Source organism: Gulbenkiania mobilis, from assembly GCA_004346645.1.
GTDB lineage: Bacteria > Pseudomonadota > Gammaproteobacteria > Burkholderiales > Chromobacteriaceae > Gulbenkiania > Gulbenkiania mobilis.
The window spans coordinates 225,233-281,342 of record SMDA01000001.1 but is presented as its reverse complement, the minus strand read 5'-3'; the positions used below and the strand labels follow the sequence as shown (position 1 = coordinate 281,342).

The 56,110-nt window shown below is 63.5% G+C and carries 57 protein-coding genes and 1 tRNA gene (1 of these 58 only partly in view); 23 read left to right on the top strand and 35 right to left on the bottom strand.

All coding sequences use genetic code 11. From position 1 onward, the window contains the following. Window positions 1-80 precede the first annotated feature (80 nt). Both EV669_RS01360 and dtd read right to left on the bottom strand, forming a co-directional pair. Window positions 81-1,448 (bottom strand): L-serine ammonia-lyase, encoded by a 1,368-nt coding sequence (locus EV669_RS01360; protein WP_055433485.1) that lies wholly within the window; start codon window positions 1,446-1,448, stop codon window positions 81-83. Between the two features lie 245 nt (window positions 1,449-1,693). Next, on the bottom strand, window positions 1,694-2,146 hold the full coding sequence (gene dtd / locus EV669_RS01355) for a D-aminoacyl-tRNA deacylase (protein ID WP_132097687.1): 453 nt from the start codon (window positions 2,144-2,146) through the stop codon (window positions 1,694-1,696). A 103-nt stretch (window positions 2,147-2,249) separates the two neighbouring features. On the opposite strand from dtd, the gene yaaA reads away from it, so the two are divergent. Beyond that, entirely contained in the window at window positions 2,250-3,023 is a 774-nt protein-coding gene (gene yaaA, locus EV669_RS01350; RefSeq protein ID WP_054285670.1) for a peroxide stress protein YaaA, read from the top strand. 6 nt (window positions 3,024-3,029) lie between these two features. Here the strand turns inward: yaaA and EV669_RS01345 are convergent, their stop codons facing one another. Beyond that, complete coding sequence (locus tag EV669_RS01345) at window positions 3,030-4,031, bottom strand: 2-hydroxyacid dehydrogenase (protein ID WP_132097686.1); 1,002 nt, start codon at window positions 4,029-4,031, stop codon at window positions 3,030-3,032. 182 nt (window positions 4,032-4,213) lie between these two features. On the opposite strand from EV669_RS01345, the gene EV669_RS01340 reads away from it, so the two are divergent. Together EV669_RS01340 and EV669_RS01335 are read left to right on the top strand one after the other, a co-directional pair. Next, entirely contained in the window at window positions 4,214-5,797 is a 1,584-nt protein-coding gene (locus EV669_RS01340) for a methyl-accepting chemotaxis protein (RefSeq protein WP_132097685.1), read from the top strand. A gap of 94 nt (window positions 5,798-5,891) precedes the next feature. Next, a complete protein-coding gene (locus EV669_RS01335) occupies window positions 5,892-6,659 on the top strand; it encodes a sporulation protein (protein ID WP_132097684.1) in 768 nt (255 codons plus the stop codon). Between the two features lie 59 nt (window positions 6,660-6,718). Here EV669_RS01335 and EV669_RS01330 read toward each other — a convergent pair whose 3' ends face one another. After that, window positions 6,719-6,913, bottom strand: coding sequence for a hypothetical protein (locus EV669_RS01330; RefSeq protein ID WP_054285756.1), 195 nt, complete (start codon window positions 6,911-6,913; stop codon window positions 6,719-6,721). 306 nt (window positions 6,914-7,219) lie between these two features. Continuing rightward, entirely contained in the window at window positions 7,220-9,280 is a 2,061-nt protein-coding gene (gene metG / locus EV669_RS01325) for a methionine--tRNA ligase (protein WP_132097683.1), read from the bottom strand. A 164-nt stretch (window positions 9,281-9,444) separates the two neighbouring features. Here metG and apbC point away from each other — a divergent pair, with 164 nt between their 5' ends. From apbC to EV669_RS01310, 3 genes are all read left to right on the top strand, one after another. Continuing rightward, complete coding sequence (gene apbC, locus EV669_RS01320) at window positions 9,445-10,578, top strand: iron-sulfur cluster carrier protein ApbC (protein WP_082446365.1); 1,134 nt, start codon at window positions 9,445-9,447, stop codon at window positions 10,576-10,578. Between the two features lie 4 nt (window positions 10,579-10,582). Then, the gene (murI, locus tag EV669_RS01315; RefSeq protein WP_055433477.1) at window positions 10,583-11,356 is read left to right on the top strand and encodes a glutamate racemase; all 774 of its coding nucleotides are present in this window, start codon (window positions 10,583-10,585) and stop codon (window positions 11,354-11,356) included. Between the two features lie 67 nt (window positions 11,357-11,423). Then, window positions 11,424-11,696: a barstar family protein gene (locus EV669_RS01310; RefSeq protein ID WP_054285664.1), complete on the top strand. Its 273-nt coding sequence runs from the start codon at window positions 11,424-11,426 to the stop codon at window positions 11,694-11,696. A gap of 45 nt (window positions 11,697-11,741) precedes the next feature. Here the strand turns inward: EV669_RS01310 and EV669_RS01305 are convergent, their stop codons facing one another. Next, window positions 11,742-12,896: a pyridoxal phosphate-dependent aminotransferase gene (locus EV669_RS01305; RefSeq protein WP_132097682.1), complete on the bottom strand. Its 1,155-nt coding sequence runs from the start codon at window positions 12,894-12,896 to the stop codon at window positions 11,742-11,744. Window positions 12,897-13,018: 122 nt separating this feature from the next. Here EV669_RS01305 and EV669_RS01300 point away from each other — a divergent pair. The 3 genes from EV669_RS01300 to EV669_RS01290 all read left to right on the top strand — a co-directional run bounded on the left by EV669_RS01300 (window position 13,019) and on the right by EV669_RS01290 (window position 15,329). After that, window positions 13,019-13,108 (top strand) — tRNA-Ser (locus EV669_RS01300). 204 nt (window positions 13,109-13,312) lie between these two features. Beyond that, entirely contained in the window at window positions 13,313-14,104 is a 792-nt protein-coding gene (locus EV669_RS01295; RefSeq protein WP_132097681.1) for a hypothetical protein, read from the top strand. Next, entirely contained in the window at window positions 14,097-15,329 is a 1,233-nt protein-coding gene (locus EV669_RS01290; protein WP_132097680.1) for a TRM11 family methyltransferase, read from the top strand. The genes EV669_RS01295 and EV669_RS01290 overlap by 8 nt, the downstream gene beginning before the upstream one ends. 101 nt (window positions 15,330-15,430) lie before the next feature. Here EV669_RS01290 and EV669_RS13995 read toward each other — a convergent pair whose 3' ends face one another. The 11 genes from EV669_RS13995 to EV669_RS01240 all read right to left on the bottom strand — a co-directional run bounded on the left by EV669_RS13995 (window position 15,431) and on the right by EV669_RS01240 (window position 24,563). Further along, a complete protein-coding gene (locus EV669_RS13995; protein ID WP_165922675.1) occupies window positions 15,431-15,601 on the bottom strand; it encodes a hypothetical protein in 171 nt (56 codons plus the stop codon). A 219-nt stretch (window positions 15,602-15,820) separates the two neighbouring features. Next, complete coding sequence (locus EV669_RS01285; RefSeq protein ID WP_132097679.1) at window positions 15,821-16,072, bottom strand: hypothetical protein; 252 nt, start codon at window positions 16,070-16,072, stop codon at window positions 15,821-15,823. Between the two features lie 2 nt (window positions 16,073-16,074). Beyond that, window positions 16,075-16,830, bottom strand: a complete 756-nt coding sequence (locus EV669_RS01280) for a hypothetical protein (protein WP_132097678.1) — start codon at window positions 16,828-16,830, stop codon at window positions 16,075-16,077. Window positions 16,831-16,993: 163 nt separating this feature from the next. Next, window positions 16,994-17,257, bottom strand: a complete 264-nt coding sequence (locus tag EV669_RS01275; RefSeq protein ID WP_132097677.1) for a hypothetical protein — start codon at window positions 17,255-17,257, stop codon at window positions 16,994-16,996. Window positions 17,258-17,269: 12 nt separating this feature from the next. Continuing rightward, window positions 17,270-18,673: a phage terminase large subunit gene (locus tag EV669_RS01270; RefSeq protein ID WP_132097676.1), complete on the bottom strand. Its 1,404-nt coding sequence runs from the start codon at window positions 18,671-18,673 to the stop codon at window positions 17,270-17,272. Further along, window positions 18,660-19,085: a hypothetical protein gene (locus tag EV669_RS01265; RefSeq protein ID WP_110019202.1), complete on the bottom strand. Its 426-nt coding sequence runs from the start codon at window positions 19,083-19,085 to the stop codon at window positions 18,660-18,662. The genes EV669_RS01270 and EV669_RS01265 overlap by 14 nt, the downstream gene beginning before the upstream one ends. Further along, entirely contained in the window at window positions 19,082-19,708 is a 627-nt protein-coding gene (locus tag EV669_RS01260) for a recombinase family protein (RefSeq protein ID WP_109919053.1), read from the bottom strand. Before EV669_RS01260 ends, EV669_RS01265 begins: the two co-directional genes overlap by 4 nt. A gap of 579 nt (window positions 19,709-20,287) precedes the next feature. After that, a complete protein-coding gene (locus tag EV669_RS01255; protein ID WP_132097675.1) occupies window positions 20,288-22,504 on the bottom strand; it encodes a VapE domain-containing protein in 2,217 nt (738 codons plus the stop codon). After that, on the bottom strand, window positions 22,501-22,851 hold the full coding sequence (locus tag EV669_RS01250) for a hypothetical protein (protein WP_132097674.1): 351 nt from the start codon (window positions 22,849-22,851) through the stop codon (window positions 22,501-22,503). Before EV669_RS01250 ends, EV669_RS01255 begins: the two co-directional genes overlap by 4 nt. A 12-nt stretch (window positions 22,852-22,863) precedes the next feature. After that, window positions 22,864-23,055, bottom strand: a complete 192-nt coding sequence (locus EV669_RS01245) for a helix-turn-helix transcriptional regulator (protein ID WP_081609350.1) — start codon at window positions 23,053-23,055, stop codon at window positions 22,864-22,866. Window positions 23,056-23,315: 260 nt separating this feature from the next. Beyond that, complete coding sequence (locus EV669_RS01240) at window positions 23,316-24,563, bottom strand: tyrosine-type recombinase/integrase (RefSeq protein WP_318271288.1); 1,248 nt, start codon at window positions 24,561-24,563, stop codon at window positions 23,316-23,318. 739 nt (window positions 24,564-25,302) lie between these two features. Here EV669_RS01240 and galE point away from each other — a divergent pair. Continuing rightward, the gene (galE, locus tag EV669_RS01235; RefSeq protein ID WP_132097672.1) at window positions 25,303-26,316 is read left to right on the top strand and encodes a UDP-glucose 4-epimerase GalE; all 1,014 of its coding nucleotides are present in this window, start codon (window positions 25,303-25,305) and stop codon (window positions 26,314-26,316) included. A 79-nt stretch (window positions 26,317-26,395) separates the two neighbouring features. Here galE and EV669_RS01230 read toward each other — a convergent pair whose 3' ends face one another. The 14 genes from EV669_RS01230 to EV669_RS01165 form a co-directional block, all read right to left on the bottom strand. Next, entirely contained in the window at window positions 26,396-27,808 is a 1,413-nt protein-coding gene (locus tag EV669_RS01230) for an EAL and HDOD domain-containing protein (protein ID WP_132097671.1), read from the bottom strand. Window positions 27,809-27,828: 20 nt separating this feature from the next. Beyond that, window positions 27,829-28,935, bottom strand: coding sequence for a chorismate synthase (gene aroC / locus EV669_RS01225; protein ID WP_054286615.1), 1,107 nt, complete (start codon window positions 28,933-28,935; stop codon window positions 27,829-27,831). A gap of 123 nt (window positions 28,936-29,058) precedes the next feature. After that, complete coding sequence (locus EV669_RS01220; RefSeq protein WP_054286614.1) at window positions 29,059-29,676, bottom strand: hypothetical protein; 618 nt, start codon at window positions 29,674-29,676, stop codon at window positions 29,059-29,061. Further along, complete coding sequence (locus tag EV669_RS01215; RefSeq protein WP_055434446.1) at window positions 29,669-30,343, bottom strand: DUF6610 family protein; 675 nt, start codon at window positions 30,341-30,343, stop codon at window positions 29,669-29,671. Before EV669_RS01215 ends, EV669_RS01220 begins: the two co-directional genes overlap by 8 nt. A 169-nt stretch (window positions 30,344-30,512) precedes the next feature. Beyond that, a complete protein-coding gene (locus EV669_RS01210) occupies window positions 30,513-31,154 on the bottom strand; it encodes a 2OG-Fe(II) oxygenase (protein WP_132097670.1) in 642 nt (213 codons plus the stop codon). 94 nt (window positions 31,155-31,248) lie between these two features. Then, window positions 31,249-32,172 carry an alpha/beta fold hydrolase gene (locus EV669_RS01205; RefSeq protein ID WP_054286612.1) on the bottom strand — a complete coding sequence of 308 codons (924 nt, stop codon included), beginning with the start codon at window positions 32,170-32,172 and terminating at the stop codon, window positions 31,249-31,251. A 306-nt stretch (window positions 32,173-32,478) separates the two neighbouring features. Further along, window positions 32,479-33,411: a GlxA family transcriptional regulator gene (locus EV669_RS01200; RefSeq protein ID WP_132097669.1), complete on the bottom strand. Its 933-nt coding sequence runs from the start codon at window positions 33,409-33,411 to the stop codon at window positions 32,479-32,481. Between the two features lie 5 nt (window positions 33,412-33,416). Next, a complete protein-coding gene (locus EV669_RS01195) occupies window positions 33,417-33,614 on the bottom strand; it encodes a DUF1737 domain-containing protein (RefSeq protein WP_054286610.1) in 198 nt (65 codons plus the stop codon). A gap of 13 nt (window positions 33,615-33,627) precedes the next feature. Beyond that, window positions 33,628-34,527, bottom strand: a complete 900-nt coding sequence (locus EV669_RS01190) for an EamA family transporter (RefSeq protein WP_132097668.1) — start codon at window positions 34,525-34,527, stop codon at window positions 33,628-33,630. Between the two features lie 58 nt (window positions 34,528-34,585). Beyond that, the gene (locus tag EV669_RS01185) at window positions 34,586-34,834 is read right to left on the bottom strand and encodes a DUF1272 domain-containing protein (RefSeq protein ID WP_318271287.1); all 249 of its coding nucleotides are present in this window, start codon (window positions 34,832-34,834) and stop codon (window positions 34,586-34,588) included. A 1-nt stretch (window position 34,835) separates the two neighbouring features. Then, window positions 34,836-35,399, bottom strand: a complete 564-nt coding sequence (locus EV669_RS01180; protein ID WP_054286608.1) for an isochorismatase family protein — start codon at window positions 35,397-35,399, stop codon at window positions 34,836-34,838. Window positions 35,400-35,513: 114 nt separating this feature from the next. Further along, window positions 35,514-36,407, bottom strand: a complete 894-nt coding sequence (locus tag EV669_RS01175; protein WP_132097666.1) for a DMT family transporter — start codon at window positions 36,405-36,407, stop codon at window positions 35,514-35,516. Window positions 36,408-36,470: 63 nt separating this feature from the next. After that, the gene (gene pepN, locus EV669_RS01170) at window positions 36,471-39,095 is read right to left on the bottom strand and encodes an aminopeptidase N (RefSeq protein ID WP_132097665.1); all 2,625 of its coding nucleotides are present in this window, start codon (window positions 39,093-39,095) and stop codon (window positions 36,471-36,473) included. Window positions 39,096-39,129: 34 nt separating this feature from the next. Continuing rightward, window positions 39,130-40,914, bottom strand: coding sequence for a M61 family metallopeptidase (locus tag EV669_RS01165; RefSeq protein ID WP_132097664.1), 1,785 nt, complete (start codon window positions 40,912-40,914; stop codon window positions 39,130-39,132). A gap of 462 nt (window positions 40,915-41,376) precedes the next feature. Between EV669_RS01165 and ccoN the strand changes: the two genes are divergently transcribed. From ccoN to EV669_RS01130, 7 genes are all read left to right on the top strand, one after another. Next, window positions 41,377-42,804, top strand: a complete 1,428-nt coding sequence (gene ccoN / locus EV669_RS01160) for a cytochrome-c oxidase, cbb3-type subunit I (protein WP_054286605.1) — start codon at window positions 41,377-41,379, stop codon at window positions 42,802-42,804. Between the two features lie 20 nt (window positions 42,805-42,824). After that, complete coding sequence (ccoO, locus tag EV669_RS01155) at window positions 42,825-43,439, top strand: cytochrome-c oxidase, cbb3-type subunit II (RefSeq protein WP_054286604.1); 615 nt, start codon at window positions 42,825-42,827, stop codon at window positions 43,437-43,439. 2 nt (window positions 43,440-43,441) lie between these two features. Then, on the top strand, window positions 43,442-43,636 hold the full coding sequence (locus tag EV669_RS01150; RefSeq protein ID WP_054286603.1) for a cbb3-type cytochrome oxidase subunit 3: 195 nt from the start codon (window positions 43,442-43,444) through the stop codon (window positions 43,634-43,636). Then, complete coding sequence (gene ccoP, locus EV669_RS01145) at window positions 43,633-44,547, top strand: cytochrome-c oxidase, cbb3-type subunit III (RefSeq protein ID WP_054286602.1); 915 nt, start codon at window positions 43,633-43,635, stop codon at window positions 44,545-44,547. The genes EV669_RS01150 and ccoP overlap by 4 nt, the downstream gene beginning before the upstream one ends. 134 nt (window positions 44,548-44,681) lie before the next feature. Next, entirely contained in the window at window positions 44,682-46,136 is a 1,455-nt protein-coding gene (gene ccoG, locus EV669_RS01140) for a cytochrome c oxidase accessory protein CcoG (RefSeq protein ID WP_132097663.1), read from the top strand. A 6-nt stretch (window positions 46,137-46,142) separates the two neighbouring features. Then, complete coding sequence (locus EV669_RS01135; RefSeq protein ID WP_054286600.1) at window positions 46,143-46,661, top strand: FixH family protein; 519 nt, start codon at window positions 46,143-46,145, stop codon at window positions 46,659-46,661. Continuing rightward, window positions 46,658-47,116: a YbaY family lipoprotein gene (locus tag EV669_RS01130; protein ID WP_165922673.1), complete on the top strand. Its 459-nt coding sequence runs from the start codon at window positions 46,658-46,660 to the stop codon at window positions 47,114-47,116. The genes EV669_RS01135 and EV669_RS01130 overlap by 4 nt, the downstream gene beginning before the upstream one ends. Before the next feature lie 554 nt (window positions 47,117-47,670). On the opposite strand, the gene EV669_RS01125 is transcribed toward EV669_RS01130, so the two are convergent. Next, on the bottom strand, window positions 47,671-49,050 hold the full coding sequence (locus tag EV669_RS01125; RefSeq protein WP_054286598.1) for a peptide MFS transporter: 1,380 nt from the start codon (window positions 49,048-49,050) through the stop codon (window positions 47,671-47,673). Window positions 49,051-49,482: 432 nt separating this feature from the next. Between EV669_RS01125 and EV669_RS01120 the strand changes: the two genes are divergently transcribed. Beyond that, window positions 49,483-50,871: a tryptophanase gene (locus EV669_RS01120; protein ID WP_132097661.1), complete on the top strand. Its 1,389-nt coding sequence runs from the start codon at window positions 49,483-49,485 to the stop codon at window positions 50,869-50,871. A 63-nt stretch (window positions 50,872-50,934) separates the two neighbouring features. Here the strand turns inward: EV669_RS01120 and EV669_RS01115 are convergent, their stop codons facing one another. Together EV669_RS01115 and EV669_RS01110 are read right to left on the bottom strand one after the other, a co-directional pair. Then, a complete protein-coding gene (locus EV669_RS01115) occupies window positions 50,935-51,600 on the bottom strand; it encodes a TIGR01621 family pseudouridine synthase (RefSeq protein WP_132097660.1) in 666 nt (221 codons plus the stop codon). 2 nt (window positions 51,601-51,602) lie between these two features. Continuing rightward, window positions 51,603-52,097 carry an acyl-CoA thioesterase gene (locus tag EV669_RS01110; RefSeq protein ID WP_054286596.1) on the bottom strand — a complete coding sequence of 165 codons (495 nt, stop codon included), beginning with the start codon at window positions 52,095-52,097 and terminating at the stop codon, window positions 51,603-51,605. A gap of 267 nt (window positions 52,098-52,364) precedes the next feature. Here EV669_RS01110 and EV669_RS01105 point away from each other — a divergent pair, with 267 nt between their 5' ends. The 5 genes from EV669_RS01105 (at window position 52,365) to EV669_RS01085 (ending at window position 55,884) form a co-directional block, all read left to right on the top strand. Further along, a complete protein-coding gene (locus EV669_RS01105; protein ID WP_132097659.1) occupies window positions 52,365-52,832 on the top strand; it encodes a hypothetical protein in 468 nt (155 codons plus the stop codon). A 157-nt stretch (window positions 52,833-52,989) separates the two neighbouring features. After that, a complete protein-coding gene (locus EV669_RS01100; protein ID WP_054286594.1) occupies window positions 52,990-53,451 on the top strand; it encodes a MerR family transcriptional regulator in 462 nt (153 codons plus the stop codon). 24 nt (window positions 53,452-53,475) lie between these two features. Next, window positions 53,476-54,132: an OmpA family protein gene (locus EV669_RS01095; protein WP_404810830.1), complete on the top strand. Its 657-nt coding sequence runs from the start codon at window positions 53,476-53,478 to the stop codon at window positions 54,130-54,132. A gap of 357 nt (window positions 54,133-54,489) precedes the next feature. Continuing rightward, complete coding sequence (locus tag EV669_RS01090) at window positions 54,490-55,389, top strand: LysR family transcriptional regulator (protein ID WP_054286592.1); 900 nt, start codon at window positions 54,490-54,492, stop codon at window positions 55,387-55,389. A gap of 12 nt (window positions 55,390-55,401) precedes the next feature. Beyond that, a complete protein-coding gene (locus EV669_RS01085; RefSeq protein WP_054286591.1) occupies window positions 55,402-55,884 on the top strand; it encodes an LEA type 2 family protein in 483 nt (160 codons plus the stop codon). 59 nt (window positions 55,885-55,943) lie between these two features. On the opposite strand, the gene EV669_RS01080 is transcribed toward EV669_RS01085, so the two are convergent. Further along, window positions 55,944-56,110, bottom strand: partial view of a methyl-accepting chemotaxis protein gene (locus EV669_RS01080; protein ID WP_132097658.1) — the end only. It continues 1,717 nt past the right edge of the window; only the last 167 of its 1,884 coding nucleotides appear in the window; its start codon lies off the right edge, out of view; it ends in the stop codon at window positions 55,944-55,946.

Genomic DNA, 56,110 nt, shown 5'->3' with positions numbered 1-56,110 from the left:
GTACGGCCTTCAAAGAAAACGCCCTGCCAACCGGCAGGGCGTTTTGCTGAATCGTGCCACCAGGGTTGGCCGAAGCCCCTTCAGCACTCAGGGACGTTGACAGTGATGGCCAGGCCGCCGAGCGAGGTTTCCTTGTAGGTGTGCTTCATGTCCTTGCCGGTCTGGAACATCGTCTGGATGACGGTGTCGAGCGAGACCTTATGCTGTCCGTCCTCCAGCAGTGCAAGCTGGGCCACCTTAATGGCCTGCTCGGCTGCCACGCCGTTGCGCTCGATGCAGGGAATCTGCACCAGCCCCCCCACCGGGTCGCACGTCATGCCGAGGTGATGCTCCATTGCGATCTCGGCAGCGTTCTCGATCTGTTCCAGCGTACCTCCGATCACTGCCGCATAGGCCCCGGCCGCCATCGACGACGCAACGCCCACTTCCCCCTGACACCCCACTTCTGCGCCCGAAATCGAGGCATTCATCTTGTAGAGCAAGCCGATGGCGCCGGCGGTCAGGAGGAAGGTCACCACCCCTTCCTCGTCGGCGCGCGGGTAGAAGTTGCGGTAGTAGGTGAGCACGGCCGGCACAATGCCGGCGGCGCCATTGGTGGGCGCGGTGACCACGCGGCCACCGGCGGCGTTTTCCTCGTTGACAGCCATGGCGTACAGCATTGGCCAGAGCATGGCGTCCAAGCGGCCGGCAATCTGTTGCGTGATCAGCTTGCGAAAGAGTGCCGGGGCACGCCGGCGGACGTTCAGCCCGCCCGGCAGGGTGCCCTCATGGCGGCAGCCACTTTCCACGCACTCCTTCATCACATGGGCGATTTCCAGCGCAGTGGCGCGCACGGCTTCTTCGGAGCGCCCCAGGGCGATTTCGTTGGCCGTGACGATCTGAGCGATCGTGCGACCCTCCCGGCGACAATGGCTCAGCAGGGCCTCGGCACTATCGAAGGGATAGGGCACGCTCTGGCTGGGTGCGGTATGCCCGTACTGCTCGTCGGTGACGATGAATCCCCCCCCGATCGAGTAATACACCTGGCTGCCGACCACCTGACCGTGAGCATCGAAGGCATCAAAGCGCATGCCGTTGGCGTGCTTGGGCAGGAACTCCTGCTTGTGCAACTGGAAATCGCGATCGAAGGCGAAAGCGATCTCGTGCGTCCCGTTCAGCCGTATCTGTCCGCCGGTGCGGATCATCGCGGCCCGTGCCGGCACGGTTTCCGGCTGTACGGTGCGCGGGTGTGCGCCCTCCAGCCCTACCAGTACCGCGTCCACAGTGCCGTGTCCGGCGCCCGTCAGCGCCAGCGAGCCATACAGCGCCACCCCGATACGGGCGGTGCGATCCAGGCGCCCACTTTCGGCCAACCCTTCCACGAACTCGCGGGCGGCCTTCATCGGGCCCACGGTGTGCGAACTAGAGGGGCCGATGCCGATTGAAAACAGATCGAATACGCTGATCATGTGAATGTCCCCTGCCATCGGTGGCATGTAGTGTTGTAAGCCGTGCCGGCCTGCCCGGCAGGCCCCGGGTAAACCCGGATACGCAAGGGTGCCTATTGTATGCAAAGCCTGCACAAATGCACGCGCTACCTTCGGTTTACATCAAGAGTAGGCAAGATGGGGCCGGGGCGCCTGGTGGCAAGCCCACGGTTAGCTGCCTGGAGCTGTCTTGGCGGGGTCTCAGCCGGGACAGCCGACGTGAGGGATTACTCTGGGTTACGGCTGTCCAGAATCAGCGTCACCGGGCCGTCGTTGACCAGGGCTACTTGCATGTCGGCCCCGAACACTCCGGTGGGCACCGGCCGGCCGAGCGTGGCAGAAAGCGCTGCCACGAAGTGATCGAACAGGGGGCGCGAGATCTCGGGGCGTGCCGCTCGGCTGTAGGAAGGCCGGTTGCCCTTGCGGGTGCTGGCAAACAGTGTGAACTGGCTGACCGCCAGCACGCTGCCTCCCGCGTCCATCACCGACCGGTTCATCACGCCGGCATCATCGTTGAAGACGCGCAGCTGGCTGATCTTGCGGCACAGCCAGTCGATGTCCGCCGGACTGTCCTCGGGTTCGATCCCTACCAGTAGCAAGAGGCCCGGACCGATTTCGCCGGTCACAGCCCCATCCACGGACACCGAAGCTTTTCTCACCCGTTGCAGCACGACACGCATTTTCGTCCCCACGCAAAAAAGGCCGATTGTAACCAGCGTTGGGCCGGGTGGCGCATTCCGCTAGAATGCGGGCGTTGCACAGCCTGCCAAGAAGGATACCGCCATGCTGATGGTCATTTCCCCTGCCAAGACGCTCGACTTCGATACGCCCCTGCCTCCGCTGCCCGTCACGCAGCCCGACTTTCTGGACGAAAGCGGCCAACTTGTCGAAATCCTGCGCGGCAAGAGTCCGGCCGAACTGGCTGCGCTCATGTCCATCAGCGACAAGCTGGCGGTGCTCAATGCCGGGCGTTACAGCCAGTGGCACCGGCCTTTCACCTCAGAAAATGCCCGCCCCGCGGTGTATGCGTTCATGGGCGACGTTTACGAAGGACTGGATGTGGCCAGTCTGCCTGCGGAAGCAGTGGATTATCTGCAGGCGCACCTGTGCATCCTCTCCGGGCTGTACGGTGTGCTGCGTCCGCTGGACCTGATGCAGGCCTACCGTCTGGAGATGGGCACACGGCTCGCCAATGAGCGAGGCAGGGATCTCTATACTTTCTGGGGGGAACGGATCACCCAGGCCCTGAACGCGCGGCTGGCGGGCACGACGGATCCGGTACTGGTTAACCTAGCCTCCGAGGAATACTTCAAGGCAGTTCGACCGGCCAGCCTGAACGCCGCGATCGTCACGCCGGTGTTCCAGGACCGCAAGGGCGGCCAATACAAGATCATCAGTTTTCACGCCAAGCGAGCGCGCGGAGCCATGGTGCGCTGGGCGGCCGAACGCCGGCTCGCTACCCCCGAGGGCCTTAAAGACTTCGACACCGACGGCTACCGGTTTGCGCCGGAAGCGTCGGATACGCTCACCTGGGTGTTCCGCCGCGACGAGGGGTAAGCCGCCTCAACCTGCGGCACTTACGCGGTGCACCAGCGGTTCGCCGCGCTCGAAGGCCGATACATTGTCCAGCACCGTGCGGGCGATGCTGGCTAGCGCTTCGCGGGTGAGGAAGCCCTGGTGGGAGGTGACCAGAGCGTTGGGGAAGGTCAGCAGCCGGGCCAGCTGATCATCCTGCAGCCCTCGCGAGGATAGGTTCTCGAAGAAGACGCCCTCCTCCATCTCGTAGACATCCAGCCCCACACCCGCCAGCCTTCCCGACTTGAGTGCACCGATCAGGGCGGCAGTATCCACCAGCGCACCCCGGCTGGTGTTGACCAGCACCGCGCCAGGCTTCATGGCCTCCAGCCAAGCGGCATCGATCAGATGCTGGCTGTCCGGTGTCAGCGGCAGATGCAGGCTAACCACGTCGCTCTCGGCACGCAGCCGGTCGAGCGCGCAGTAGGTGAAGCCCAGCCGTTGGGCAGCGGCTGCGTCCGGCTGCACGTCGTACGCCAACACGCGCATGCCGAAACCGCGCGCGATACCCGCGGCCGCCAGGCCGATGCGTCCGGTCCCCACGATCCCCAGCGTCTTGCCGTGAAGATCGAAGCCCACCAGGCCATCCAATGAGAAATCCATCTCCCGTACCCGCACGTAAGCCTTGTGGATGCGCCGCACCACCGACAGCAGCAGGGCAAAGGCATGCTCCGCCACAGCGTGAGGGGAATAGGCCGGCACCCGCGTCACCGCGATGCCGTGCGCTGCACACGCCTCAAGATCCACCGCGTTGTAGCCAGCGCAGCGCAGCGCCACCATGCGCACCCCGCGTTCGGCCAACCTCGCTATCACCGGCGCATCCAGCCGGTCGTTGACGAACGGGCAGACGACCTCGACCCCCTCTGCCAGCGCCACCGTATCCGCAGCCAGCCTTGCCTCGTGGAACACCAGCTGATGGGCACCCTCGGCGTTGGCGGCCTCCAGGGCCTGCCGGTCATAGTGTTTGGTATCAAAAACCGCGATGCGCATGGCTAGGTCCTTCGGAAATCGAGAATGATCACATTGCCTGTAAACAATACCGGGTTCTATTTTTCATCGAAAGTGACGAATTGATGACTTTGTTAAGCAAATTGATATGGGTCAATTTTACAAAACAGATTCATCAGTAATGTGCGAGCTGAAACCATCACCATTTACCCAGACCCTCTCCGATGAAAAAGAACCTGCCCGTAACCGGCGTCGAGCGCCCGTTCACCGAAGGCATCATCGTCACACGCACCGATCTCAAGGGCATCATCACCCACGCCAACGACCGCTTCGTGGAGATCTCCGGATTCAGCCGGGAAGAGCTGGTTGGCCGAAACCACAACATCGTGCGCCATCCGGACATGCCGCCAGTGCTGTTCCAGGACCTCTGGGACACCGTACGGCAGCATCGGCCCTGGCGCGGTCTTGTCAAGAACCGCTGCAAAAACGGTGACCATTACTGGGTGGACGCGCTAATCGTGCCTGTCCAGCAGCACGGGCAGACGATCGGCTTCATGTCCGTGCGGGCTCCGGCCAGCCGTGAGGCGGTGGTCGAAGCGGAGCGCAGCTATCCCCTGTACATGAAAGGCCAGGCCCTGCCACGCCCACGACGCAAAGGCGTGGAGGAAAAGCATGTCCGACTGGCATGGGGGCTGGCCAGCGCCAGCCTGTTCGGGGCCTGCGCACTGGCCACCGGCCCCCTGGCTGGTGGTCTGGCCGTGACGGGGATGGTGCTTTCCGGCGGCTGGCTCTGGTTCGAGCATAACCGCGCCGGGGCGCTGCAGGCGCTTCTCAAGGTCTGCGACCACATCGCCGAAGGACGGCTGACCGCCCCCCTCGAGATCAACGGCCGCGGCGACTGCGGTCGGCTGGAGACCGCGCTGGCCACCATGCAGGTACAGCTGAAGGTGGTGATCGATGACCTGCAGATGACGGCGCGCCAAGTGGCCGACGGCTCGGCCCGCACGCGCGGCGCACTGGAGGAAATCCTGCGCCGCACCGAAGCGGGCAACCTGAACGTGACCGAGATGAGCGCGGCGGTGGAGGAACTGTCCGCCTCGATCGAACAAGTGGCCCAGAATGCCGGTGACACCGCCAGCCTGAGCGAGACCTCGCGCGACACCATCGTGTCCGGCACCCGGCAACTGGATGTGGTACGACAACGCACGCTGGACGCCGCCCGTGCGGTGGAGGATGCCCAGACACGGATCAGCGCGTTGTCGCAGGCGATCAGTAACATCAGCCGGGTGACGCAGACCATTCACGACATTGCCGACCAGACCAATCTTCTGGCGCTCAATGCCGCCATCGAGGCCGCCCGGGCCGGCGAGACCGGCCGCGGGTTCGCAGTGGTGGCCGATGAGGTGCGCAAACTGGCTGAGCGCACCAGCGTCAGCACCGACGAGATCAACCAGCTGGTGGCCGATGTACAGCACGCAGCCAGCGGCACCATCGACGCGATGGAAGTGGTCACCCGTGAGACCCGCGCCGGGACCGAGGTGCAGACGCGTACCGCGGCCGAGTTCGAGTCAGTGCGCAGCACTGCCGTCCGCGTGCATGGCATGATGCAGGAGATCGCCGCCACCAATGCCCAGCAGTCGGCCGCTGCAGGCACCCTGTCTTCTCAGATGGTGGACATTGCCAGCCATTTCGACGAATCGCACCGTCGGCTGGGCGAAGCACGTGGCGCCGTGGAAACGCTGGCAGGGCAAGCAGAGGCTCTCGCCAGCCGCGTGGCGCATTTCGAGCTGGAGGCCGGGCGCGGCTGACGGGCACGCCCTGTTGCGGGGTGTGCCGATTTCGCCCAACATCCTGCGCAGGGCGCACGCATCGCGCGTGCCGACGCAACAAGGATGATGCTGCATGCTGAAGAAACTCTTGGCCTCCATCGGCGTGGGGGGCACCACCGTGGATACCGTGCTCGACCACAATGCCGTGCTGCCGGGTGAGGTGCTGTCCGGACAGATCCTGATACGGGGCGGCACCGTGGATCAGACCATCGACCACATCGACCTCGTCCTGATGACGGAAGCGGAAGTGGACGATGGCGATCACGAGCGGCGTGTGGCCTTGCCGCTGGGCGTGTTTCGCGCCTCCGGCAGCCTGACGGCCACGGCAGGCGAGGAAATCGTGCTGCCCTTCGCCTTCACCCTGCCGCTGGAGACCCCGGTCAACCATGTAGAGGAGCTGCGCTCTCCCAACCACCCTTACCTGCCGCTCGTCCAGGTGCCGGTCTGGCTGCACACCGACCTGGCCATCGACCATGCGGTGGATGCAGAGGACCGCGACTATGTGTATGTGCGTCCCCTGCCGCAGATGCGCCGGCTGATCGCCGCCTTCGAAAGCCTGGGCCTGGTGCTCTACAGTGCGGACGTGGAACAGGGTACTGCGCGCGCAGGGACGATGGCCACCTCGCTTGGTTGCTATCAGGAGCTGGAATTCCGGCCGGCCACTACCCGCCACGGCGGCCTTCAGGAGGTGGAAGTCACCTTCATCCCGCATGGCCGCAAGATGGCGGTGCTGATGGAGATTGACCGCTCCTCCCGCGGAGACGGCTACAGTGCATTTGTGATGGATGAGGCCTGGGAGGCCGTGGACTGGGTTGCTGAGCTGGCGCGCCGGCTGGCGTGATGCCCGCCGAAAAACGAAAACGGCCCCGCGGGGCCGTTTTTCATTGCCGGTGGCCTGAATCAGGCGACGGCTTCCGCCGTGGCGATGAACGCATTGGCCGGGTAGAGGGCACTGGCTTCGCCCAGCGGCGAAGAAAACGTCACCTCGTACTTCTGCCCGATCTGGCGCACGCTCACGACTTCATAGCGGATGATGTCCCCGCTGTCCTTGTGTTCGAGAATCTTGCATCCCGGAGTCAGTTGACTGATACGCATGGTCTTCCTCATTTTTGTTATCCGCCCGGTCGGCTCAGCGTAGGGCGGGCCCGGTCTGCCTTTTGCGACAGCCGGTTATCGTGTCTATTTAAAGTTTGGCTTGAGCTCGAAACATCCTATTGACAGTTTCAGCCGAAGTAAAGTTCATCCAGCAGCTTTCTGCGACTGTACCTGTGGCACGTGACCCTGCCATTACAGCAAACGGCTTGCCTGCCGCGTCCGCAAAAAAACTTCGGCCAACCCCGTGAAGGGTTGGCCGAAGAAGAAAGACCTTATGCTTCAGCGCCTTGCAGCACCGCAGCACGCTCAGCTGATACGCATGCCCGGCTTGGCGCCACTGTCGACATCCAGCAGGAAGAGACCGTCTGCGTCATCGGTACCCGAAGCACATACGATCATCCCCTGCGACACACCGAAACGCATTTTACGCGGGGCCAGGTTGGCCACCACGATCACGTTTCGGCCAACCAGTTTTTCCGGTTCCTGGTAAGCCTTACGGATACCCGAGAAAATGTTGCGCGTTTCGAAGCCCAGGTCCACGCTGAACTGCAGAAGCTTGTCGGACCCTTCGACGAAGTTGCAGGCGAGGACCTTGCCCACGCGCAGGTCCAGCTTGGCGAAGTCGTCGATGGTAATGGTATCGGCCAGGGGTTCGATGGCACTCTCGGGTGTCGGGTTCTGCTGTTCCATGCTTTGCTTGTTCGCTTCGATGAGTTTGTCCACGAGGACGGGGTCGATACGCTGCATCAGATGCTGGTAAGGGCGGATGGTATGGCCCAGGAGCAGCGCGCCGGCATCCTGCCAGGTCAGCGGGGCCACATCCAGGAAAGCCTCCACGTCTTCGGCGAGCTTGGGCAGCACCGGCTTCAGATAGATGGTGAGCAGGCGGAAGGCATTGATGAGGACGGTGCACACCTCCTGCAGGCGCGCGTCCTGCCCCTCCTGCTTGGCCAGCTCCCACGGCTTGTTGGCGTCGACATAAGCGTTGACCACATCCGCCAGGCCCATCACGTCCCGCAGGGCACGTGCATACTCACGTGCCTCGTAAGCCGTCGCCAGGTTTTCGGCCTCGGCCTGTAGCGTGTCGAGGAGCGCCCTGTCGCCCAGGCCCGCGGCCAGTGTGCCGCCGAAGCGCTTGGTGATAAAGCCCGCGGCTCGGCTGGCGATGTTGACGTATTTGCCGACCAGATCGCTATTGACGCGGGCGATGAAGTCTTCCATCGAAAGATCAATGTCCTCGATGCGCGCGTTGAGCTTGGCTGCCAGGTAGTAGCGCATCCACTCCGGGTTCAGGCCGCACTCAAGATAGCTGCGTGCGGTGATGAAGGTGCCGCGCGACTTGGACATCTTCTGGCCGTTGACAGTAAGAAAGCCGTGGGCAAACACCCCCGTCGGCGCCCGGTAGCCGGCGTACTTGAGCATCGCCGGCCAGAACAGCGCATGGAAGTAGAGAATGTCCTTGCCGATGAAGTGGTACATCTCGGCATCCGAATCCGGGGCAAAGTAGGCATCAAAGTCGATGCCGGTGCGATCGCACAGGTTACGGAAACTGGCCATGTAGCCGATCGGAGCATCCAGCCACACATAGAAGTACTTGCCCGGGGCATCCGGAATCTCAAAGCCGAAGTACGGCGCATCGCGCGAAATGTCCCAATCCTGCAGGCCGCCCTCAATCCATTCGTTCATTTTGTTGAGCGATTCGGGCTGCAGGTGCGGCTGCATTACGCCGTCACCGCGGACGCTTTCCCCGGCGGTCCAGACCTTGAGGAAGTCGGCGCAGTCACCCAGCCGGAAGAAGTAGTGTTCGGAGGTGCGCAGCACCGGCGTGGCGCCGGACACGGCCGAATACGGGTTCTTAAGCTCGGTGGGGCTATAGGTGGCACCGCAGACCTCGCAGTTGTCGCCGTACTGATCCTTGGCCGCACACTTGGGGCATTCGCCCTTGACGAATCGGTCTGGCAGGAACATCTGCTTTTCCGGGTCGTAGAGTTGCTCGATGGTGCGGCTGACGATCTTGCCGCTATCTTTCAGCGTACGGTAGATTTTTTCGGCGAAATGCCTGTTCTCCGGGCTGTTGGTGCTGTAGTAGTTGTCGTAACCGATGTGAAAGCCGCTGAAGTCCGCCAGGTGCTCTGCCTTGACCCGCTCGATCAGCGCTTCGGGGGTGATGCCCTGCTTCTCAGCCGCCAGCATGATCGGAGTGCCGTGGGTGTCGTCGGCGCATACGTAATGGCAGTCGTGTCCGCGCATCTTCTGAAAGCGCACCCACACGTCGGTCTGGATGTGTTCGACCATATGGCCGAGGTGGATCGCGCCGTTGGCATAGGGCAGCGCGCTCGTCACCATGATCTTGCGTTTCTGGGTCATGAATCGGGCCTGAGGCGTTCTTTGAAGACAAGACGCCGATTATAACCAATCGGCCCGCTGGCGTTGTGCCCTTCGCACCGCTCTTGACGCGTGCAGGCCGGTCCGGTTGGAGTAGAATCGGCCCATTCCGTCGCACGCTGTGCGTGCCAGAGCAAGGACACCCTATGTTTTCCAAGATCACCCAGTTTTTCCAAGGCGGCGACCCGGGCAAACCGGCGCCGGAGGCCGTGCTCGAAGCCCTGCGCTCGCTCGTGGACCCCAACACCGGCAAGGACTACGTCAGTCAGAAGTCGGTCAAGAACGTGCGCTGCGACAAGGGCGTGGTCAGCCTGGACATCGTCCTGCCCTACCCGGCTGCCAGCCAGTTCGAAATGGTAGCGGCCGATGTGGCCCGCCACCTCGGTATGCTTGAAGGAGTCGCTTCGGCCAACGTAACGGTGCGCAGCGAGATCGTCAGTCATGCGGCACAACGCGGGGTGCCTCTGCTACCGGGGGTGAAGAACATCATTGCCGTGGCGTCCGGCAAAGGCGGCGTGGGCAAGTCGACGACGGCCGTCAACCTGGCGCTGGCACTGGCTGCCGAAGGCGCCAGGGTGGGGGTGCTGGATGCAGACATTTACGGCCCTTCCCAGCCGCTGATGCTGGGCCTGCAGGGCCAGCGCCCGGAAACGGTGGAAGGCAAGAAGCTCAAGCCGGTGGTTAACCACGGCTTGCAGACGATGTCGATCGGTTATCTGGTGGACACCGACCAGGCCATGGTGTGGCGTGGCCCGATGGTCAGCCAGGCCTTGCAGCAACTGCTCAACGACACCCTGTGGGACAACCTCGACTATCTGGTCATCGACATGCCGCCGGGCACGGGCGACATCCAGCTGACGCTGGCCCAGAAGGTACCCGTCACCGGCGCCGTGATCGTCACCACCCCGCAGGACATCGCGCTTCTGGATGCCCGCAAGGGAGTGACGATGTTCCAGAAAGTGGGCGTGCCAATCCTGGGGCTGGTGGAGAACATGGCCATCCACATCTGTTCCAACTGCGGCCATGCCGAACACATCTTCGGGGAGGGCGGCGCTGCCCGCATGGCGGCAGACTTCGGCGTCGAGGTACTCGGATCGCTTCCACTGGACATCCACATCCGCACCGCCGTGGATGAAGGCCGTCCCACGGTCGTAGCCGACCCGGGGGGCCAGGTAACCGCGCTCTACAAGGCCATTGCCCGCAAGGTAGCGGTCAAGGTGGGCGAGAAGGCCCAAGACTTCTCCAGCAAGTTTCCGAAGATCGTCATCCAGAACACCTGACATCATGATTGCGATGTTCGACTCCGGCCTCGGGGGGCTATCGGTCTGGCGCGAGGTCGTCAACCGGCTACCCCAGTGGTCGGTGACTTATGTGGCCGATCAGGCCTACTGCCCCTACGGCAGCCGGACCGAAGAAGAAATCATCGCGCGCTCGCTGCGCATCGGCCGTCATCTCGAAGCTGAAGGCGCGCGCATCCTTGTGGTGGCGTGCAATACTGCCACCAGCGCGGCGGCAGGGGCCCTGCGCGCGGCGCTTAAGATCCCGGTGGTGGGGGTGGAGCCGGCCATCAAGCCGGCCGCCGCCGCCAGCCGCCGTGGACGCATCGGTGTGCTGGCAACGCCGGCCACGCTGGCCAGCGACCGCTTCCAGTCGCTGCTGTCCCGTTTCGCCCAAGATGTGGAAGTCGTCGCCCGTCCAGGCGAGGGCTGGGTGGAACAGGTGGAGAGCGGCGATCTATGCAGCACCGAGGCCCATGCCCGGGTGCAGGCGGCGGTGCGGCCGATCGTGGAACAGGGCGTGGACCACATCGTGCTGGGCTGCACCCACTATCCCTTCCTGGCTCCACTGGTTGCGGCCACCGCAGGGCCCAACGTCAGCCTGCACGACCCGGCGGCAGCGGTGGCGCGCCAAGTGGCACACCTGCTGGAACAGGCCCAGCCCAGTCTGTGCCCGGTGCGGTATCGTTTCCTGACCACCGCCGAAGACACCGCTCCCATGGCGCGCGGGCTCGCGGCCCTGGTGGGAGAGCGTTACGCCGTAGAGCGGCTTTTACTGTAAAGCTTAAAAGGTGGCAGGCTCTGCGCTATGCTGGCGAAAGACAAGACCGAAAACGGTGGGAGACCTCATGAAATCGTGCCTGATCCAGCGCGTTGAACGCTTGGACGACCTCTACAATGCCCTAGTCGCGCAACTGGACTTGCCTGAAGACGCCACCGAAAACCTAGACGCCCTGTACGACGGCCTGCTCAACGAGATCGATGAACCCTTCGAGATCGTCTGGCGCAACACGGATGCTGCCCGGGCCGCGCTGGGTGCCGACCTCTACACCACCGTTCTGGAAATCCTCAGCATGGTGGCCAAGGAACGGGGTGACATCACGCTGGACATCCACCACTGATACCGGCGATAACGACACTCGCCGGGTGAAGGCCAAACAGCTGCCTCAGCCCTGCAGGGCACGCAGCCTGGCCACCGCTTCGGCCAACCGTGCTTCGTCGGCCGTGTAGGCCACGCGCAGATAACGGCCGGCCTCGTGCTGGCCGAAATCACACCCCGGCGTCAGCCCCACGCCGGTCTCTTCCAGCACCTGCCGACAGTAGGCAAAGCTGTCAGTGGTCACCGCGCTTACATCCGCATACAGATAGAAGGCTCCGTCCGGCACCACCGGCACATGCCACCCCAGACCGGGCAGGGCTTCCAGAAGGAAGTCGCGCCGTCGCTGCAGGATCTGCCGCCGCGTTTCCACCAGCGCCAGCGTCTCGGGCAGGAAGGCGGCCAGCGCGGCATGCTGCGCCGGTGCGGGCGGGCACAGGAAGAGGTTCTGCGCCAGACGCAGAGCCGGCTCCACCCACGCCTCGGGCACCACCACCCAGCCTAACCGCCACCCCGTCATCTGGAACAGCTTGGAGAAACTGTTGATCACGATGATGTCGTCGGCCACCGCCAGCGCCGTCTCGGCAGGCACACCATAGGTCAGCCCCTGATAGATCTCATCCACCAGCAGCATGCCATCCCGGCTGCGACATACCTTGGCCATGGCAGACAGCTCGGACAGCGAGAGCGTGGTGCCTGTGGGATTGCCCGGTGTGGCAACCATTGCCCCGGCAGTGTCTGCCTGCCATGCCGCAGCCAGCATGGCCGCCGTGGGCTGAAAGCGTGTCTGCGGGCCGACCGGCAAGATCTGCGGCCTGCCACCGAGCACGCTGACAAAATGGCGATTGCAGGGGTAGGTCGGGTCGGCCATCAGCACCGACTGCCCGGCGTCAACGAACAGCGACAGCGCCAGCATCAGCCCGGCCGAAGCCCCGGGTGTCACCAGTATCCGCCGCGGGTCGATGTGCACGCCGTGGGCAGTGGCATAATGCGCCGCGATCGCCTCGCGTAGCGGCGCGATCCCCTGTGCAGGCGTATAGAACACCTGTCCTTCAGCCAGGGCACGCCGCCCTGCCTCAATGATGGTTGGAGGCGTGGCGAAGTCGGGTTCGCCCACCTCCAGATGTATCACATCCCGCCCATTGGCCTCCAACTGGCGCGCACGCTCCAAGATGGCCATGACATGAAAGGGCGCAACCGCCCCCAAGCGACTGGCAAGCTTCACCGTTTCTCCCTGTCCTTGTCGTTTGGCCCAGCCTACCGCTTCTGCGCGCCGGCGCCAATCGCCGTACGCCCCCGTTGACACCCGCAAACGGGCTTGGCTATACTGCGCTCCTCACTGATCGCGGAGAGATGCCGGAGAGGCTAAACGGCCCTGACTCGAAATCAGTGGGCGGCGTATGCCGCACGTGGGTTCGAATCCCACTCTCTCCGCCAATTTTGCAAGTTTTACTGGACTTTCCGCAGGGTTTTGATGGCACACCCGCCTAAAAACCCGCCTTTCCCGAAGTGATGGGATGCGATGGGGTAAGGCCCTGTGAGACGATGAGAAGCCGCCCATGAGGCGGCTTTTTGCTTTGCAACTCTGATTGCCCGTCTGCATGGTACGGTTTTCAGATCAAGAATGAGAGGGGATCGTCCGTGGCGACTGAGAAAGAGTTGTTGAAGAAGTTTTTGGACCCGTTGAAGGTCTGCAAGCGTTACAAGCCGAAGTTCGGACAAGGAAACAAAGAAGAAGGCGTCTCCCTCCCGCAGTTCCTTGACCTGTACGGTGCCGATCCCTTCTATGCGTGGTGCGGGCTGAACTCCGAACTGATGTATGCAGCCCACAAGGCCGCGGGCGGGATGACTTCCGTGTATCGGCAAATCGGCAAGGGGTGCGAAAACCTCTTTCGTGAGGTCATCATCGACTCCACGGGCTACTCGGACAGGAACAGCGCTGCATGGTCCTACAAGACCAAGACGAGCGCCGGAAAGGACAAGACGCTCTCACTGGATGGACGCCTCCAGTTCGAGGACATCACGAACGCTGCGGTGAAGGCGCGGGTGAACGATTGGGTGGCCGAATACTGCGGAATCCTCGGCGCGGAGATGCCCGCCCACGGCGCGGTGTTTGAGGTTCGGCAGGGTTACAAGAGCAAGGACAGCAAGCGGCAAAACGGCGACATCGACAACATCGCCGTCGCTTGGGCACAAGGCTACATGCCGGTGTTTGCGATCTTCTCCGGGCAGATTGACGGTGACTTGGTCCTTCGCTACCGAAACAGCCGGGGCGGGATTTTGGTCGGTCGCACAGACGGTGGATCGACCGTGTCCCTATTCGGCTTCTGTAAGGATGTCTTGGGCTTCGACCTCGCCGACTTCTTCAAGCGCAACTCGCCCACGATCCAGAAAGAAGTTCACGAAACGCTGGAAGCCTTGTTGAATGCTTGAAGTCACTCGCCAATCCGTTAAGCAACGCTCAGACCTCACGTTCAAGCACAACAAGTCGCTTGGACGCCATGGCTGGCTCCGGCTCACTCCGGCCTACTCTGTGAAGCTGGTGAAGGAAGTTATCGCCAGATTCTCCGCTGATGTTGCCGTGCTCGATCCGTTCTCCGGGACCGCGACCACGACACTTACTGCGGCGGAGCACGGCAATTCCGCGCTTTCGTTCGACATCAACCCGTTCTTGATTTGGCTTGGCAACGTGAAGTGCCGGTCATACTCGGTTGAGCACTTAGCTTTCGTGCAGGACGGTGCCCAACAGGCTATCGGGCGGGTCCCCGCCTTGATGAAGAAAGACAATTGGACCCCGCCCCTGTTCAACATCGAGCGGTGGTGGTCAGCCGGTACGCTCCAGGTTCTAGCGGCGCTTCGGACAGGGCTTGTCGAGGTGTTCGGAGAGCCCGCGGAGGATCGAACAGACGGTCTCGCGTGGGTCGCCTTCTGTCGGCTGGTAATCGAGACATCCGCAGCCGCGTTCAATCACGTGTCCATGTCGTTTTCGTCGGAGACGACACACCACGAAGTCGAGCACGTGACAGACCTGTACTTGGCCATTCTCGATGCCGTACTTGCATCTAGCGGCGCTCAGCTACAGGGTCGGGGGGAGGTTGTCGAGGTGGACGCCCGCGCTATCCCGGAAATGGGGCGGCGCTTTGGCCTTGTCGTGACCTCGCCTCCCTATCCGAACCGGATCAGCTACATCCGAGAGCTTCGCCCGTACATGTACTGGATGAAGTTTCTTGAGGAGGCCCGAGAAGCGGGTGAGATGGATTGGAAGGCGATAGGCGGCACGTGGGGGATCGCCACAAGCCGTCTCAATGAGTGGGGGCCGAATGGCAAGGCGCTCCCCGAAATTCTCACTGACACGGTCGGACGCATCGCGGAAAGCGATGGCAAAAATGCCCAGCTCATGGCGACCTACGTGCTCAAGTATTTCTATGACATGCATCTGCACTTGTCGTCGCTGCCGAACGTACTGGAGCCGGGCGCGGAGCTTCATTACATCGTTGGCAATTCCAGCTTCTTCGGGAACACGGTCGATACCCCGGCGATCCTGACTGCCTCGATGCAGATGCTTGGTTACGACAGCATTGCGTCAACGATCATCCGAAAGCGAAACTCTAACAAGGCGCTTTTTGAGTATGACGTTTCCGCGAGCTGGCCGGGGTGATTGCACTGGGGACAGCCCCGGAGCTTTCCGCTGCCCGCGCCTCGTGAGGGGCGAGGCTGGTGCGTGAGGTTGGGCAGCTTCCGGCCCGGGGCTGAACTCGGTCAGCGCCCGCGCGGCTTCGCGTTCGGGCGCTTGTAGGCGTGATTGATGAAGCCTTGAAGCTGCGTTGCGACGGTCCCGCGCTTCATCGCGGCCACGTTCGCATCGCGCACTTGCTGGCGCTGCTCATGGGTGGCTTTCGCCTTCTTCACGTTCGGTACTGAGCCGGTCATGATCGGTTCTCCTCTGGTTGTTCAAAGTTCGCGGGCCTTCTCGATACAGGCCGCACACATGCGGTTTCCGGCGTGGGCGCTCCAGAAGTCGCCGCCACACATCAGGCAGCGGCGGACCTTCACGCGCGGGTCATCGTCACGGAAGAACCGGGCATTGGCTCCGGCCCGCGGACGGGCCGGGCGGCGGGCGGGTTTCGCCTTCGCTTCCATCGCCGCCGGTCACTTCCCGAAGTAGTCCCGGAGGCCCACGAGGAACAGCGCCACGGCCCCGGTGATGAAGATGCTCAGGAGGGCAAACATGCCCTTGGCCCGGAGGTCCTCGCCCGCCGTCCGCCATTGGCGCAGGTGTTGGAAGTCGCGTTGCATCTCAATCGGGTTCGAGGGATCGGCCCCCATCTGCACGAGGGTTTCCCGGACGGCCTCCGAAATGAGCTTTTTCAGGTCGTCATGCGTCATGTTGTTGAGGCTCATGCTCAGGCCTCGCTTTCATCTTCGGCTTCGGCAATCGCCTGACGGGACAGGGCCAGCGACAGGTTGGTGATCCCGTCCGCCTTGCCGCGGACAAACTCGCGGTCAGCCGCAACGGCGGACTTGTAGGCGAGCTGGACGCCTTCGAGCTTCGCGGTCATGCGCTTCCAGACCTCGCCCAGCATCCGTTCGGCCAAGGCCTGCACGGCGAACGGGCGGCGATCCTTCGGGCGGCGGTCGATCACGGTGGCGATGGCAGCGCCAAGCACCATGTCCCCGGTCATGATCGCGGTCCGGGCGGCGGTTTCGAGTTCGACCGGGCCAGCGCCTTCGAGCTGCTGCATCAGGTGAGTGCGGCGAGCTTCGCCCAAGGCGACACGGCCCAGCATCGTCGCGGGCGAGGTGTACACGGCTTGGATTGCGGCGGCTTCCGCGGCGTAGGCTTGCAGGCCCTTGAGCATGGCGGCGCGTTCCGCTTCGGAACTGGCGATGAGTTGGCGGTGGATGTTCGCGGCCTTGTTTGCGGCGTTCTTCTTGGCGAAGGCGCGAGCGGTGGCGCGATCCTCCGGCGAGGCGGAGGTGATGAATTCTTCGGCTTCCCGGGTGTAGTTGTTCCGGGCGTCCATGACCGTGTTTTGCAGCTTCTCAACCTTGCGGGAGAAGGCGGTGGCCGTTTCGGCGGCACGGTCGCTGAGGTATTGCGCGCGTTCCTCGTTCAGCGTCACGCCGGAGGGAACGGTATTGAAGTCGATGGTTGCCATGTCGGGCTCCTGTCTCAGTTGTCACAACCGGGAGAGGCCCAAAGCACGTAACCAGCGGGGCTCATCCCACTATCAAGGCGCGGGCGCGAAATGCCCACACTTTCAGTAAGGATAAGGCCCCGATCCAGTCCGCGGCAAGAAATTTATCTTGTAGATCAACGGCTTACTTTACTTTTTCGGGTTCGGTTGGGGTGCAGATGATGGCCCGTTCCAGCGGTCGGCTGGGGTCCGGGCGGCACTCCATACGCTCGAACGGGCGCGCGGCTCCTCGGGCCGTCTCCTGAACCCGGACGGGAGGCGCGAGGCGTGGCGAGAATGTGCCGACCTGCGCCCGCCGGAGCGAGTCCTGGGCAGAGTACAGGGGGCGCTCCTCCGCTGCCGCTACGGTGGCGAGAATCAGCAGCGGGACGGCTACAAGGCTACGCATGGTGGGACCTCCTCAAACGTACATGACACGGTCGCCGGTATCGGGCAGGCGCGGCGGCGCTCCGCCGAAGTCGCCCACGGTCACGAGGCCCGAAGCGGACCCAGCCAGCCCGTAGCTGGTCGCATCCAGCCAGTGATCCACGGCCTTCGTGTCCACGTCCTCCGGGTTGCGAGGATCGCGCGGCAAGCTGGGCACGGTGCGGAGCCATCCGGCGCAGCGGCTCGCCACGTAGAACTCCCGCGCAATCATCATCTGCTTCAACGCCTCGAAGCGCGGGACACGCGGCCCCTTGCGAGCGGGCGAGACGCGAACCCCGGCGGCGCGGAACAAGTCGCTGATGCTGTCCTCGTGACGCCCGGCGGTCTTGGCTTCGGCGGCGGCGTCGATGACGCCCCGCGCGCGGACACCGGAGCGGGCGCACATGGCATGAAGGGCGGGCGCAATCTGCGACGGCGAACGGCCCGTGCCGCGGGCGATGTTGCGCGGGTCGAACTCCGCGTGCTCGTCATACACGACAACGCTGCCCTTCGGCATCACCCGATCATCCGGGAGCCGCACGTCATAGGCGAGCGTGCCTATGAGCAAGGCGACGCACGGCGCGGCGCTGCCCCAGTCGATGGCGAGCTTGAGCGAGGCGAACAGATGCGGCGGGAGGTCGTGATGGTCGATGACCATTTCATCAGCCCGCCACGATCCGGCGAAGAAGTCCCCCGTGATCGCTGACCAGTCGCCGTGCCGGTGCGCCTTGTACAGCGCCGGGTCGGTGGTCCGCAGAACCTCGAAGTTGCGTTGGTACGCCTCCGGCAGGTGCGGGTTTGAATCGACCGTCGAAGGCGCATAGGCCCAGCTCTGCCCGGCGAACTCGAAGATTGCCCAAGGGTCGCGCGCGGTGACGTATCGCTCCGACAAGGCGGAATGGTTCGCCCCGCCGGGGTTCCCGGCAAGGATCATGCGGAGCGGGACGCCCGGAGCGCGCAGCGACAGCCCGAGTTGGTCGATGACTTCCAGCGGCGGACCTTCGCCTGCTTCGTCCACGATCACGAGGCTGTAGGTGTGGCCCTGAATCGTGTCTTGTAGGGCGCTCACGGACTCGCAATGCGTCATGAAGATCGCTGCGCCGTTCGGGAGCCGGAACACGTTGTCATTCATGTTGTAGCTGACGCCCGGCCCGAAGGCGGAGCGGAGAAGGCCCCGGAGTTCTTCGGCGAACTGAAGCAGCGACTTCAACCGGCGGCGCGTCACGAGAACCCGAGCACGCGGGCCGTATTGCTGGACGTGTCGCAGGATCAGGAGCATCAGGGCGAAGGACTTGCCGCCCCCGCGGCCCCCGCCAAGGAACAAGAACACGTCCTCAGGCACCGCCAGCACGCGAGCCTGAAAGGCGGTCGGGCGGATCACGTTGTCAGTCGGATACATGGATCACCCTCGCGTATTCCTCGGGGCTCAGGGCCGCATTGATTTGAATGAGGACGCGGGGCGCTTCGCCGGGGCCGTCCTCGCGTCCGATCTTGTAGAGCTTGTCGCCCAGCCATTCGGCGGCGCGGGTGTCGCCTTCCTTCATCCGGGCGCGCATGACGGCGATGACCTCGCCCGCGCCTTCGGCCCGGCCTTCCTCGATTGCCAGCGCCAGCGGTGACAGCTCGCCTTCGGCGTCATCCTTCTTGAGGGCGTTCCACTGCGCGGGGGATAGCCCAAGGGTCCGGCGGATGGCGTGCTCACGGCACCCTTCGGCGGCGAGTTCGCGCACTACGTTCAGCGCGTCAGCGGGCAGGCCCTTCGTGGCGAGGTCGCGGACGATGCCCTTGGTCAGTTGAGTGTTGCGGCTCATGCTTCGGCCTCCTCGGTGGCGAGGGCGGCGGCGGCTTCCAAGTCCTTCCTGATGCGGTAGATCGCGGACTTGCCGGCGTGCGTGATCGTGCGGACACGGTCGGGCTTCACCCCGGCCTTGAGCAGCGCGGCGATCTTGTCCTCAAGGCTCCGGGACATGCGGGGTGCGCCGATCTTCACGCCCTTGGCCCTCGCCTTGCGGTGGCCCCGGCGCAGGGCTTCTACGCGCACAGCCTTGTCGAACGTGACCACGGCGGCGACAGCGCGGAGGATCGCGGCCCCGGCGGGCGTGCGGGTGTCGAGGTCGAGGTCAGCGACGTACAGGCCAGCGCCAGCCACGGACAGCTCGCGTAGCAGCTTTTCGAGGTCGCCCACACTACGGGCCAGCCGGTCGAACGAAACAGCAGCGATGCCATCCGCTGCGCCCCGGAGGGTGTCGAAGATCGCGCGGTCAAGGTACGGGCGGGGATCGCGGGCGGCGCGGGTGTCGATGTTCTCGTCAGCGTACTCAGCGACTACCTCATGCCCAGCAGCGGCGCAGAAGGCGCGGAGCGGGGCGAACTGGTCCTCAGTAGCGGGGTCGGTGTCGAGTGCCCGGCGGGCGTACAGGATGAAGCGGGCCATGATGGTCGGGTCCTATCGTGAATGCGGTTTCGATAGATTCTAGCGACCGGATCACGGGAGATAAAGGTTTTTAGGCGGGTGTATAGGCGGGTTTTTCCGCGAAACATGCGGAAATTCCAACAGCTATGGAGAACTGCGGGGAGAAAGCCTCCGCCATAATCAGCGCGGCATGATCTTGTATGCGTGCCGGTCGCTGCTGGCCCATGACGCCGGGCGGCGGCGCGGGGGTGAATCAGCCCAAGGGGCGGGAGCCGTTACGCGGTTACGGGTCGCTACGCGGCGGGACTGCTTCCACGTAACTGCCCCGAACCCCATACGCTTCTGGCTTTCCCGGCTTTCCGTTACGCGGTTACGGGGAAAGTAGGTAAAAGACTTCAGGAGGGGAGGAGAACCGGGACCTGCTCCCGCCCGACCCGTGGGCGTAGGGCGTCGCGCCGTATACGCGTAAGGGTCTAATAGGAATTGACGCGTATCGCGTAACCCGAGCGCAAAAAATACAGCCGGAAGTCCACCCGTTGATGGATTTCCGGCCGTTACGGGGAACCCGCCCATTTTCGCGTAACTCTGGCACCTCGCCCATCAGAAGGGAGCGAGGCCCGCCGGGTTTCCGTCCCCGGCCCAGACGTAGATGCGGCACAGTTCCCCGTCGATCCGCACGGGGCCTTCTGGCTTCCACCTCAGCGCCGTCATCGCCTCCTTCACCTTCCGGGGTACTCCGCCGTTGCGGTCCTTCTGCGGGATGCCCAGCCGGTTGTATACCGCCTCCGTCTTGACGATCCATTGGCCCTTCCATTGCTGGATTTCGTCGCGCATTCCTTCGAGGCATTCCATGAAGCCCTCATCGACCACGCGGCGTTGCGCTTGCGCCTGCTTCGCGCCGGTGGCGGCTTCCCCTTCGAGGGTCAGCGCGTAGTCGCCGGAGCGGTAGCGGGCCAGCGCCTCCGCGATGAGCTGGTCACGCGCGGCGTGCAGGCCTTCGAGGTCAACACGGGACACGGCGACCGGCCAGAAGCGGCGGTTCTCGGTCGGGTCTTGTAGGAAACGCTCCTCATTGGTGGTTCCCGCCAAGACAAAGCGCCGGGGGACCGTGACGGGGCTGCGCGCGTAGGCCGGGCGTCCGGTGTCGGCCTGCCGGGCAATCGTCGCCTTGAGGGCTGAAACGTCCTTCTTGCTCATGCCATCCAGCTCTGCGCATTCGAGAATCCACACCCCGGAGGACACCTCCAAGACTTCGCGGGCGTCCCGCGCCCCAAGGAAGGCGGCATCAGAGAAGAACTCGTCACCCGCGAGGATGCGCAGCGCGGTCGATTTCCCCACGCCTTGGCCTCCCATCAGCACCAGCATGTAATCGAACTTCAGGCCCGGCTCGAAGGCGCGGGCGATTGCCGCGGTCAGCCAGACGGCCCCGGCGGCGCGCGTGTAAGGGCTATCCTCCGCCCCGCAGAAGTCGATCAGCCAGGAATCAAGGCGCGGCTTCCCATCCCATGCCGGGAGGGCATGGAGGTGGTCGATCAGCGAGTCAAAGCGGTTTTCCGTACACAGCGACAGCACCGCCTTGTTCGTGTTCATGTCGCCCGGATCGAAGCCGAAGCGGCGGATGATCTCGTCACGCAAGATGCGCTCCGCGTGGTCGGAGAACTCCCCGGCGAACTCCTGCAACTCATGGGAGCCCACGAGGTGGCGGGCGCGGAACTTGTCATAGCGGCATTCCACGCCCATCAGTAGCAGCGCCGTCCGGGCGTTCCAGTAGCTGGCCAGCGGCTCGCCGTCCTTGTTCACGCGGTCCCAAGTCGGGAGCTGCGCGGCTTCGGCCACCTTCGCGCGGGCCTTCTGGATCTGGTCCGCGGCGTAGGCTTGCCAGCGGGGTTTCTCCCGCACGCTCTCGGCAATCTTGTTGTTCGGGTCCGTGATCGCGGCAAAGATCACCGCATCATCAGCCCCGGCCCGGACAAGGTCGCAGCACACAGCAAACAACGCTTCGGAGCGGGAGGGGTACTTGGCCGGGTCCAACGGGTCCTCGCCGGTGGCGATCCGCGCAAGGGTCGATTCCTTGAGCGTTTTGCCGTTGGCCTTCGCCCACGCTAGCAGCTCCTCCGTGCCCATCCCCATACCCTCGCCCAAGGGCACGGGCGCGGATGCCTTCCCGGTGGCAGCGCGGGGCTTCGTGCTGACGGCGGGGGCGGGCTTGAACGCGCTCAGCGGATAGGTGGCACCCGTGCGGCTGTACACCTCCGCCTCGCGCGGCTCCCGGCCCTTGTCGCGCTTCTTCTTGTTCGGCCAGTTCATCGTCCCCGGCGTGCGCATGATGCGCGAAACGTCGTGGCACGAGTCAGCACCGAAGGCGAGTTCAAGCGCCCGGTTGTAGCGTTCGGCTTCGTGGGCCTTGTCGGTGTCGCCGTCGATGTTCAGCGGCTCCGCCAGACGCCAGAAGGCCTGAAAGCCTCCGCCGGAGTCGATCACCAGCGAGGGAACCGGGACGCCCTTGGGCAGTTCGGCAGTCAGCAAGCGAAGGATGCGGGCGCGCTCCTGCTCGAAGTCCTCCCCGGTGCGCGGGTCGATGTCAACGTGCAGGTATTCAACGGCGGCAATGTCCTCCTTCTTCGCCTTCGCCGTCAGCGGTCCCCGCGTGCGATTGACGTGGAAGTAGATGTTCTTGGTTTCGTTCTGGCGAATGGCCCACGCCTCCGCCTCCTTCGAGTCGGTGAAGGTGCGCGTCTCGGTTTTCCCGTCCGGGACGATGGACGTGAGAACGAACGGCCCGCCGGGGCGGTAGTTGTCGAGGAAGTCAGCAATCATTCTGCGACCTCCTGAAACAGGTGGATTCCGCGGCGATACCCGGCCTTGTTGTCGAACCAGCCGTTGTCGGCGGGATCGGCCTTGCCGCTCATCACCTCGTTGCAGTGATCGAGGGTGCGACGGAACCAGACGGCCCGCGGCGAGCGGTCGGAGGAGCGCGCGGCCTGCTCGGTCAGTTCTTCGAGCTGGGCAATCACCGTATCAACAAGGTGTTGATCGGCTTCGGTGTTGCACTCAGGCCCGGCGGGGAACACGCGGAGAGGGTCGAGACGGAGCAGCCAAGCGACGTAGGACGCGCGGCGGGCTTCGGTGGGCGCAGCTATTTGCGCAATGAGGCTCGGTTTCATGGGTCCGTCTCCTCACTGATGCGCTTGAGCATCACGCCACTGTTCAAGTTCGGCGACGATCCAAATGGTGGTACGTGCGCCGATCTTGCGCGGGCGGGGGAAGTCCGGGCGCTCCTTGAGCCAGCGCCAGAGGGTCGCGTGGCTGATGCCCAAGAACTCAGCCGCTTGGGCTGGACGGAGTGATTTTGTTGATTGTGTTTGCATGGCAGCGGTCCCAATACGTCCGCGCTGCCCGCCAAAAACAAGAAGGGGAAGCGCGGAGCCGATAACACAGCTCGAACACTTCCCCTCGGATGACTCGCACCAGAAACGGGTGAAGGTCGAGCCACCAGTGGCTCAACTCGTTCTCCATTTCTGTACGTCCGCGCCGGGGAACCGGCGGGATATGCGAAAGACTATAAGACTTTCCGGGCGTCTCGTCTAGCCTTAAAGTCGAAAATCTTTTTGTAGATCAACGTCTTACTTTACTTTTTAGGGCGACAGTACGCTGTCCAATCCTCCATAAGTGCCCGTCGTTTCTGGAAAAGACTGCCGCGCGCATAGGCGGCTTCGGCCTTGTCCTTGAGCTGGTGGGCAAGGGCATGTTCGATCACTTCCCGGGGGTGGTGCGTTGTCTCGCCTGCCCAGTCACGGAAGGTCGAGCGGAACCCGTGCGGGGTGGCAACCTTCGGGTTGCCGTTCTTGTCGGTTTGCTTCGGGTCAATGTAGCCCTTGCGTCCGGCCTTCGTCTCGCTTTCGTGCATACGCTTGATGACCGCGGCCAGCGTCATATCCGACAACTCGCCGCCACGGGATGCAGGGAATACAAGATTATTGCCCTCGAACACCGGCAGGGCCTTCAACAGCGCCACCGCATCCTCGGTGAGCGGCACGGTGTGTTCCTTGCCCATCTTCATGCGGTCCGCCGGGATCGTCCAGACTCCGGCCTCAAGGTCGATTTCGTCCCACTTCGCCCCGCGTACTTCGCCGGAGCGGGCGGCGGTCAGAATGGTGAATTCCAGCGCCCGCGCGCCGGTCCCTTCCATCTTGCGAAGATGCGTCATGAATGCGGGAGCCTCTGAGAAGGGCAGCGCGGCATGGTTGCCGTTCTTCGCCACCTTCGACGGCTTGGGCAGCATCGCTTCAAGGTTCCCCCTCCAGCGTGCCGGGTTCGAGCCGTCGCGGTACTTGCGAGCTGTTGCCCAATCCAGAACAGACTCGATGCGCCCGCGGAGCCGTTCGGCTGTCTCGGTTTTCACCTTCCAGATCGGTTCGAGCACTTCCAAGACGTGCGGCGTGTCGATGTCGCGAACCTGTAGTTTGGCGAGGGTCGGGAAAGCGTAGGTGGTCAGCGTGTTGGTCCACTGCTGGGCGTGCTTCGCGTTCTTCCACTCGGGGGACTTCGCTTCAATGCACTGCCGCGCGGCTTCCTCGAAGGTGATTTCAGTCGCCCGGCTCGCCAGCAAAGCCGACCGCGCAGCCTTGCGCTCCGCTATCGGGTCGATGCCTTGGGCGATCTTCTCCCGGACCTCGCGCGCCTTGTCCCGGGCTTGCTGTAGTGTCACCGCCGGATACCCGCCCAAGCCGACCTCGCTGCGGCGCTGCTTGCCGCTCGCGGTCGCCCCGATAGTGACCCGCAACAGCCAGGTCTTTCCTCCGCCGGGGAGGACTTGAAGATGGAGCCCGGGGACGCCGCCCACGGCGTGCATCCCCGGCTCTGAGAGGCGTTTCACCTCCAACGCTGATAGTTCTTTCGCTACTCTTGGCATAATCGCACCCGCCTATAAACCCGCCTAAGATTATACGATCTTACGCGATAAGTCGAGACCATCCGAGACGATCAACGCGAAGAAAGTCTTGTATTTACGCGGGTTTGCTGGCAATCTGGCGACGTTACGCGATGACGCGAGACACTAAGGTGGGGGACACTCTCTCCGCCAGTCACACCAATCAAGCCCTTGATTATTCAAGGGCTTTTTTGTTTTGTGCTTGAGGCCTGGCGCTGATTTTCAGCGTGCGGTGACTTCTACAAAAATCCTCAACCTTCTACAAAAACGCTTCGCTGATTTGCCGGCAGCGCGTGTTTTGCTTTACAGCAAAGCCAGTGCGTCTTTCTTTGCCCGGCTGTCCCAAACGGCAGATGTCGGTTCGCTCCCTGTCTGGTACGGCAAGAATGCTCGCCTGAATGTGGCCCCCATGGACCCTCTTCCAGATGGTGCCGGGCGGACTGCGAAAGAATGCGCTCCGCTTGAAGGGCCTTGGCGGCGCGCCCCTTCCCTCTGAGGCCACCGCATGCGCCTGTAGCCTTGCCCTGCGCGGTCCTACGTCGTGCCCCTACGGCAGGGCCGGTTCGGCCAACCCGTGCTCGGAAGGCTTGAGGCGGGCTGCAGCGGCACCCAGCCGCTCCCGTTTTGCCTGCGCCCCCGCGGCCGCTACAATGGCTGGCTTAGCAACCTGCCGGGACAAGCACGCATGAAAAAGATTCTGGTAACCGGTGCAGCCGGTTATATCGGCAGCCACACCACGCTCACGCTGCTCAAGGCAGGCTATGACGTGGTCGCCGTGGACAACTTCTGCAACAGCAAGCCGGCCTCGCTGGAGCGCGTGGCCAGACTGGCCGGTCGCGAGGCGGAACTGCACCGTGCGGACATCCGGGACCGCGCCGCTATGGATGCCATTCTGGCAGCGCACGATGTGGATGCAGTCATCCACTTCGCCGCACTCAAAGCCGTAGGGGAATCCGTTGAGAAACCCCTGCTCTATTACGAGAACAACGTGGCGGGCACGCTGGTGCTGCTAGAAGCGATGCGTGCCGCAGGGGTGCGCCGGCTGGTATTCAGCTCGTCGGCCACCGTCTATGGACTGACCGACCGGCTTCCCATCACTGAAGACACGCCCTTGGCACCGACCAACCCCTACGGGCGCAGCAAGCGGATGATGGAAGACATCCTCACTGACGTGGCCGCCTCCGAGCCGGGTTGGCAAGTTGCGCTGCTGCGTTATTTCAATCCCGTGGGGGCGCATGAGAGTGGCCAGATCGGAGAAGACCCGAACGGCACCCCCAACAATCTGATGCCCTTCATCAGCCAGGTGGCAGTAGGCCAGCGACCGGAACTGCAGGTATTCGGAAACGACTACCCCACCCCGGACGGCACAGGGGTGCGCGACTACATTCATGTAATGGACTTGGCCGAGGCGCATGTGGCAGCCCTGGCCGCGCTGCCCGATAACGGCGCTCTGCCGCTTAACCTGGGAACCGGCCGTGGGTATTCTGTCTTGGAACTGGTGGAGACGTTCAGCCGCGTCAGCGGGCGCCAGGTCCCCTACCGCATCGCCCCACGCCGTCCAGGCGATGTGGCTGCCTGCTATGCGGACCCGGCAGCGGCCGAAGCACGACTGGGCTGGAAGGCGCAGCGCGACCTGGAAACGATGTGTGCCGATACCTGGCGCTGGCAGTCGCAGAACCCGGAAGGCTACCCAGCCTGAGCGCGCGCCCCGGCAACCCAGCAAAAAGCCCATCCTCGCAAGGATGGGCTTTTTCGTCATCTGCCTGAGGGCGGTGGCGTCATACCGCTTCGACGTTGTTGTGTACCTCGCTGGCACGCAGCACCTCCTGCGCCCATACCACCGCATCCATGTAAAGCTGCCCCACTGCCTCTACCGGCCGGTTGAGAAGCCTGGCCAGCGTCTGGATACGCACGCTTTCTCCCTGCTCGCACGCCATCGCCAGCGCCAGTTGCGGCGCAAACGGTCCCTTCTGTTCGTTGAGCGCGTCACGGACAGTCACCGGCAGGTCCAGCGGGCCGATCACGTCGGGGAACGGCACTCCCAGCAGGACATCCAGCAGCGAGAACATGCCGGTCAGGAACAGGTGCTCCTCCACCAGGCGATGGTCTTGCGGCTGCCCCAGGCGTTCCATGAAGCGGGCCCGGATCAGCGACTTCTCCAGAAGCGCCAGCGCGTGGCCATCATCCTTGCGCGCGGTGAAGAGCAGCATCGACAGCCACTTGAACAGGCTCTCCCGCCCCAAGAGCAGCAGGGCATCCTCCACCGACTGCACCTGCTTGGCGAGGCCGTTCACGGGCGAGTTGATGAAGCGCAGCAGCTTGAAGAGCAACACCGAATCCAGCTTGAACTGGGCTTCCAGGGTACGCGCATCGGCATTGGCACGCAGCAGCCGCATGATCTGCAGCACCCGGGTCTGGCTGCCGTTGTCCTGCTTGCGGTTGTCCATGGTGCGGGCAGTGGCAAGATAGGAGCCGTGAAACAGGGCAAAGCGGTTATTGCCGGGTGCCTGCAGGCACAGGGCCAAGTCCTCTGCGCTGCCGACGTTGCGTGCAAACCAGCGGGCGTGGGCATAGCGCTTGGGCAACTGGTCGAGGAACGGGGCCAGGATGCGGGTAGAAGGCGCCGCGAAGTCCAGCACCATGAAATCCATGCGCCGGAAGAATGCATCGTGCAGCGCTTCGGGCAGCAGACGGGCATCGTAGAGCGCCGGCTCCACCGCAAAGCGTACGCCACCGGCCTTCAGCGTATCGATACGCTCCAACACCTCGGGCGTCACCGGTGCGTCACCGACCGGGTCCAGCATCAGGATGACAGTGCGCTCGGGCAGCCCGAGCAGGCCTTCCTCCTCCAGCGCACCCAGCGACAGGTGAACCAGCGCACGCCGGTACGCCAGCAACCGGAAGAGGTCCATGTTGCGCAGGGTGCGCAGCAGCATCCGGTCGAACTCGCGTCGCCGCGCCGCCGTCTGCCCCGCCCCCTGGCGCAGGGTGAACTCGTAGGCCACCACCGCCTGCTGTCGGTCCAGCACCGGCTGATGGGCGACAAAACCCAGCGTGGGGGGTAGTTCCACCGGGCCGGTATCGGGCTGCGTAGCCGGCGGTGGGGTTTGCGCGTCCGGCTCGGCCACGGCGGCCTCGTCCTCAGTCTTGCGCAGCTTGCCAGTCAGGCCATCGAACAGGTTCTTCAGCATCGTGTGCTCCCTCTCCCGGATCAGCCGGCGGTACGCCGTGCCGGAATGCGCGGGGTGTCGACGCGGACATCGCCGCACTGGGCGCGATGGCGCAGGGCATGGTCGATCAGCACCAGCGCCAGCATGGCTTCAGCGATCGGTGTGGCCCGGATGCCCACGCACGGGTCGTGGCGACCATGGGTTTCCATGTCCACGGGCTCGCCGGCCTTGTTGATGGAGCGCCGGGGCTGGGCAATCGACGAGGTGGGTTTGATGGCGATGGACACCTCGATGTCCTGGCCGGTGGAAAGGCCGCCAAGAATGCCGCCTGCGTGGTTACTGGCAAAGCCTTCGGGGGTCAGTTCGTCGCCATGCTCACTGCCGCGCTGTGTCACGCAACCGAACCCCGCACCGATTTCCACGCCCTTGACGGCATTGATACCCATCATGGCGTGAGCGATGTCGGCGTCCAGACGGTCGAACACCGGCTCGCCCCAGCCCACGGGCACGCCTTCGGCCACCACGCGCAGCCGGGCGCCCACCGAGTCCAGGCTCTTGCGCACGCTGTCCATGTAAGCCTCCAGCTGCGGCACCACAGCCAGGTCGGCGGCAAAGAAGGGGTTGGCCGAAACATGCTCCCAGGCGGTGAAAGGAATAGCGATCTCGCCGATCTGGGTCATGTGGCCACGGATGAGGATGCCAAACTGCTCCTTGAGCCATTTCTTGGCGATCGCGCCAGCAGCCACGCGTACAGCCGTCTCGCGCGCCGAAGAGCGCCCTCCTCCGCGCGGGTCGCGGATACCGTACTTGTGCCAGTAGGTATAGTCAGCGTGTCCGGGCCGGAAGGTGTCGGCAATATTGCCGTAGTCCTTGCTGCGCTGATCGGTGTTGCGGATCAGGAGAGCGATCGGTGTGCCAGTGGTGCGGCCTTCGTACACCCCCGAGAGGATCTCCACCGTATCCGGCTCGCGGCGCTGCGTGACGTGCCGGCTGGTGCCAGGCTTACGCCGGTCCAGCTCGGTCTGGATGTCTGCTTCGGTCAGCGCCATGCCGGGCGGGCAGCCATCGACCACACAGCCGATGGCCGGGCCGTGGCTTTCGCCGAACGAGGTGACGGTAAAGAGCACGCCGAAGGTATTGCCAGACATCGCTTCATCCCTGTTTTTGTGGTGGTTGTCAGCGATTCTAGCATGGCTGCCCGGCGGGCTTGCGGCGTCTCCCTTATCGTGCGTGTGGGCCGTAGACGAAAGGCAACGCCCGTATGGCGCGATTCAACCGTGGCCGTGGCCGGGGCCGTAACGTACGCAGGCAGTGTCGACTGCGATCCCCGGGGAGTTACGCAGGAACTCGGCATAGGCCGCATCACGCGCCCGCTTGAGCGACCACAGGTAAAGACCGGCCGCCACCAGCAGCAGATACGGCAGCGCACGGGAGAACTCAAAGGCGGTAACAGGTTGGCCGAAGCCCGGCAGCACCCGTTCCGAAGCATGATAGCCCAGCACCAGCAGCACCACGCCGGTGCCCAGGGCCATCTGGATGCGTAGATGGGTCAGCATGCGGTTGCGTGGCCGGTGTGCGCCGAAGTAGTAATGAATGGCGCGCAGGTCGTCAGCACGCAGAAACTGGCGCTCGATGTTGGCGATGATGACGAGGTTGCGGTTGTACCAGTAGGCCGCATCGAGCAGATGCGCTGCAAGCCAAGCTACCAGCAACAGGATCAGGGTGACGGCCACATCCAGGCTCACCACCTTTTTCTCCACCAGCGCAAAGATGGCGAAGGCGCCGATCAGTACACCCACCGACTGCCACACCACCATGATGTGCCGGTTGATGTCGTTGAAGAGCTGGTTGTACATCTGCATCAGGAATGCCTTGCGCTCGTCACTCATGCGCCTTCTCCCCGGAAGCGAGCGCGGTGGCCCGGTAGCCGCGCCAGCTGTGGTTGATGTTGGCCAGAGAATCCCGCAGACAGGTGTCGTAGCCGCCCTGCGGATGGGGCCGGAAGATCTCGCCGTCGAAATAATCGCCAAAACGGGCGTCCAGCGTAAACCGGTTGCAGTCGAGCGAGGCCACTGGCATCAGGTCGGCGTAGCGCCGCTGCACGTCGGGCCGTCCACCAAGCAGGTGCACCGGCCGGGTGTAATTCTCGGGCGGCAGCGCGGTGCCGCCATAACGGGTGGGCACGCTGAACCCCGGTACGAAGTGCGGGGGCAGCAGCGCGTGGAAGCGCCGGTGAAGGGCCGGGTCCTTGGGCACCAGTACCACATGCCGCGCGAAGCGCTGCAGGGCTTCCGCCTCGCGCAGGATGGCGTCGAGCTGTTGCACCGATTCGATGTCGCGCGCCACAGTCATGAAGGGCCGTAGCCGCTCGGCCGCAGCCAGGTGACGCATGAAGTCGTAGCGCTTCCAGTGGATGTCCAGAAAGCCGACCCCGGCAAAGTCCACATTGCGGACATCGCGCAGATTGGTGTAACGGGCGCCCGGACGCCAGCCGAACTCGGCCGCAAGAGTGATCACGTGCCGGCTGTGGGCGACAAATTTCAGGGGTGCGCTCATATGTCTCGGTCGGGCGGAACACCACAGGTTGGCCGAAACAGCCGCCAGACAAGGGCGCGTTCCGAAGAGGGGCAGACCGGACATCATAGAGGTCGCCCCCGGCCAAGGCACGGGGGCGTGGCAGACTCAACCGACAGGGGCGTGGACTGGTCCGTCGGCAGATCATTCCCTACCAGGGCATCGGCCCGATGCGGCGGCGGAACCAGCCGGTGACTGCCATGCGCGGCTGGTGCGTGGGCCGTACCTCGTGCCAGAAGCGGTCCGAAAGAAAGAGCACCAGCGTGCCGGCCTCGGGGGGGATGTCCAGGTGCTGGGTGCAGGCCTCGTCCAGATAAAGACGCATCTGCCCACCGGCATCGACCGGCCAGTCGGGATTGAGGTAGAGCACGGCCGTGAGCGTACGTGCATCGTCGTCGCGAAAGCGGTCCAGATGCTTCTTGTAGAAGGCCCCTTCCGGATAGGTGGCGAAATGGGTCTCCAGTTCGGCCAACCCCAGGTACAGCGTCTGATTCACTGCCTGGCGCACCGCATCCATCCGCTGGAAGTAGGCAGCCACCGCCGGGTCGCTGTCGCTCTCGTCCAGCCACAGGACGGCGTCGGAGCGGATGTCCTCGCGTCGGGCTTCGTTGACCGCCCGACCGACCGCCGCCGCGTGGAAAGCGCCTGCCTGCCAGCGGGCCTCACAGCTGGCACGCAGGGCAGCGATCAGGTCGGCATCGAACAACGTGTGGTCTACCGCCCAGCCACGGTCGGCGAGCGCATCCAGGGTGTCGGTAAGGTGCTTGTCGTAAGGCAAGGGGTCAAGTGGCATGAGGTTCTCCTTTTTGGCGCGGTGTTCTATCACACCCGAGCAAGAAACGCACTGACCTGACCCAAATCGGCCCCCCGTGGGCCAACGCCACCGGCTAGTAGTTTTCGGGCACGCTGTCGTAGCGCCCGGCCAGCCAGTGCAGCACCAGCGGGAAGTGGTCTTGCGGTGCTTCCGGGTGTGTCAGCAGCGACACATGGTTGTAGTCGTGGCGATGGCCCGTGGCGCGCGCCAGAAGGTGCAGGCGCGACAGGTGCGGCCCGGATTCGTCCCGGAAACGACGTACATCTTCGGGGTGGCCACGGCAGGGATCGTTGCGTGCGGCCAGATAGAGCGCGGGCGGTAGTGTCACGCTGCGGGCGGCGGCGCCATAGTCGAAGCCGTCGTGCGAATCCACCCAGGGTTGTACCTTGGCCCACTCCCGGCTCTGCAGGTGGCTCTTGTCGGTCTCGTCATCCGCGCCCAGGCCGATGCGACGCGCCGGCAGGTAACCAAAGGCGCGGATCAGCACCCGCGCGGCGATGTTCCACATGAAGTCCACTTCGATCAGCTTGCTGAGATTGCGCGCGTGCACGCTGCGCTTGCTGCCGAAATACACCAATGAGCGCACCTGCGGGATCAGCTCCGGGAAACGCACCAGACAGCTGCTCATGTGCACGCCGCCCCAGGAATGCGCAACCCAGTGCACTGGCTGCCCATCTTTGAGCCTGCGGATGGCGGCCTGCAGGGCGGGCAGGTCCTCGACGATGGTTTCGGTCTGGCCGTGCCGGTCACCCGGGCCGATCTTGGGGCGGCTGAGGCCGCGGCCCCGCAGATCAGCCACGAACACATCGTAGCCGGCTTCGGCCAGGAAGGGCGCGAGCCCCTTGCCCGAGGGAGAATAGAAGGTGCGGCCATTGGCCATGACTCCATGCACCATCAGCACCGCCGCACCGTCGGGACGACCTTCCAGATGCAGGCGCTTGAGATAAAGGGTGTGAGAGCCGACAGGAACGTGCAGGTCGCTTTGCGCCAGGGGCATGCGGTTTCTCCTCGTGATGACGGACCGTCTCGGCGCGGTCCTTTCAAACAACCGCTTGAATCATGCGGGCCAGCCGCCGCAGCGTCAACGCAGGCTGACCACTCCCTCAACCCTCCGGGCCGATGCGCCCCCACCACGGCCTTGAGGGCGGCAGCGGCAGCGCACCCGTCCGCACCTGCCAAGGCCAGCACCCGGAGGCGTAAGGGCAGCGGCAATGGACAGGCACGCTCCCCCGGACAGGGGGACCGCCGTATGGACAAAAGCGGCACAGGCCTGAAAACCGCTGGGCACGTGGACCGCAGGCCCTCAGATACGCAATTGGCCCGGGGTGCCCGGCTCGAACTTTTGCCATACCCGCCGCAGGGCACGGGCCGAACCAAAACCGGCGCCTTCGGCTGCACGCTCCACACTGGCACCCTGCCCGATCAGCTGCCGCGCCCGTGCCACGCGCAGCCGCTGCTGGTACTCGACGATGCCGATGCCAGTCTCCTGGCGGAAAAGCCGGGTAAGGTGACGCGCGCTGACATGCACGCTTTCGGCCAAGGCTTCTACGCTCCAGGCTGCCGCAGGATCTCGGGCAATCAGGTCCTGGGCCCGGTGCACGGCTGGGTGCAGGTGGTTACGGTAGGCCAGCCACGGCGAAAGCTGGGGGTCGTCCCCGCTGCGCCGCAGGTAAACCACCATCCGACGGGCCACCCGCGCCACCACAGCCGGGCCGGCCACTTCCTCGATCAGGGCCAGCGCCAGATCGATCCCGGCCGTGATGCCCGCCGAGGTCCACAGCGGACCATCGCGAACATAGGTGCGGTTTTCCACCACCCGGGCACGCGGTGCCAGTCGGGTCAGCATGCCGGTCAGGGCGTGGTGGGTCGTGCACTGCCGTCCATCCAGCAGGCCGGCACGGGCTGCCAGCAAGGCACCCGAACAGATGGTAGCCACGCGGCGTGGCGGCTGGGCATGGGTTCGCAGCCAAGCGACAAGTGCGTCGGCCGCCGGGGTGGCATAGTCGGTAACCTCGTCGCGGTTGCCGCACAGTACCACCCAGGCATCGGATGGCAGGGCCAGCGGCAAAGGGTCCAGTTGTGAGACGAGCCCGAGGGAGTTGGGACACGCTGCCTTCGGGCCTGCCATGTGCAGGCGGAAGGGCACGCCCTCCTCGGCCGCGATCCGCAGTGCCTCGGCCGGGCCGGCCAGATCCAGGGCCAGGTATCCCGGCGTTAGGAGGAACCAGACGTCCATGGTGGCTACAGCACCCCCAGTTGCAGCTCGGGGGTATAGTCGCCCTCCACTTCCTTTACGATCGCCTGGCCGGCGATCACCCGTTCTCCGTCGAAGGTGAGCGTGGGTGCGCCATGCAGTTGCCATCCGCGGTTGAGGGCTTCGGTAACCCGGTGACAGAAACTGCTGTCGTCCGGCCCGGTCAGCAAACGGTAGAGTTTCATCGACCGACGCCTTTCAGGAAGAAACGGTTCTGGCCCGACTGGACAGGCTAAAAAGACGCGGACCGAACACGTTCACTGCCAAGCCTGCAAGCAGGACGGCCCCTCCGGTCCACTGCCAGAAGGTGAGACGCTCGCCGAGAAACAGCGCCGCCGACAGCACACCAAAGAACGGCACCAGCAGCGAATACGGCGCCACCACATTGGCCGCATGCCGCGCCAGCAGACGGCTCCACTGTCCGTAGCCGAAAAGGGTGGCGATCAGGGCGAGGTAGAGGATGGCGAACAAGCTGCGCAGGGTGACGATCTCTGCCCAATGGATGGCGTCCGCCTCCAGCCAGGCCGACACCGCCAGAAAGGGCACGATGGGGAAGAGGCTGGACCAGACCACCAGACCCATCATGTCCGGCTGGTGACCGGCACGGACGATGCCCCGTACCACCACGTTGGAGAGCGCCCACGACACCGCAGCCGCCAGGGTCAGCACAAACCCCAGCCAGGGCAGTTCACCCACGCCGATGCCACCGATGCACCATAGCCCCAGTCCACCGATGAGCAGCCCGGCCAGCTGGTAGCGGGTAAAGCGCTCGCGCTGCCAGGCAAAGGCGATCAGCAGGGTGAAGAAAGCCTGCGACTGCAGGACGATCGACGCCAGCCCGGCGGGCATGCCCACCTTGATGGCGGTGAACAGGCAGGCGAACTGGCCAAAGCCCACGGTCAGCCCGTACAGTGCCAGCCACCGCCAGGGAATCACGGGGCGGCGCACGAAAACGAGGCCCAGCCCGGCCGCCGCCACGAAGCGCAGCCCACCGAGAAGGAAGGGCGGTACGCCCGCCACGCCCCACTTGATGACGACGAAGTTGAAGCCCCACACCGCAACGATCGCCAGTGCGATCAGCCTGTCCTGCCAGTTCATGCCTGCTCCTGTTCGCTATGCATCCGCTACCCTACCGCGCCTAGCCATGGCCGACCAGTCACAGCACTCCGGCGGGGTTATGAGCACAGTGTTCCGGCCGATGCACCCGCTGTGTCGAGGCCGGATGGCGGTCAAGCGCCGCGCCCTGCCGGGACGGACGCTGCAGCAAAACACCGCCGCAGTTGGGGCAGCGTCCCTGCATCTGTGCGGCACACGCCCGGCAGAAGGTGCATTCGAAACTGCAGATGAAGGCGTCTACGCTTCCAGCCGGCAGGTCGGTGTCGCAGCACTCGCAACCAGGTCGCATTTCAAGCATCGCCGCGCTCCTTAAGACTGGCCAGCACTTCCGGTACCGTGGCGATCCGTGCGAAGCGGCCTTCCAGCACCAGTTCGGTATGTTCGCGCAGCGCCTCGGCCGTGTGCCGTCTGCCGGTACGCGGGTGGGTCATTGCGAACGTCAGCGTGGCTTCGGTGACGAAATCCACCTGGTAGCCCAAGTCGGAGGCGACCCGGGCGGTAGTCTCGCAGCACTGTTCGGTGCGGATGCCGCAGATAATCAGGTGGTCGATACCGCGCTCGGTCAGCCACGGACCGAGTCCGGTATCGGTGAAGGCATTGTGGACATGCTTGGTAAAGCGGGCCTCGGCGTTGGTGGGCAGCCAGTCCAGCGGCCTCACCAGTCCGCTGGCGGCAGAGAATGGCCCCTCGCCTTCCTCATGAAAGACGTGCACAACCGGCACGCCATGCTGACGGCAGCCGTCGATCAGGGCCAGCAAGGCCTGACGGAAGGCCGGCACGTCGGTTTCGTCCCAATAGGGGCGATGAAGGAAAGAGGCCTGGACATCGATCACGATGAGGGCAGAATGCGCCATGGCGGGCTCCTGGGGTATTGTCGATCGAGCCTTGATTCTGCAGGACACCACTGTACGGCGCGAGGCAGGCTTCGGCCAACCTCGGGACCGATCACGCCAGTTCCACAGACCCCACTAGCAACTGCGGTCGCGCCATACCGTGTAGAGCGACAAAAGCAGCAGTGCCAGCGCGATCAACCCCATGCCCGCCGCTTCGGAGGAGGAAGGGTGCTCGCCCAACCATAGCCAGGCCATCAGTACCGCTACGGCCGGAATCGCCAGGATGTTGAGCCCGGCCATACCGGCAGACAACCGGGCCAGCAGCGTCATCCACATCCACCAGCCCAGCCCCCCGGCCAGCACACCCGAGAAAAGCAATACGCCCACCAGCGTCCAGGATAATGTCAGTGGCTGACCAGGAAAGAACGGCGCCAGCAGCACCAAGGGCACCGTGCCCCACATCATCTGCCAGAAGGTGAGACCGAGCGTATCCACGCGGTGGGCCAGACGCAGTTTCTTGGCCACGATGACCGACAAGGCCCAAACCAGTCCGCCGGCGATGGCCAGCAGATCGGACAGCCAGCTGCTGCCCAGCGCCCAGGGCTCCAGGATCAGCATCAGCATCAGCCCGGCAAACGCCAGCAGCACGCCCAGCCATTGCGGCCACGCCAGGCGTTCGTGCAGCCAGAGTCTGGCCAAAAGCAGCGTCCAGAACGGCATTGTGTAACACAGCACCGACACCTTGCCCGCACCGCCGGCCACCAGCGCAAGGTTGGTCAGCAGCACGAAGCCAGCGGTCTGCGTCAGCCCCAGCCAGAAGGTGGGCCACAACGGCGTCGGCCGCAGGGAGCGGCCACTGGCCACCATTATCGCCGCCAGCGTGATCAGCGCCAGCAGGGTGCGCCCCAGCGCCAACTGGAAGGCAGACGCTTCGGCCAACCCGATCTTGGTGACGACCCAGTTCGTCCCCCAGAAGAACCACAGCAGAAACAGCACGGCCAAGCTGGCCAGACGCGAGGAAGCAGGCATGACGGGACAGGGAAAAGGACAAACAAAAACGGGCCGGTCACCCGGCCCGTCGCACCATTTGGATCAGGCTTCCAAGTTCTTGGAGACGATCTCGTAGACGTCCCGCGACAGGGGGGCGGCCAGCAGCCGCTCCAGCGAAGCCTTCATCAGTGCCTGGCGGCCCGGCTCCAGCTTCTTCCAGCGGTTGAAGGCGCGCACGATGCGGCTGGCCACCTGCGGGTTGAAGGCATCGATGGCGAGCACCTGCGCCTCGAGGAAGCGGTAACCGGAGCCGTCGGCAGCGTGGAAGTGCAGCATGTTGTTGCCGAAGGTGCCGATCAGGCTGCGCGCCTTGTTGGGGTTGCGCAGCGAGAACGACGGATGGGTCAGTGCGGCCTCCACCGCATCCAGCGTGCCCGGCAGCTGGCTGGAGGCAACCAGTGCGAAGTACTTGTCCATCACCAGCGCCTCGTCCTTCCAGCGCTCGGCAAAGGCGGCATAGCACGCCTGCCGCTCGGCGCCGTCACGGTCGCGCAGCGCCACCATGGCTCCCATCTGGTCGGTCATGTTATCCGCCGTCATGCACTGCTTGCGGGCCGCTTCGGCCGGTGCGATGTCATCCAGACGGCACAGCATGGCCAGCGCCAGGTTCTTCAGCGCGCGCTTGCCTGCGTCCTGCGGCCGGTATTCGCGCGTCTGGTTGAGGTCGTAGGCTTCGCGCCACTCGCCGCGCAACGCACGCGCCAGCTCGTTGAGGATGGCTTCACGCACGGTGTGGATGACGCCCGGATCGGCCACATCCACCATCTCCAGAATCTCGCCTTCACCCGGCAGGGTTAGCATCAGCGCCTTGAAGGCCGGATCGGCCGCGTGGTCCTTCAGGACCGCCCGGAAGGCCTCGACGAAGGTCTGCGGCAGCTTGAGCACCTGTCCGGCCCGGGCGGCGTCGATCAGGCCGCGCAGTACTCGCTCGGCCAGCATTTGCCCGGCTTCCCAGCGGTTGAAGCTGTCGCTGTCATGCGCCATCAGAAAGGCCAGCTCGTCGTCACGGCAGGCAAAGTTCAGCTTCACCGGCGCGGAGAAGCCACGCAGCAGCGACGGCACCGGCTCGGAGGGTACGTCCACGAAAACGAAGCTTTCCTCCGCCTGCTTGATGTCCAGCACGCGTGTAGTCCCCAGAGCAGCGGCCTCGCCAGCCAGGCGCAGCGGCAGATCGCGTCCATCCTCCCCCACCAATCCCAACGCCAGCGGAATGTGGAACGGCTGCTTCTCGGACTGGCCCGGGGTGGGGGGGCAACTCTGCTTCACGGTGAGGGTGTAGGTGCGGTCCACCGTGCTGTAGCGACCCGTCACGTCCAGAACCGGCGTGCCGGCCTGGCTGTACCATAGGGCGAACTGGTCCAGGTTGACGCCGTTGGCATCGGCCATGGCCGCCCGGAAGTCATCGCAGGTCACCGCTTGGCCATCATGACGACGGAAGTACAGGTCCATACCCTTGCGGAATCCCTCTACGCCCAGGAGCGTCTGGTACATCCGCACCACTTCGGCGCCCTTCTCATACACCGTCATGGTGTAGAAGTTGTTCATCTCGATGTAGGAGTCGGGGCGGATGGGGTGGGCAGTGGGGCCCGCATCCTCCGGAAACTGCAGGGCGCGCAGGTGCTTGACGTCCTCGATGCGCTTGACGGCACGGCTCGTCATGTCGGCCGAGAACTCCTGGTCGCGGAATACCGTCAGGCCTTCCTTCAGGCTGAGCTGGAACCAGTCGCGGCAGGTGACGCGGTTGCCGGTCCAGTTGTGGAAGTACTCGTGGGCAATGACGCTTTCAACACCCTCGAAGTCCGCATCGGTCGCGGTGTCCTGACGTGCGAGCACGTACTTGGTGTTGAAGATGTTGAGGCCCTTGTTCTCCATGGCCCCCATGTTGAAGTCGCCGACTGCCACGATCATGTAAATGTCGAGGTCGTACTCCAGGCCGAAGCGCTCCTCATCCCATTTCATAGCGTGCTTCACCGCCTCCATGGCGTGTTGCACCTTGTCCTGATCGGCCGGTTCAGTCCAGATTTCCAGCGCCACCTCGCGCCCGGACTGCGTGACGAAGCGGTCCTTCAGGGCCACCAGCCGCCCCGCCACCAGCGCGAACAGATAGGAAGGCTTCTTGTACGGATCCACCCATTTCACCCAGTGCCGCTTCTTGTCGACCATGCCCTCGCCCACCTTGTTGCCGTTGGAGAGCAGCACCGGGTATTTCTGACGGTCGGCCACGATGGTGGTGGTGAACTTGGCCATCACATCCGGCCGGTCAAGGTAATAGGTGATCTTGCGGAAGCCCTCGGGCTCGCACTGGGTGAAGAGGTTGCCGCCTGAAGCGTAAAGCCCCATCAGCGAGGCATTGGCCGCCGGGTCCACCTCGGTTTCGATTTCCAGGATGAAGCTGTCGGGCACGCCCAGCACGGTCAGCGCCTCGGCCTCCGGCCGCAACCGGTCTTCGGCCAACCTCTCCCCGTCCAACACTACAGACAGCAGCACGGCCGAACCATCCAGCCGCAGATCGGCCACCGGCGCCGCGGCCGGGTTTCGGTGCATCACCAGACGAGACTGCACACGCGTGCGCGTCTCCTCGACGTCGAAAGTCAGGTCGACACGGTCGATCAGGAAGGCGGGGGCGTTGTAATCCTTGCGGTACTTCACTTCGGGTTGTGCAGACATTGCGTTCACCTTGTTCATGGAGGGAGGGACGGGCTCAGGCATCCAGCCAGCGAGCCCCATCCGCTTCGGGCAGCAGGCGGCAGGTGTCGGCTGCCGCGCTCTGCAAGGTCAGTTCGGTTTCGATGAGTTCGTCACGACGGAAGGCGTGCACGCGCACCACATCGCCGGGCCGGTAGCGCGCCAGCTGGCGGTCGAGGTCCCCGGCGCGCAGACCATCCAGCGCCATCAGCACGTCACCGCCCGACAGCCCCGCCTTTTGCGCGGCCCCGCCATCCAGGACATGGGTGAGCTTCACCCCCGCGCTGTCGGGCACGGCCCGGATACCTAGCGACAGCCGCGGCGGCAGGTCGTTGCGCTCGGCCACCACGCTGCCACGGTCGCCGCCATTCTGGGCGGGCGCCAGCCACATCTGCACCCCTTGCGTCGCCAGCAGGCCCGGTAGATCGAGGTCTTCAGTGCTGCGCAGAGCCCGGTCAAAGAAGGATCCAAGCTCAAGACCGCTCACTTCCGACGCGATGCGTTCCCACTCGTCCTCCGCGAGGCCCCGGCCATCCTGCAGCCACTTCTGCCACAGGGCACGCATCACGTCGTCCAGCGACCGCTGGCCGCCGGTGTCGCGGCGCAGGGTCAGGTCCAGCGCCAAGGCCACCAGTGCCCCCTTGGTGTAATAGCTCACCTGGCTGTTGGGGCTGTTCTCGTCCTGACGGTAATACTTGGTCCAGGCATCGAAACTGGCGTCCTCCAGGTTCTGCTTCAGGCGGCCGCTGCCGCGTACCACACCGGTAATATTCTGCGCCAGAAGACCGAGGTAGCGCTTCTTGTCGATCAGCCCGCAACGCACCAGCGTCAGGTCGTCGTAATAGGAGGTCACACCTTCAAACGCCCACAGCAGTCGGGTATGACCCTCTCGGCTCAGGTCGTAGGGCACGAAAGCGGCGGGTTTCATCCGCTTCACGTTCCAGCTGTGGAAATATTCGTGGCTGATCAGGCCGAGCAGTTGCAGGTAACCGTCGGAGATGCCTTCGGCGCCCTCGGCAGGCAGATCATCACGGCCCGCCATCAGCGCCGTGGAAGAGCGATGCTCCAGTCCGCCGTAGACCCCGTTGCCCACGAACAGCATGAACAGGTAGCGCTCGAAGGGTGCAGGTTGGCCGAAGAGCTTGATCTGCCACTCGCAGATCTTCTTGGCGTCGCGCACCAGGCGCTTGAGGTCGGCCCGGAAGCGCCCGGACACCACGAATTCGTGCGGTACGCCACAGGCCTTGAAGGTTACCCGCTCGAAGCGGCCCATCTCTACCGGGTGATCCACCAGCTCGTCGTAGCTCTCGGCCCGGTACACTCCGAACCCGGTTTTCTTGCGTACATCCACCGGGGTCAACGTGGTGGCTACCTGCCACTTGTCGAGGGCGGTGTCCGGCGAGGGAAGAATTTCGACCTCGCACGGATCGCATTCATAACCATCCACTATAAAAAACACGCTCGTGCCATTGAAAAAACCACGCTCGCCATCAAGATAGGCGCCACGGACCGAAAGATCGTAGGCGTATACCTCGCAAGTCAGCGTCAGCGGTCCCTTCACCGGTTCTGCCTGCCAGGTGTGCTTGTCCAGCTTCGTCAGGGCCACCGGCCGCTGCCCGCTCTCGGCCCGTACAGTGACGATGTGTCGGGCAAAATCCCGGATCATGTAACTGCCGGGGATCCAGGCAGGTAGCCGGAAGAGCTGTCCCTTCTTCGCAGGCTGACGGACAGTCAGTTTCACTTCGAAGAGATGCGCCTGCCAGGACAGCGGGCGGATGGCGTAGCGGACCGGAACAGTCATGACAAGAGCACTCCGACATACGAAAAGACCGCAATTCTACCACTCGGCGCCGCCGGTGACAGGGACAGGGGCCGTTTGATCCAAGTCAAGGGCGCGGGGGCGCATGCCAATATAATGCCCCCGGTAGGGCTCCGCCCCGCGTGGAGCTTTGCTTTGATCTTGAAGAGGAAGAATGACACACCGGGGGCTTCGGGACGTGAAATCAATTGGCTCGGAAGGGGCAGTTGATTTAAAATGAGATGTTAAAACAGTGTGGGAAAAGCGCTTGCCAACCAAGCCCTTACATAGGGGCGCTCCGCGAGGGGCAGCAGGCTTAAAACAGAGCCTTGACACATCTCAAGACCCGATTTCCCCGCAGCCCGAGGCGTTCAGACCGGCCGGCCGTCCAGCCCGCCAGACCCGCCGCCGCCGCGCTGCCACGGTTTGTAAGTTCTAAGTTTCGCAACCTTGGAGAAAACCTTAATGGAAACGCAATCCACTTATAACTATAAGGTGGTGCGCCAGTTTGCCATCATGACCGTAGTCTGGGGCATAGTGGGCATGCTGGTGGGCGTGATCATCGCGGCCCAGCTGGTATGGCCGGACCTCAACTTCGGTCCGTGGCTGCACTTCGGCCGCCTGCGTCCGCTGCACACCAACGCCGTGATCTTCGCATTTGGCGGTTCGGGCCTGTTCGCGACGTCTTACTACGTCGTGCAACGCACCTGTAACGTCCGTCTGATTTCCGACAAGCTGGCTGCCTTCACCTTCTGGGGTTGGCAGGCAATTATCGTGCTTGCGGCCATCACCCTGCCGCTGGGTCTTACCACCGGCAAGGAATATGCCGAACTCGAATGGCCGATCGACCTGCTGATCACCATCGTTTGGGTGGTTTATGCGATCGTGTTCTTCGGCACCATCGCTATCCGCAAGGTGAAGCATATCTACGTGGCCAACTGGTTCTACGGCGCCTTCATCCTGGCCGTGGCCCTGCTGCACGTGGTGAACAGCCTCGAGATTCCGGTCTCCATGTGGAAGTCGTATTCCATCTATGCCGGCGCAGTCGATGCAATGGTTCAATGGTGGTACGGCCACAATGCCGTAGGCTTCTTCCTGACCGCCGCCTTCCTGGGCATGATGTACTACTTCGTGCCTAAGCAGGCTGGCCGTCCCGTCTACTCCTACCGTCTGTCGGTCGTGCACTTCTGGGCCCTGATCTTCACTTACATGTGGGCTGGTCCGCACCACCTGCACTACACCGCGCTGCCTGACTGGACCCAGTCGCTCGGCATGGTGTTCTCGCTCATCCTGCTGGCTCCGAGCTGGGGCGGCATGATCAACGGCATCATGACCCTGTCCGGCGCATGGCACAAGCTGCGCACCGACCCGATCCTGAAGTTCCTGGTGGTATCGCTGTCCTTCTACGGTATGTCCACCTTCGAAGGCCCGATGATGTCGATCAAGACGGTGAACGCCCTGTCGCACTACACCGACTGGACCATCGGCCACGTTCACTCCGGCGCACTCGGCTGGGTAGGCTTCATCACCATCGGCTCGCTGTACTACCTGCTGCCCCGCCTCTTTGGTCGTGAGCAGATGCACAGCGTGAAGCTGATCGAGGCGCACTTCTGGCTCGCCACCGTAGGTACCGTGCTGTACATCGCCGCACTGTGGATCTCGGGTGTGATGCAGGGCCTGATGTGGCGTGCCCTCAACCCGGACGGCACCCTGACCTACGCGTTTGCCGAAGTCGTGAAGGCTACCTACCCGTACCACTTCGTACGCTTCCTGGGTGGCACGCTGTACCTATTGGGCATGGTCCTGATGGCGTACAACACCTTCCGCACCGTGACGGCTGGCCGCGCTGTGGATGCCAAGATCCCGGCTACCACCGCTTCGGCGCACGTCTGAGCGGGATGAGGTAAGAGAACATGGAAAAGATCCAGAAACTTGTTGAAGAACGCGTCGGTTACCTGATCGTTCTGACCTTGCTCGTGATCAGCGTGGCCGCTCTCGTTGAGATCGTCCCGCTGATGTTCCAGAAGTCCACGACCGAGCCCGTTGCCGGCGTCAAGCCCTACAACGCGCTGCAGCTGGCTGGCCGCGACATCTATATCCGTGAAGGCTGCTACACCTGCCATTCGCAGATGATTCGTCCGTTCCGTGCGGAAACCGAGCGCTACGGCCACTATTCCGTGGCAGGCGAGTCGGTCTACGACCATCCGTTCCAGTGGGGCTCCAAGCGTACCGGTCCGGACCTGGCCCGTGTAGGGGGACGCTATTCCGACGAATGGCACCGCGTGCACCTGACCAACCCGCGTGACGTGGTGCCGGAGTCCAACATGCCGGCGTTCCCGTGGCTGGCCAAGAGCTTGGTCGACGCCGATGCGGTTCCGGCCAAGATGACCGCCCTGCGCAAGGTAGGTGTTCCGTACTCCGACAAGGAGATCGCCGAGGCCAAGAGTCTGGTCGAGGGCAAGTCGGAACTGGATGCGGTGATTGCCTACCTGCAAGGTCTCGGTCTTGCACTTAAGAACGTCCGTTAATCATGGATTGGGCCAATCTCGCGCGTTCGCTGTTCACGGTGTTCTGCTTTGTCGTATTCATCGTGATTTTGGTGGGCGCCTATAGCAGAAAGTCCAAGAAACGTTACGACGAGGCGGCCAATCTTCCTTTCATGGATGATGAAGACAAGGTGCAAGAGGCCGAGTCTGACAAGGCTTCCGATGGAGCTAAGCGATGAGTGATTTTGTGAATGATTTCTGGGGTGTCTACATCACCGTTATCGTGGTGGTAGGCATTGTCGGGTTGGCATACCTGCTGTTCTCCCAGTCCCGGACGACCGTCGCCAAGGGCGAGAAGGTCGAAACGATGGGGCACGTGTGGGATGATGACTTGGAGGAGTACAACAACCCCCTGCCGCGCTGGTGGATGCTGATGTTCTACATCACGCTCATCTTCGGTGCCGTCTATCTGGTGCTCTACCCCGGTCTTGGCAAGTTCCAAGGCGTCCGTGGCTGGACCTCTGTAGGCCAGTACAAGGAAGAACGTGCGCAGGCCGAAGCCAAGTACCAGCCGCTGTATGACAAGTACCTGAAGCAGGACCTGAAGGCCGTGGCGGCCGACCCGGAAGCGCAGGCCATGGGTAAGCGCCTGTTCCAGACCTACTGTGTGCAGTGTCACGGCTCTGATGCCCGGGGTGCCAAAGGCTTCCCGAACCTGACCGACCATGACTGGCTCTACGGTGGGGATCCGAGCACCATCAAGACCACCATCGATGCCGGTCGCCAAGGCCAGATGCCCGCCTTCGGCGCGGCATTCGGTGAGGAGAAGGTGAAGGATGTGGCCAACTACGTGCTGTCGCTCTCCGGCAAGAAGCATGATGCCGAGCGCGCCACCCGTGGCAAAGAAACCTTCGGCGCCATCTGCTCGGCTTGTCACGGTCCGGACGGTAAGGGCAACCAGGCAATGGGCGCCCCGAACCTGACCGACAACGTATGGCTGTACGGTGGCACCGAGAAGACCGTGATCGAAACCATCACCAACGGCCGCAACAACCAGATGCCGGCCTGGAAGGACTTCCTCGGTGAGGGCAAGGTGCATCTGCTGACCGCCTATGTCTGGGGCTTGTCCAACAACACCAAGACCCAATAATAAGTGGTGATCAGGACTGCCCGCCTCGGCGGGCAGTTTTTCCACCTTATACTTTAAATAAATATATAATATATAAGTCGAATGCTTGGCAAAGCCCGTCCACGGTTTTGCCAAGCCTTCTGCAGAGAAAGACCATGAGCGATTCATTGAAGAATATTGGCGTCAAGGTTGAACACACCCCTGCTCCGTCGGCCAAGGGCGGACAGGAAAAACAAGTGATCGAGCTGTACGAGTCACGCAAGAAGGTGTACCCGCGCAGCGTCAAGGGCATCTTCAACAACTGGCGCATCGCCTTCGTACTACTGACGCAGCTAGTCTACTTCGCCACGCCATGGCTGAACTGGAACGGCCGTCAGGCGGTACTGTTCGACCTGGTCAACCGCAAGTTCTACCTCTTCGGGCTCACCATCTGGCCGCAAGACTTTGTCTATCTTGCCGCCTTCCTGATGTGTGCGGCCTTCGGTCTCTTTACCTGGACCACGGTAGCCGGCCGTTTGTGGTGCGGGTACTCCTGTCCACAGACGGTGTATACCGAGATCATGCTGTGGATCGAACAGTGGGTGGAGGGCGACCGTAACAAGCGTATGAAGCTGGACCAGCAGCCGATGAGCTTCAATAAGCTGCGGATCAAGACCACCAAGCATGCGCTGATGATTGCCTTCTCGCTGGTGACCGGCTTCACGCTGGTGGGATACTTCACCCCGATGCATGACCTGGTCGCTGCGCTGCCCACCTTCAGCTATGGCCCGTGGGAGACGTTCTGGATCTTCTTCTATGCTGGCTTCACCTACCTGCTGGCCGGTGTGATGCGCGAGCAGGTGTGCAAGTACATGTGCCCGTATGCCCGCTTCCAGAGCGTGATGTTCGATGCCGATACGCTGGTGATCTCGTATGACGAGAAGCGTGGCGAGGCACGCGGTGCTCGCAAGAAGGGCGTGGACCCCAAAACCCTTGGGCTTGGCGACTGCGTAAACTGCAGCATCTGCGTGCAAGTCTGCCCAGTCGGCATCGACATCCGTAACGGCCTGCAGTACGAGTGCATTGGCTGTGCCGCCTGTATCGATGCCTGTGACGAAGTGATGGACAAGATGGGTTACCCGCGTGGGCTGATCCGGTACACCACTGAAAACGCGATGGAAGGCAAGTACACCGAAAGCCAAATCAAGAACCGGTTGCTCCGCCCGCGGGTAGTGCTGTACAGCCTGGTACTGGTGGCCATTGTCACAGCGGCCACCACCTCTCTGGCGATGCGCAAGCCCTTCAAAGTGGACGTGATCCGCGACCGTGCCTCTCTTGTGCGCGAGACGGACGAGGGCTGGCTGGAAAATGGTTACAGCCTGAAAATCATTAATACCTCGGAACAAACGCGCCGCTATCGCATCTCAGTCACGGGCCTGCCCGGCATCAAGCTGGAAATGGATAAGCCGGAGGTCGAGGTCAAGGCCACCGAGAACGAAACCGTGGGCGTGCGCGTCCAGGCCGACCCGCAATATGCCACCAAAGGCAGCCACGAGATCCACTTCCGCATCGAGACGGTGGAAGATACGCCCGTGGTGGTGGAAGAGAAGTCGAGCTTCATCGGAGAATAATCAGGCATGCAAAAAACTTTCCCACAGCGGCCATGGTACAAGGAGCGTTGGCCATGGCTGCTGATGGCGGGCCCGGCAATTGCCGTGGTGGCCGGCATCATCACCTTCAACCTAGCCGTCCAGTCTGACGATGGGCTGGTTTCGGACGACTATTACAAGCGCGGCAAGGAAATCAACCGGGAGTTGCGCCGCGATGAAGCGGCGACCCAGATGGGCCTGACGGCACAGGTCCTGTTCGATCCCGCGATGCAACGCGTGATGGTTACCACAACCAGCCGGACGGCCCTCCCTGACCGGCTGCGCCTGCAACTGATCCATCCGGCCCAGGATGACTACGACCAGACCATCACGCTGCAGCGCACCGGCCCCAATGCTTACGCGGGCACCGTAAAGCCCGCCAGCGCCAACCACTGGTATGTTCGTCTGGAAGACGAAGGCAATCAGTGGCGCGTGCAGGGCGAATGGAAGCCCCAGGAAGGCGCCGGGGTGGTGTTAGGCCAACCTGCGCTGGAGAAAGTGGAGTGAGGCACAGGCTTGCACTACGCGGAGTAGCCACACTGGCCGCCCTGGTCGTGACGGTATCGACTGCGGGTTGCGCAAGCAGTGCGCCCTCCCCGGGGGCGCCCAAGGGCTTCGTTCCAGCTTATCTCACTGGCAGCGTGATGCTGGCCGATAGTCACGTACAGCCGGTAGGGGGCAGCCATCTGCGCATCCGCCTCTACGACGTCAGCCGCAAGGACGCACCGCCGGCCTTGCTGGCAGAACAGCTTATGGATAATCCTCGCCGCTTTCCGGCCGTCTTCAGCCTCTGCCATGATGCACGAGAAGTCCGGCCCGGGCAGGAGTGGGAGCTGGACGGCGGCTATTATGTCGACGGTGAACTGCGCTACATGCAGCGGCTACATCTGGACGGAAGTGATATCCGGGATAAGCCGGCCCTGATTCTCAGCCCGGTGGGGCAACAGCCCACTACTCCCTGACTTATAAGGATGCAATGGCTCCGAAAGGGGCTTTTCATTTACCGTAGGCCTTTCCCTGCTACTGCCCCAGCGAGCTCCACACTGTCGGCCAGGTTGGCCGAAGCCTCTGTTCGAGACCATGCGGAAGGTCTTAATGGAGGGTACTGGCTGGAAGACATCCCGGCTCTAGGCGGCCCCATTTTACTGGTGGGAAGCTGGCGGGCTGTGGTGGTCAAGGTTTGTATCCGCTTGAAAACCCCTATCTGCTTCAGAAAAGCCTTTCCCGCCAGAAGCCCCAACTGAACGTCCCCCTGCCAAGCTATCCCTGCCAGTCTAGGTGCTGCCCGAGGCACGACCCTATGCCAAGACGCAGCGCGCAGAAGGCTACCAGCGCTGGTCCCTCAGCGCCCTCACAGCCCACGCTGCCACCGGCCCTTGCCTGCCCCTCTTTATGCACATTTTATTGGTCCCAAAACACAGTCCCAATAAGTCTCTACCTCGGCACAAGGTCGAGCCCATAAAAAACGCCCCCGACGGGGGCGTTGCAGTGCTTACCTGGAAGGCGGTTTGCTGGCTCAGCCGGCGCCTTGCATCATCCGGCGTAATTGCGCCGACAGCAGGAACAGCACCAGCGAGGCGGCCCCCGCCATGAACACGAACAGCATGAAGAAGTCGTGCAGGTTGTGGATGCTATAACCCAGCAGCGAAGGCGCTGGCAGATGCGGCTCCGGATACAGCTCGGAGAGCATGCCGGCAAACTTGTTGGCTGCGGCCTGCGACAGGAACCATACCCCCATCATCAGTCCGGTAAAGCGGGCCGGGGACAGCTTCACCACCAGCGACAATCCGATCGGGGACAGGCAGAGTTCGCCAAAGGTGTGCAGCAGGTAAAGCCCGGTCAGCCAGAGCATGCTGACCTTCACGCCGGGCTCGAGGCCGTTCACGCCGAAGGCAATGACGAGATACCCCAGCGCCAAAAAGAAGAGACCCAACGCCATCTTGACCGGTGAAGCCGGCTCGCGGCCGGCGCGCCCCAGGCGGCTCCAGAGCCACGCGAAGGCCGGTGCGAACAGTACGATGGCCACGGGATTGATCGACTGGAAAAAAGAAGCGGGCACCGTCCAGCCCAGCAGGCTGCGATCCGTCTGCTCTTCGGCAAAGAAGGTGAGCGATGCGCCCGCTTGCTCGAAGGCAGCCCAGAAAAAGATGACGAAACCCGAGATGATGAAGATGACCGCCAGCCGGCTGATCTCCTCTTGCGTCAGCGGACCGCTGTTCCGCCCTTGTGCCGCCCGGTTGGCTGCATGGCTGGGGGGCATACCGATCGGGGCCCCTTCCGGGGTGACCAAGAGACGGTTCTTCAGCAGGGTAAACAGCGCCAGGCTGACCAGCATGCCGAAGCCGGCCGCGAGAAAGCCCCAGCGGAAGTCGGCCGGATCACCGGTATCGCCCAGCGTGCCACACACCAGCGGCGCCAGCAGCGCCCCCATGTTGATGCCCATGTAAAACAGGGTAAACGCTGAGTCGACGCGCTTGTCGCCCGCAGGATAGAGCTGCCCCACCATGGACGAGATGTTGGGCTTGAACAGGCCGTTGCCGATGATCAGCCCCGTGAGGCCTGCATACATCAGCATGACGGAAGTGGCTGCCGCATCATGGTAAAGCGTGGCGGAAAAGAACAGCAGAAACTGGCCCAAGGCCATGAGCACGCCTCCGCCGAGGATGGCGCGACGGTTGCCCCAGTAGCGGTCGGCGATGTAGCCGCCGATTAGGGGCGTCAGGTAGACCAGCCCGGTATAGGTGCCGTAGATATCGGCCGCACGGGCCTTGTCGAACATGAGCGCCTTGACCATGTAGAGGACGAAGATCGCGCGCATGCCATAGTAGCTGAAGCGTTCCCACATTTCGGTAGCGAAAAGCAGGTACAGCCCCCGGGGATGCGAGGCAGAAGACATGGAGTTTCCTTGTTGTATCGTATGCCGGCCATTCACACGTCATGAGCATGAAGCGCCAACCGGTCCCAGCGTATAGGTATTAAATGCTAAATAAGGTTATCATGATTTTCTACCGACCGCTCGGTTCATTACGCTGCGCTGCAGCAAGCACAGAAGGGGGCTTGCGCCCCCCGTCGGGACGGGTATAGCCTTGACCTGCCGTTTGGCACAACCGGATCCTAGAACATGAACAGCGCTGAGCCATTAATCCGGGCAGACGTCAGCGTTTCTGCCCTTCCCGCCAGCTGGTACACCCTCGATCGCGTTCTCGCCGACGACTTCCCCCGTCGTTGATGCCCGGGCTTTTGCCCCTCACTGCCTTTCCCTTTTTCTCGATTGCATAACCGCGCTGCGCGGGCGACGCATGGCCCTGCCTGCGCGCTGGAGAGACACATGGCACGACGCATCCCCGAGCCCTTCCGCATCAAGATGGTGGAACCGATCAAGCAGACCACACCCGAATACCGTCGTGAGGCCCTGGCCACAGCCGGCTGGAACCCGTTCCTGTTGCGGGGGGAGGATGTATACATCGACCTTCTGACCGACAGTGGCACTGGCGCGATGAGTGACCGGCAATGGGCCGGCATCATGAGTGGTGACGAAGCCTACGCGGGCAGCCGCAACTTCTACCACCTGGCTGACACGGTTAAGACGGTGTTCGGCTATGCCCACACCCTGCCCACCCATCAGGGGCGCGGGGCCGAGCAGATACTGTTCCCTGAGCTCGTCAGGCGCTGTGGTAGCCAGCAACCGGTATTCCTGTCCAACTACCACTTCGACACCACCAAAGCGCATGTGGAGATCGCAGGGGCCCGCGCCATCAATGTGCTGACGCCGCAGGCGCTGGACACCACCACTCCCTATGACTGGAAGGGCGACTTTGACCTGCCAAGGTTGGCCGAAACCATCGAGGCCGTCGGTGCGGCCAACGTGGCCGGGCTGATCATTACCATCACCTGCAATAGCGCCGGTGGGCAGCCGGTCAGCATGGCCAGCATCCGTGAGTCGGCGGCGCTGGCACGCCGACACGGCATCCCGGTTATCATCGACGCGGCCCGCTTTGCAGAGAACGCCTGGTTCATTCAGCAGCGCGATCCGGCCTATGCCGGGGTGTCCCTGCCCCAGATCGTGTACGAGATGTTCAGCCATGGCGACATGTTCACCATGTCGGCCAAAAAGGACGCGCTGGTGAACATCGGGGGACTGTGCTGCTTCCGGGAGGATGAGGACCTGTTCCGCGCGGTGCAGGTACGCTGCGTGGCGATGGAAGGCTTCGTCACATATGGCGGCCTGGCCGGCCGGGACATGGAGGCGCTGGCCATCGGCCTGCGGGAAGGGATGGACGAAGGCTACCTGGCCTACCGTATCGGCCAAGTAGCCTATCTGGGTGAACGTCTGGCAGAAGGCGGGATTCCGATCCAGACACCCACGGGCGGCCATGCGGTCTTCGTGGATGCCAAGAAGCTGCTGCCGCACATCCCGGCCGGGCAGTTCCCGGCCCACGCCCTGGCCTGCGAGCTATACCTGGAAGGCGGTATTCGGGGCGTGGAAATCGGCTCGCTGCTGCTGGGCCGCAACCCGGCCACCGGCGAGCAGGAACCGTCGCCGTTCGAGCTGCTGCGCCTCACCATCCCGCGCCGTGTCTACACCAACGACCACATGGACTACATCGCCGACTGCCTGATCGACATCAAGTCGCGTGCTGACACTATCCGGGGCCTGGTCTTCGACTATGAGCCGCCGCTGCTGCGTCACTTCACCGCACGGCTCAAGCCGGTGTAAGGCAGAAGGCCCCGTCCGGCAACACAGCGCCCCCTGACGGGGGCGTTTTCATGCTTGGGACACTTAGGGCCAGGGCAGGCTCCACGGCGGCGCTTCGGCCAAGCGTGCAGCCAGTTCGGGCAGTACGAACGCCTCTCCCTGACGTGGCAGATCGGTGAAGTGCCACACCTGCCCCTGCAGGGTGAAGCCCAGACTGTAAGCATGCAGATAGGCACGGTCGGCCAGGCTGCCACCGTACAGGGCATCACCGAGAATGGGCGCGGACAGACTCTTCATCGCCACGCGCAGCTGATGCGTCTTGCCGGTAGCCGGCCGCAGCACGAATAACCGGCGGCCAGGGACGAGACTGGTACTGAAAAAGCGCGTGTCCGCCGGATGCAGCGCAGTCGGCAGCAGCCGCCACGCGCCGCCGCGCCCCTTCTCCATGTCTCCACGGACCCGGCCCTGCTTGCGTGAGGGTTTGCGGTCCGACAGGGCGAGGTAATACTTTTCCACCGTGTGTGCGGCAAACGCGGCGGACAACTCTGCTGCCACCTGAGCGCTGCGTGCCAGCACGATCAATCCGGAGGTGACCCGATCCAGACGGTGTACCGGCCACAGGGCTGGCATGCCCAGCCGGTCTCGCACGGTTTCCACCAGACCCGGCTCGTCCCCCTGCCGATGAAAGCTGACACCCGGATGCTTGGAGACGACGCAGAACGCGCCGTGCTCTGCCACAAGGTCGAACACGCTCAGCACCCGTCGTTACAAACACTGTGCATGCGCGCCTCGAACTCCTTGCGCATCTTCTTGCGCAGCTCGGCCTCGCGAAAGCGGCGAACCTGCAGCTCGGTGTCGAGCGCCAAGGGCGGCACCGGCACGGCCTGGCCGTCTTCGTAGGCCACCATCGTGAAGTAACAGCTGTTGGTGTGCCGCTCGGTGCGGGCCTGAATATCTTCGGCCACGACCTTGATGCCCACCTCCATCGAGGTGCGCCCCACATGGTTGACGCTGGCGTAGAAGGTGACGAGTTCGCCGACGTGGATGGGCTGCTTGAACAATACCTGATCCACCGACAGCGTCACCACATAGCGTCCGGCATAGCGGCTGGCACAGGCATAGGCCACTTGGTCCAAGAGCTTGAGCAGCACGCCGCCGTGGACATTGCCAGAAAAATTGGCCATGTCTGGGGTCATCAGGACCGACATGGTCAGCTCGCGTGAATCGTGCAGGTGTACGGGGGTCATGCGCAGTCTCCAGAAGGCGGTTCGGCCAACCCTTTCGGCCGCCCGGCCAGCGGGCAGTATACTGCCAAGCCCGTCTGCCGGCGCAGCCCTCCTTCCTTTCCCGCCGTAGTTGGCATGGCGCTTGCCCGCTTAAAGAGACATGCTCCGGGGTGACAGCCACGCGCCCGCCTCCCGGATGCCCCCCACCCTGCAGCCACAGCCGTGGCAAGCCCCGCGTAGCGGACATCGAGCAGGAAAGGGCGGCCCTTTCATCTACAGAGGAATGCCATGTCTTCGGTCATGACTGCCGGTTGCGCTGGTAGCTTTTTCGGAAGCGCCAGCTCTCATGAAGGCGCCACCCCGCTGCAGCTTGCAGCGGGGCAGGCGTTGGCACGTCATGCCGCCGGTCTCCCCGTTCCGGGCGATCTGGCCACCTTGCAACAAAAGGAAGCGTTGTGGTTGAAGGCGGTGGAGAACCGGGAACGCCAGAATCGCCTGCAGGCCTCCGCCCGCAGCGAACGCACTCGCCGCCTTGCCGAACCTGCTGCACTCCTTGAAGATGAGGAAGCCCCTTTCTCTGAAGGTGAGGCTAGTGCTGCCCCGGCCGCAGCGGCCTCCATCAGCCCGGCAGCTTCCCTGCTTAGCGCCGGCCTCGCCCGGGCCACCCTGATGACCCAGCCCGTCACTTCCCGCGCCCAGTCGTTGCGTCTGGCACTACCCGAGGACGCCGCACCGCGCGTCGACTTCTACGCCTGAACGGCTTTAGCTCCCCTGCCCCTGCCGCACACTGGCGCGGAGAGTCGTACGTGCCTGCCGCTATCTCCACCAGACGCGGGCACCCCTCTTGCTGCACCCCAAGCGATACTGAACAACGGACGCGGCCATCGGCCGCCATGCCAGCGGAGAACGAAACATGCGGATTGCAGAGGTCGCCCGGACACTGGGCTGCGAAGTGGACACCATCCGCTATTTCGAGCGGATCGGCCTGATCGAGACACCCGCGTGCGGCAGCGACGGCTATCGCAGCTATCGCCAGGGCACGCTCAACGAATTGCGCTTCATCCTGAACTGCAGGAAAGCGGGCATGTCTATTGCTGAGGTCGTTCAACTCATTGCATTGCGCAAGGGCGAGTCGTACGACTCGGAGGAAATCGGTCTGATGCTTGATGCCACCATCGCGCAGATCCAGCGCCAGACCGAAATGCTGAAGCGTCTGAAGGCACAACTGCTCACTTTGCGCGAGACGTGCCGCGAACAAGACGCCGAAAGGGAGCCGGACCGTGTTGCTGCAGAAGTCGACCTCGACGACAGGGTGTTTGCCCTGCCGCTGCCGGCGCTGCAGCTATCGGCGGCCCGAGCCTTCCGTCCTTTCTGACCCATCTCCAAAGGAGTAGACATGATCCGCCTCTTCAAACCTTCCACCCTGGCCGTTGCCGCACTCGCCCTCGTCGCCACCGCCTGCAGCAACACTGGCGGAACCGGCCCGATGGGCATGAACAAGACCGCCACCTACGGCCTGGGCGGTGCAGCCGCCTGCGGCATCGCCGGCGCCGTGACCGGCAACAGCAAGCATGCCCGCAACGCTGCGCTGGGTTGCGGGCTGGTGGGTGCCGGCGTGGGCGCCTACATGGATTATCAGGAGCGTCAGCTGCGCGAGCGCCTTGCCAACACCCAGGTGGACGTCACCCGCAGTGGTGACCAGATCAAGCTGACGATGCCGGACAACATCACCTTCGCCATCAACAGCGCCACTCTCAACCCGAACGTACAGACGGCACTGGCCGACGTAGCCAACGTGCTCAACCAGTATCCGGAAACCAGCATCACCGTCGTCGGCCATACCGACAACACCGGCAGCGCGTCGCTGAACCAGAACCTGTCCCAACGTCGTGCCGAGGCCGTCTCCAGCTACCTGCAGGCCCGAGGGGTAACCGCCAGCCGCATCCGCACCATGGGCATGGGCCCGAACCAGCCGATCGCCGGCAACGACACCGAGGCTGGGCGTGCCAAGAACCGTCGTGTGGAAATCCTGATCAACCCGCAGGCCGCGAAGTAACCTCGTCTTCGCCACACGTTTCGGCCAACCCTGGAGGTTGGCCGAACGCATTCTGCAAGGCAAAAAAATGGGCCGGTTGGAAAACCGGCCCAAACAACGCTCGTTAGGGAGATACCGAGAAAACACCATGCAGCACTGCAAGGCAGCCCTGCCGGAGAAAACAATCGTGTCGGCGGCAGCAGGCCCTGGGGCACGACGGGGACTGACGCCCGCACCTGGCAGGCGGCAGTCCCTGCATCGCTTGCAACACACAACAACACGAGGAGTGAGTGCAGTATAGGGATCAAACTTCCATTCTTGAAATGAATTAAAATCATGTTTTCCATTCAATAAAAGCATGAACCAAATTCAAGCCCCATGGATATTCGTGCCCTGCGTTACTTCATCGAAGTCATCCGACGTGAAAGCTTCACCCGCGCCGCCGAAGCCCTGTTCGTCACCCAGCCCACCATCAGCAAGATGGTGCGCCAGCTGGAAGAGGAACTGGGGACCCCGCTGCTGATCCGGGAAGGTAAGCGCTTTCGCCTCACCGATGCAGGACGTGTGACCTATCAGCGCGGGCAGGAGGTGTTGACAGCCATGCAACACCTGCGGACCGAGTTGGCCGATCTGGAGGCCCTGGAAACCGGGGAGTTGGTGGTGGGTCTGCCACCGATGGTGGGCGGCGCCTTCTTCGCCCCGGTGGTGAGCGCGTTCCGCGAACGTTATCCACGGATTGAGCTTTCCATCGTCGAGGGCGGCGCGCGGGCGATCGAGAACAGCGTGCGCACCGGCGAGCTGGAGGTTGGTGTGGCGGTACTGCCGGTGGATCATCAGGTGTTCAGCCTGTTTCCTTTCGTCAGCGACCCGTTGTGCCTGGTAGCGCCCTCCGGTTCGCGCTGGCAGGGACGGCAGAGCGTGCGTCTGTCCGAGGTGGCCGACGAGCCGGTGGTGTTCTACCCGGAAGACTTCACCCTCACCACCCGCATCCTCGACGCCTACAAGGCCATTGGACGTCAGATGCATATCGCCGGCCGCAGCGCCCACTGGGACTTCATCGTTGCCATGGTAGCGGCACGGCTCGGCATCGCCCTTTTGCCGCGCACCATTGCCGGGCGGCTGCAAGGTCAGCCCTTCGACGTGGTGCCACTGGCCGAGAAAAGCCTTTACTGGAACCTGGCGCTGATCTGGCGCCAAGACAGCTATCTTTCGCACGCCGCTCGCGCCTGGCTGGAGCTGGCGCGCAATGTGCTGGGAAATACCCCGAACACTGTCTGACCGGAGAACCTCATGCGTTCCATCGCTATCCCCCTTCTGGCTGCCGCTGCCCTGAGCGCGTGCTCCACCCTGTCCCGCCCGCAGAAACCGCAGGTGGACGTGGTGGATCTGCGGCCAGCCGGCGGCACCCTCTTCCGCCAGTCCTTTGATGTCACATTGCGCATGCGCAACCCCAACAACCAGGCGCTGCGGGGTGAGGGTATCAAGTTCGACCTGAAGCTGGCCGGGCAACCCTTCGCACAAGGGATGACTCAGCAGGCCATCAGTCTGCCGGCGCTGGGCGAGCAGGACCTCACCGTGCGCGTAGACACCTCGCTCAACGGCTGGCTGGCCGTGGCCGACCGCCTGCTGTCCCGCCCGCAGGCGGCGCTGGACTACGAAGTCAACGGCACCGCCGAAGGGGTGCAGGGCTGGGGTAGCCTACCCTTCTCCAGCCGTGGCCAGTGGACCTTGCCCGAATCGCTGCGCAAGCGCCTGGAAGCAGGCCACCCCTGAACGAGGCACTCCAAAGAAAAACGCCACCCGAAGGTGGCGTTTGGCAGGAGCGGGGGCGCTTACAAACGGAAGCGGGCAAACGCAGACTGCATGCGGTGGGCCAGCTCGTTGAGCGTGGTCAACGTCGTCTGTGCACTCTGCAGGGCCGCATCCGAATCCACGATCTGGTTATTGATTGACTCGGTGCTTTGCGCCATCGCGGTGGTGGCATTGTGCTGCTCACCGG

Coding starts and splice junctions, on each gene's coding strand:
- dtd (WP_132097687.1), bottom strand. CDS start 2,146: ATGCGTGTCGTGCTGCAACGGGTGAGAAAAGCTTCGGTGTCCGTGGAT.
- ccoP (WP_054286602.1), top strand. CDS start 43,633: ATGAGTGATTTTGTGAATGATTTCTGGGGTGTCTACATCACCGTTATC.
- EV669_RS01360 (WP_055433485.1), bottom strand. CDS start 1,448: ATGATCAGCGTATTCGATCTGTTTTCAATCGGCATCGGCCCCTCTAGT.
- galE (WP_132097672.1), top strand. CDS start 25,303: ATGAAAAAGATTCTGGTAACCGGTGCAGCCGGTTATATCGGCAGCCAC.
- EV669_RS01210 (WP_132097670.1), bottom strand. CDS start 31,154: ATGCCACTTGACCCCTTGCCTTACGACAAGCACCTTACCGACACCCTG.
- EV669_RS01110 (WP_054286596.1), bottom strand. CDS start 52,097: ATGACCCCCGTACACCTGCACGATTCACGCGAGCTGACCATGTCGGTC.
- murI (WP_055433477.1), top strand. CDS start 10,583: ATGATTGCGATGTTCGACTCCGGCCTCGGGGGGCTATCGGTCTGGCGC.
- EV669_RS01310 (WP_054285664.1), top strand. CDS start 11,424: ATGAAATCGTGCCTGATCCAGCGCGTTGAACGCTTGGACGACCTCTAC.
- EV669_RS01175 (WP_132097666.1), bottom strand. CDS start 36,407: ATGCCTGCTTCCTCGCGTCTGGCCAGCTTGGCCGTGCTGTTTCTGCTG.
- EV669_RS01345 (WP_132097686.1), bottom strand. CDS start 4,031: ATGCGCATCGCGGTTTTTGATACCAAACACTATGACCGGCAGGCCCTG.
- EV669_RS01120 (WP_132097661.1), top strand. CDS start 49,483: ATGGCACGACGCATCCCCGAGCCCTTCCGCATCAAGATGGTGGAACCG.
- EV669_RS01335 (WP_132097684.1), top strand. CDS start 5,892: ATGCTGAAGAAACTCTTGGCCTCCATCGGCGTGGGGGGCACCACCGTG.
- ccoO (WP_054286604.1), top strand. CDS start 42,825: ATGGAAAAGATCCAGAAACTTGTTGAAGAACGCGTCGGTTACCTGATC.
- EV669_RS01200 (WP_132097669.1), bottom strand. CDS start 33,411: ATGGACGTCTGGTTCCTCCTAACGCCGGGATACCTGGCCCTGGATCTG.
- EV669_RS01270 (WP_132097676.1), bottom strand. CDS start 18,673: ATGTATCCGACTGACAACGTGATCCGCCCGACCGCCTTTCAGGCTCGC.
- EV669_RS01125 (WP_054286598.1), bottom strand. CDS start 49,050: ATGTCTTCTGCCTCGCATCCCCGGGGGCTGTACCTGCTTTTCGCTACC.
- EV669_RS01330 (WP_054285756.1), bottom strand. CDS start 6,913: ATGCGTATCAGTCAACTGACTCCGGGATGCAAGATTCTCGAACACAAG.
- EV669_RS01180 (WP_054286608.1), bottom strand. CDS start 35,399: ATGGCGCATTCTGCCCTCATCGTGATCGATGTCCAGGCCTCTTTCCTT.
- EV669_RS01255 (WP_132097675.1), bottom strand. CDS start 22,504: ATGATTGCTGACTTCCTCGACAACTACCGCCCCGGCGGGCCGTTCGTT.
- yaaA (WP_054285670.1), top strand. CDS start 2,250: ATGCTGATGGTCATTTCCCCTGCCAAGACGCTCGACTTCGATACGCCC.
- EV669_RS01260 (WP_109919053.1), bottom strand. CDS start 19,708: ATGGCCCGCTTCATCCTGTACGCCCGCCGGGCACTCGACACCGACCCC.
- apbC (WP_082446365.1), top strand. CDS start 9,445: ATGTTTTCCAAGATCACCCAGTTTTTCCAAGGCGGCGACCCGGGCAAA.
- EV669_RS01185 (WP_318271287.1), bottom strand. CDS start 34,834: ATGCGACCTGGTTGCGAGTGCTGCGACACCGACCTGCCGGCTGGAAGC.
- EV669_RS01085 (WP_054286591.1), top strand. CDS start 55,402: ATGCGTTCCATCGCTATCCCCCTTCTGGCTGCCGCTGCCCTGAGCGCG.
- EV669_RS01100 (WP_054286594.1), top strand. CDS start 52,990: ATGCGGATTGCAGAGGTCGCCCGGACACTGGGCTGCGAAGTGGACACC.
- aroC (WP_054286615.1), bottom strand. CDS start 28,935: ATGTCTGGCAATACCTTCGGCGTGCTCTTTACCGTCACCTCGTTCGGC.
- EV669_RS01220 (WP_054286614.1), bottom strand. CDS start 29,676: ATGAGTGACGAGCGCAAGGCATTCCTGATGCAGATGTACAACCAGCTC.
- EV669_RS01265 (WP_110019202.1), bottom strand. CDS start 19,085: ATGAGCCGCAACACTCAACTGACCAAGGGCATCGTCCGCGACCTCGCC.
- EV669_RS01195 (WP_054286610.1), bottom strand. CDS start 33,614: ATGAAACTCTACCGTTTGCTGACCGGGCCGGACGACAGCAGTTTCTGT.
- EV669_RS01165 (WP_132097664.1), bottom strand. CDS start 40,914: ATGACTGTTCCGGTCCGCTACGCCATCCGCCCGCTGTCCTGGCAGGCG.
- metG (WP_132097683.1), bottom strand. CDS start 9,280: ATGACCCAGAAACGCAAGATCATGGTGACGAGCGCGCTGCCCTATGCC.
- EV669_RS01105 (WP_132097659.1), top strand. CDS start 52,365: ATGTCTTCGGTCATGACTGCCGGTTGCGCTGGTAGCTTTTTCGGAAGC.
- EV669_RS01290 (WP_132097680.1), top strand. CDS start 14,097: ATGCTTGAAGTCACTCGCCAATCCGTTAAGCAACGCTCAGACCTCACG.
- EV669_RS01230 (WP_132097671.1), bottom strand. CDS start 27,808: ATGCTGAAGAACCTGTTCGATGGCCTGACTGGCAAGCTGCGCAAGACT.
- EV669_RS01190 (WP_132097668.1), bottom strand. CDS start 34,527: ATGAACTGGCAGGACAGGCTGATCGCACTGGCGATCGTTGCGGTGTGG.
- EV669_RS01150 (WP_054286603.1), top strand. CDS start 43,442: ATGGATTGGGCCAATCTCGCGCGTTCGCTGTTCACGGTGTTCTGCTTT.
- EV669_RS01250 (WP_132097674.1), bottom strand. CDS start 22,851: ATGAAACCGAGCCTCATTGCGCAAATAGCTGCGCCCACCGAAGCCCGC.
- EV669_RS01280 (WP_132097678.1), bottom strand. CDS start 16,830: ATGGCAACCATCGACTTCAATACCGTTCCCTCCGGCGTGACGCTGAAC.
- EV669_RS01245 (WP_081609350.1), bottom strand. CDS start 23,055: ATGCAAACACAATCAACAAAATCACTCCGTCCAGCCCAAGCGGCTGAG.
- EV669_RS01215 (WP_055434446.1), bottom strand. CDS start 30,343: ATGAGCGCACCCCTGAAATTTGTCGCCCACAGCCGGCACGTGATCACT.
- pepN (WP_132097665.1), bottom strand. CDS start 39,095: ATGTCTGCACAACCCGAAGTGAAGTACCGCAAGGATTACAACGCCCCC.
- EV669_RS01285 (WP_132097679.1), bottom strand. CDS start 16,072: ATGAGCCTCAACAACATGACGCATGACGACCTGAAAAAGCTCATTTCG.
- EV669_RS01340 (WP_132097685.1), top strand. CDS start 4,214: ATGAAAAAGAACCTGCCCGTAACCGGCGTCGAGCGCCCGTTCACCGAA.
- EV669_RS01090 (WP_054286592.1), top strand. CDS start 54,490: ATGGATATTCGTGCCCTGCGTTACTTCATCGAAGTCATCCGACGTGAA.
- ccoG (WP_132097663.1), top strand. CDS start 44,682: ATGAGCGATTCATTGAAGAATATTGGCGTCAAGGTTGAACACACCCCT.
- EV669_RS13995 (WP_165922675.1), bottom strand. CDS start 15,601: ATGACCGGCTCAGTACCGAACGTGAAGAAGGCGAAAGCCACCCATGAG.
- EV669_RS01205 (WP_054286612.1), bottom strand. CDS start 32,172: ATGCCCCTGGCGCAAAGCGACCTGCACGTTCCTGTCGGCTCTCACACC.
- ccoN (WP_054286605.1), top strand. CDS start 41,377: ATGGAAACGCAATCCACTTATAACTATAAGGTGGTGCGCCAGTTTGCC.
- EV669_RS01275 (WP_132097677.1), bottom strand. CDS start 17,257: ATGCGTAGCCTTGTAGCCGTCCCGCTGCTGATTCTCGCCACCGTAGCG.
- EV669_RS01135 (WP_054286600.1), top strand. CDS start 46,143: ATGCAAAAAACTTTCCCACAGCGGCCATGGTACAAGGAGCGTTGGCCA.